General features: G+C 69.9%; 51 protein-coding genes, 1 tRNA gene and 4 pseudogenes. 34 read left to right on the top strand and 22 right to left on the bottom strand.

Annotated features, from left to right (window positions below; genetic code table 11):
* The first annotated feature begins 79 nt into the window (after positions 1–79).
* Genes IG02_RS0122875 through IG02_RS0122865 form a run of 3 tightly spaced genes read left to right on the top strand, consistent with a single transcriptional unit; the run spans position 80 to position 2,900 of the window.
* Entirely contained in the window at positions 80–1,093 is a 1,014-nt protein-coding gene (locus IG02_RS0122875) for a FecCD family ABC transporter permease (protein ID WP_420707788.1), read from the top strand.
* Positions 1,094–1,095: 2 nt separating this feature from the next.
* Positions 1,096–1,863, top strand: a complete 768-nt coding sequence (locus IG02_RS0122870; protein ID WP_030751225.1) for an ABC transporter ATP-binding protein — start codon at positions 1,096–1,098, stop codon at positions 1,861–1,863.
* A gap of 17 nt (positions 1,864–1,880) precedes the next feature.
* Positions 1,881–2,900 carry an ABC transporter substrate-binding protein gene (locus tag IG02_RS0122865; RefSeq protein ID WP_030751222.1) on the top strand — a complete coding sequence of 340 codons (1,020 nt, stop codon included), beginning with the start codon at positions 1,881–1,883 and terminating at the stop codon, positions 2,898–2,900.
* Here IG02_RS0122865 and IG02_RS43050 read toward each other — a convergent pair.
* The 4 genes and pseudogenes from IG02_RS43050 to IG02_RS0122850 form a co-directional block, all read right to left on the bottom strand.
* A pseudogene (locus IG02_RS43050) lies at positions 2,896–2,997 on the bottom strand (ABC transporter ATP-binding protein); the annotation flags it as partial. The gene IG02_RS0122865 and the pseudogene IG02_RS43050 sit on opposite strands and share 5 nt — an antisense overlap.
* Positions 2,998–3,113: 116 nt before the next feature.
* Positions 3,114–4,058 carry a hypothetical protein gene (locus IG02_RS0122860; RefSeq protein ID WP_030751220.1) on the bottom strand — a complete coding sequence of 315 codons (945 nt, stop codon included), beginning with the start codon at positions 4,056–4,058 and terminating at the stop codon, positions 3,114–3,116.
* A gap of 282 nt (positions 4,059–4,340) precedes the next feature.
* A complete protein-coding gene (locus tag IG02_RS36815; protein ID WP_078854760.1) occupies positions 4,341–4,610 on the bottom strand; it encodes a DUF397 domain-containing protein in 270 nt (89 codons plus the stop codon).
* A complete protein-coding gene (locus tag IG02_RS0122850) occupies positions 4,513–5,424 on the bottom strand; it encodes a helix-turn-helix domain-containing protein (RefSeq protein ID WP_030751218.1) in 912 nt (303 codons plus the stop codon). The genes IG02_RS36815 and IG02_RS0122850 overlap by 98 nt, the downstream gene beginning before the upstream one ends.
* A gap of 293 nt (positions 5,425–5,717) precedes the next feature.
* Between IG02_RS0122850 and IG02_RS0122845 the strand changes: the two genes are divergently transcribed.
* Positions 5,718–6,146 carry an ATP-binding protein gene (locus IG02_RS0122845; protein ID WP_420707787.1) on the top strand — a complete coding sequence of 143 codons (429 nt, stop codon included), beginning with the start codon at positions 5,718–5,720 and terminating at the stop codon, positions 6,144–6,146.
* 214 nt (positions 6,147–6,360) lie between these two features.
* Here the strand turns inward: IG02_RS0122845 and IG02_RS0122840 are convergent, their stop codons facing one another.
* Positions 6,361–7,503 carry a PQQ-dependent sugar dehydrogenase gene (locus IG02_RS0122840; RefSeq protein WP_030751213.1) on the bottom strand — a complete coding sequence of 381 codons (1,143 nt, stop codon included), beginning with the start codon at positions 7,501–7,503 and terminating at the stop codon, positions 6,361–6,363.
* Between the two features lie 314 nt (positions 7,504–7,817).
* Here IG02_RS0122840 and IG02_RS0122835 point away from each other — a divergent pair, with 314 nt between their 5' ends.
* Entirely contained in the window at positions 7,818–8,465 is a 648-nt protein-coding gene (locus IG02_RS0122835) for a DUF4232 domain-containing protein (protein WP_030751210.1), read from the top strand.
* A gap of 250 nt (positions 8,466–8,715) precedes the next feature.
* Here IG02_RS0122835 and IG02_RS43045 read toward each other — a convergent pair whose 3' ends face one another.
* The 3 genes and pseudogenes from IG02_RS43045 to trpS all read right to left on the bottom strand — a co-directional run bounded on the left by IG02_RS43045 (position 8,716) and on the right by trpS (position 10,804).
* Positions 8,716–9,156 (bottom strand): recombinase family protein, encoded by a 441-nt coding sequence (locus IG02_RS43045; RefSeq protein WP_267958526.1) that lies wholly within the window; start codon positions 9,154–9,156, stop codon positions 8,716–8,718.
* Between the two features lie 67 nt (positions 9,157–9,223).
* A pseudogene (locus IG02_RS43970) lies at positions 9,224–9,451 on the bottom strand (recombinase family protein); the annotation flags it as partial.
* A 387-nt stretch (positions 9,452–9,838) separates the two neighbouring features.
* Positions 9,839–10,804 carry a tryptophan--tRNA ligase gene (gene trpS / locus IG02_RS0122825; protein WP_030751208.1) on the bottom strand — a complete coding sequence of 322 codons (966 nt, stop codon included), beginning with the start codon at positions 10,802–10,804 and terminating at the stop codon, positions 9,839–9,841.
* Positions 10,805–11,522: 718 nt separating this feature from the next.
* Between trpS and IG02_RS0122820 the strand changes: the two genes are divergently transcribed.
* The 10 genes and pseudogenes from IG02_RS0122820 to IG02_RS0122780 form a co-directional block, all read left to right on the top strand.
* Complete coding sequence (locus IG02_RS0122820) at positions 11,523–12,512, top strand: class I SAM-dependent methyltransferase (RefSeq protein ID WP_078854727.1); 990 nt, start codon at positions 11,523–11,525, stop codon at positions 12,510–12,512.
* A complete protein-coding gene (locus tag IG02_RS41715; protein WP_158712371.1) occupies positions 12,509–14,221 on the top strand; it encodes a hypothetical protein in 1,713 nt (570 codons plus the stop codon). Before IG02_RS0122820 ends, IG02_RS41715 begins: the two co-directional genes overlap by 4 nt.
* Before the next feature lie 23 nt (positions 14,222–14,244).
* Complete coding sequence (locus tag IG02_RS0122810) at positions 14,245–15,576, top strand: phenylacetate--CoA ligase family protein (protein ID WP_030751200.1); 1,332 nt, start codon at positions 14,245–14,247, stop codon at positions 15,574–15,576.
* Between the two features lie 47 nt (positions 15,577–15,623).
* Positions 15,624–16,784, top strand: coding sequence for a pyridoxal phosphate-dependent aminotransferase (locus tag IG02_RS0122805; RefSeq protein ID WP_051765546.1), 1,161 nt, complete (start codon positions 15,624–15,626; stop codon positions 16,782–16,784).
* Positions 16,781–17,740, top strand: a complete 960-nt coding sequence (locus IG02_RS0122800; RefSeq protein ID WP_030751196.1) for a 2-hydroxyacid dehydrogenase — start codon at positions 16,781–16,783, stop codon at positions 17,738–17,740. The genes IG02_RS0122805 and IG02_RS0122800 overlap by 4 nt, the downstream gene beginning before the upstream one ends.
* Positions 17,727–18,416: a hypothetical protein gene (locus tag IG02_RS0122795; RefSeq protein ID WP_030751193.1), complete on the top strand. Its 690-nt coding sequence runs from the start codon at positions 17,727–17,729 to the stop codon at positions 18,414–18,416. Before IG02_RS0122800 ends, IG02_RS0122795 begins: the two co-directional genes overlap by 14 nt.
* Complete coding sequence (locus IG02_RS36805) at positions 18,382–19,095, top strand: class I SAM-dependent methyltransferase (RefSeq protein ID WP_078854726.1); 714 nt, start codon at positions 18,382–18,384, stop codon at positions 19,093–19,095. The genes IG02_RS0122795 and IG02_RS36805 overlap by 35 nt, the downstream gene beginning before the upstream one ends.
* 69 nt (positions 19,096–19,164) lie before the next feature.
* Complete coding sequence (locus IG02_RS0122785; RefSeq protein ID WP_030751187.1) at positions 19,165–20,283, top strand: aminotransferase class I/II-fold pyridoxal phosphate-dependent enzyme; 1,119 nt, start codon at positions 19,165–19,167, stop codon at positions 20,281–20,283.
* A gap of 172 nt (positions 20,284–20,455) precedes the next feature.
* Positions 20,456–20,688 (top strand): annotated as a pseudogene (locus tag IG02_RS39690) (transposase); the annotation flags it as partial.
* A 36-nt stretch (positions 20,689–20,724) separates the two neighbouring features.
* Positions 20,725–20,973, top strand: a pseudogene (locus IG02_RS0122780) (tyrosine-type recombinase/integrase); the annotation flags it as partial.
* Positions 20,974–21,052: 79 nt separating this feature from the next.
* Here the strand turns inward: IG02_RS0122780 and IG02_RS0122775 are convergent.
* Both IG02_RS0122775 and IG02_RS0122770 read right to left on the bottom strand, forming a co-directional pair.
* Positions 21,053–21,126: transfer RNA gene (locus IG02_RS0122775), tRNA-Pro, on the bottom strand.
* Between the two features lie 169 nt (positions 21,127–21,295).
* Entirely contained in the window at positions 21,296–22,222 is a 927-nt protein-coding gene (locus IG02_RS0122770) for a metallophosphoesterase (protein WP_030751182.1), read from the bottom strand.
* Positions 22,223–22,298: 76 nt separating this feature from the next.
* On the opposite strand from IG02_RS0122770, the gene IG02_RS0122765 reads away from it, so the two are divergent.
* The gene (locus IG02_RS0122765; RefSeq protein ID WP_030751179.1) at positions 22,299–22,766 is read left to right on the top strand and encodes a GatB/YqeY domain-containing protein; all 468 of its coding nucleotides are present in this window, start codon (positions 22,299–22,301) and stop codon (positions 22,764–22,766) included.
* 200 nt (positions 22,767–22,966) lie between these two features.
* Here IG02_RS0122765 and IG02_RS0122760 read toward each other — a convergent pair whose 3' ends face one another.
* Entirely contained in the window at positions 22,967–25,285 is a 2,319-nt protein-coding gene (locus tag IG02_RS0122760; RefSeq protein ID WP_030751177.1) for a transglycosylase domain-containing protein, read from the bottom strand.
* A gap of 450 nt (positions 25,286–25,735) precedes the next feature.
* Between IG02_RS0122760 and IG02_RS0122755 the strand changes: the two genes are divergently transcribed.
* A complete protein-coding gene (locus tag IG02_RS0122755; RefSeq protein ID WP_030751176.1) occupies positions 25,736–26,080 on the top strand; it encodes a WhiB family transcriptional regulator in 345 nt (114 codons plus the stop codon).
* A 603-nt stretch (positions 26,081–26,683) separates the two neighbouring features.
* Here the strand turns inward: IG02_RS0122755 and IG02_RS0122750 are convergent.
* Both IG02_RS0122750 and IG02_RS0122745 read right to left on the bottom strand, forming a co-directional pair.
* Positions 26,684–28,090, bottom strand: a complete 1,407-nt coding sequence (locus IG02_RS0122750) for an ArsA family ATPase (protein WP_030751174.1) — start codon at positions 28,088–28,090, stop codon at positions 26,684–26,686.
* The gene (locus tag IG02_RS0122745; RefSeq protein WP_030751171.1) at positions 28,087–29,052 is read right to left on the bottom strand and encodes an ArsA family ATPase; all 966 of its coding nucleotides are present in this window, start codon (positions 29,050–29,052) and stop codon (positions 28,087–28,089) included. Before IG02_RS0122745 ends, IG02_RS0122750 begins: the two co-directional genes overlap by 4 nt.
* A 175-nt stretch (positions 29,053–29,227) precedes the next feature.
* Between IG02_RS0122745 and IG02_RS40850 the strand changes: the two genes are divergently transcribed.
* The 4 genes from IG02_RS40850 (at position 29,228) to IG02_RS0122725 (ending at position 31,933) form a co-directional block, all read left to right on the top strand.
* On the top strand, positions 29,228–29,389 hold the full coding sequence (locus IG02_RS40850) for a DUF4177 domain-containing protein (protein WP_075033571.1): 162 nt from the start codon (positions 29,228–29,230) through the stop codon (positions 29,387–29,389).
* Positions 29,386–29,883, top strand: coding sequence for a RidA family protein (locus IG02_RS0122735; RefSeq protein WP_234314867.1), 498 nt, complete (start codon positions 29,386–29,388; stop codon positions 29,881–29,883). The genes IG02_RS40850 and IG02_RS0122735 overlap by 4 nt, the downstream gene beginning before the upstream one ends.
* A gap of 278 nt (positions 29,884–30,161) precedes the next feature.
* On the top strand, positions 30,162–31,106 hold the full coding sequence (locus IG02_RS0122730; RefSeq protein ID WP_078854723.1) for an NUDIX hydrolase: 945 nt from the start codon (positions 30,162–30,164) through the stop codon (positions 31,104–31,106).
* On the top strand, positions 31,103–31,933 hold the full coding sequence (locus IG02_RS0122725) for an MBL fold metallo-hydrolase (protein ID WP_030751163.1): 831 nt from the start codon (positions 31,103–31,105) through the stop codon (positions 31,931–31,933). The genes IG02_RS0122730 and IG02_RS0122725 overlap by 4 nt, the downstream gene beginning before the upstream one ends.
* Positions 31,934–32,060: 127 nt before the next feature.
* Here the strand turns inward: IG02_RS0122725 and IG02_RS0122720 are convergent, their stop codons facing one another.
* Complete coding sequence (locus IG02_RS0122720; protein ID WP_030353254.1) at positions 32,061–32,735, bottom strand: Crp/Fnr family transcriptional regulator; 675 nt, start codon at positions 32,733–32,735, stop codon at positions 32,061–32,063.
* Between the two features lie 328 nt (positions 32,736–33,063).
* On the opposite strand from IG02_RS0122720, the gene nth reads away from it, so the two are divergent.
* The 3 genes from nth (at position 33,064) to IG02_RS0122705 (ending at position 36,388) form a co-directional block, all read left to right on the top strand.
* Positions 33,064–33,921: an endonuclease III gene (nth, locus tag IG02_RS0122715; protein WP_234314866.1), complete on the top strand. Its 858-nt coding sequence runs from the start codon at positions 33,064–33,066 to the stop codon at positions 33,919–33,921.
* Positions 33,922–34,262: 341 nt separating this feature from the next.
* The gene (locus IG02_RS0122710) at positions 34,263–34,979 is read left to right on the top strand and encodes an NUDIX hydrolase (RefSeq protein WP_030751156.1); all 717 of its coding nucleotides are present in this window, start codon (positions 34,263–34,265) and stop codon (positions 34,977–34,979) included.
* A 209-nt stretch (positions 34,980–35,188) separates the two neighbouring features.
* Complete coding sequence (locus IG02_RS0122705; RefSeq protein WP_030751153.1) at positions 35,189–36,388, top strand: MarP family serine protease; 1,200 nt, start codon at positions 35,189–35,191, stop codon at positions 36,386–36,388.
* Between the two features lie 187 nt (positions 36,389–36,575).
* Here IG02_RS0122705 and IG02_RS43035 read toward each other — a convergent pair whose 3' ends face one another.
* The 5 genes from IG02_RS43035 to acs all read right to left on the bottom strand — a co-directional run bounded on the left by IG02_RS43035 (position 36,576) and on the right by acs (position 42,180).
* Positions 36,576–36,758 carry a hypothetical protein gene (locus tag IG02_RS43035; protein ID WP_078854721.1) on the bottom strand — a complete coding sequence of 61 codons (183 nt, stop codon included), beginning with the start codon at positions 36,756–36,758 and terminating at the stop codon, positions 36,576–36,578.
* A gap of 186 nt (positions 36,759–36,944) precedes the next feature.
* Entirely contained in the window at positions 36,945–37,976 is a 1,032-nt protein-coding gene (locus IG02_RS0122700; protein ID WP_030751149.1) for an alpha/beta fold hydrolase, read from the bottom strand.
* On the bottom strand, positions 37,973–38,467 hold the full coding sequence (locus IG02_RS0122695; protein ID WP_030751146.1) for a phage holin family protein: 495 nt from the start codon (positions 38,465–38,467) through the stop codon (positions 37,973–37,975). The genes IG02_RS0122700 and IG02_RS0122695 overlap by 4 nt, the downstream gene beginning before the upstream one ends.
* 66 nt (positions 38,468–38,533) lie before the next feature.
* Positions 38,534–39,973, bottom strand: a complete 1,440-nt coding sequence (nhaA, locus tag IG02_RS0122690; RefSeq protein WP_051765542.1) for a Na+/H+ antiporter NhaA — start codon at positions 39,971–39,973, stop codon at positions 38,534–38,536.
* A gap of 251 nt (positions 39,974–40,224) precedes the next feature.
* Entirely contained in the window at positions 40,225–42,180 is a 1,956-nt protein-coding gene (gene acs / locus IG02_RS0122685; RefSeq protein ID WP_030751138.1) for an acetate--CoA ligase, read from the bottom strand.
* A gap of 521 nt (positions 42,181–42,701) precedes the next feature.
* On the opposite strand from acs, the gene IG02_RS0122680 reads away from it, so the two are divergent.
* Positions 42,702–43,985, top strand: a complete 1,284-nt coding sequence (locus IG02_RS0122680) for a hypothetical protein (protein WP_030751135.1) — start codon at positions 42,702–42,704, stop codon at positions 43,983–43,985.
* A 211-nt stretch (positions 43,986–44,196) separates the two neighbouring features.
* On the opposite strand, the gene IG02_RS0122675 is transcribed toward IG02_RS0122680, so the two are convergent.
* Entirely contained in the window at positions 44,197–45,183 is a 987-nt protein-coding gene (locus IG02_RS0122675; protein ID WP_030751132.1) for an ATP-binding protein, read from the bottom strand.
* 102 nt (positions 45,184–45,285) lie between these two features.
* On the opposite strand from IG02_RS0122675, the gene IG02_RS0122670 reads away from it, so the two are divergent.
* Entirely contained in the window at positions 45,286–46,176 is an 891-nt protein-coding gene (locus IG02_RS0122670) for a hypothetical protein (protein ID WP_030751130.1), read from the top strand.
* Positions 46,177–46,592: 416 nt separating this feature from the next.
* Here the strand turns inward: IG02_RS0122670 and IG02_RS0122665 are convergent, their stop codons facing one another.
* Positions 46,593–47,438: an HAD family hydrolase gene (locus IG02_RS0122665; protein WP_030751128.1), complete on the bottom strand. Its 846-nt coding sequence runs from the start codon at positions 47,436–47,438 to the stop codon at positions 46,593–46,595.
* 512 nt (positions 47,439–47,950) lie between these two features.
* On the opposite strand from IG02_RS0122665, the gene ssd reads away from it, so the two are divergent.
* From ssd to IG02_RS0122630, 7 genes are all read left to right on the top strand, one after another.
* Positions 47,951–49,051, top strand: coding sequence for a septum site-determining protein Ssd (ssd, locus tag IG02_RS0122660; protein ID WP_037803951.1), 1,101 nt, complete (start codon positions 47,951–47,953; stop codon positions 49,049–49,051).
* Positions 49,048–50,223 (top strand): TadA family conjugal transfer-associated ATPase, encoded by a 1,176-nt coding sequence (locus tag IG02_RS0122655; RefSeq protein WP_030751122.1) that lies wholly within the window; start codon positions 49,048–49,050, stop codon positions 50,221–50,223. The genes ssd and IG02_RS0122655 overlap by 4 nt, the downstream gene beginning before the upstream one ends.
* Positions 50,220–51,110, top strand: coding sequence for a type II secretion system F family protein (locus IG02_RS0122650; protein WP_078854719.1), 891 nt, complete (start codon positions 50,220–50,222; stop codon positions 51,108–51,110). Before IG02_RS0122655 ends, IG02_RS0122650 begins: the two co-directional genes overlap by 4 nt.
* A gap of 26 nt (positions 51,111–51,136) precedes the next feature.
* Positions 51,137–51,886: a type II secretion system F family protein gene (locus IG02_RS0122645; protein ID WP_051765628.1), complete on the top strand. Its 750-nt coding sequence runs from the start codon at positions 51,137–51,139 to the stop codon at positions 51,884–51,886.
* Between the two features lie 294 nt (positions 51,887–52,180).
* Positions 52,181–52,318: a DUF4244 domain-containing protein gene (locus IG02_RS0122640; protein ID WP_234314865.1), complete on the top strand. Its 138-nt coding sequence runs from the start codon at positions 52,181–52,183 to the stop codon at positions 52,316–52,318.
* Positions 52,305–52,769: a TadE family type IV pilus minor pilin gene (locus IG02_RS0122635; RefSeq protein WP_234314864.1), complete on the top strand. Its 465-nt coding sequence runs from the start codon at positions 52,305–52,307 to the stop codon at positions 52,767–52,769. Before IG02_RS0122640 ends, IG02_RS0122635 begins: the two co-directional genes overlap by 14 nt.
* A gap of 125 nt (positions 52,770–52,894) precedes the next feature.
* Positions 52,895–53,230: an Rv3654c family TadE-like protein gene (locus IG02_RS0122630; protein WP_030751110.1), complete on the top strand. Its 336-nt coding sequence runs from the start codon at positions 52,895–52,897 to the stop codon at positions 53,228–53,230.
* Here the strand turns inward: IG02_RS0122630 and IG02_RS0122625 are convergent.
* Positions 53,169–55,661, bottom strand: coding sequence for a DEAD/DEAH box helicase (locus IG02_RS0122625; protein ID WP_078854718.1), 2,493 nt, complete (start codon positions 55,659–55,661; stop codon positions 53,169–53,171). The genes IG02_RS0122630 and IG02_RS0122625 overlap by 62 nt on opposite strands.
* A 79-nt stretch (positions 55,662–55,740) precedes the next feature.
* Between IG02_RS0122625 and IG02_RS0122620 the strand changes: the two genes are divergently transcribed.
* The gene (locus IG02_RS0122620; protein ID WP_003967428.1) at positions 55,741–56,094 is read left to right on the top strand and encodes an STAS domain-containing protein; all 354 of its coding nucleotides are present in this window, start codon (positions 55,741–55,743) and stop codon (positions 56,092–56,094) included.
* Positions 56,095–56,160: the final 66 nt, after the last annotated feature.

Below are 56,160 nucleotides of genomic sequence, written 5' to 3'. Positions count from 1 at the left end.
CCCTGCCCGCAGCCTCGCTCCCGGCCGGAATCCCGCTCCTGCCCGCTTAACCGCTCCCGGGCGCGTACCCCTGCCCGTCCTGGTGCCCGGGCTCGGGCTGCTGCTCCTGGTCTCGCTCGTGTGCGGCGTGGGGCTGGGGGCCGCCGGGATCGGCTGGGCGGACGTGTTCCGGTTTCTGTGGGCCGGGCTCACCGGCGGGACCGTACCGGCCACTGACGCCGCCGCGTACACCATCGTCTGGGAGATCCGGCTGCCGCGCGCCGTGCTCGGCGCGGTCGTCGGGGCGGGCCTCGCGACGGTCGGGGTCGCCGTGCAGGCGATGGTCCGCAACGCGCTCGCCGATCCGTTCGTCCTGGGCATCTCCTCGGGGGCCACGGTCGGCGCCAACGCGGTCATCCTGCTCGGGGCGTTCGCCGGGCTGGGGGTGTGGGCACTGTCGGTGTCGGCGTTCGCCTCGGCGCTCGCGGCCACGGCGCTGGTGTACGCCGTGGCCCGGTCGCCCCACGGGCTGACCCCGTTACGGCTGATCCTGACCGGGACCGCGCTGGCGTACGGCTTCGAGGCCGTCACCACGGTCATGGTGTTCGGCGCGGCCCGCGGCGAGGCGGCCCGCTCGGCGATGATGTGGCTGCTGGGCAGCCTGGGCGGCGCGACCTGGGCCCGGGTGCCGCTCGCCGCGGTGACCGTGGCGGCCGGGTGGGCCTGGCTGCGCCGGCGGGCCGAACCGCTCAACGCGCTCGCCATGGGCGACGAGACCTCCGCCGCCCTCGGCGTCCAGCCCGCCCGGCTGCGCCGGGAGCTGTTCCTCGTCACCGCCGCCGTGACCGGCACCGTGGTCGCGGTCAGCGGGGCCATCGGCTTCGTCGGGCTGATGGTGCCGCACGTCGTACGGATACTCGTCGGGGCCGACCACCGGCGGGTGCTCGCGGTGGCGCCCCTCGCCGGAGCCGTGCTGCTGGTGTGGGCGGACCTGCTGTCCCGGCTCCTGCTCGCGCCGGCCGAACTGCCCGTCGGAGTGATCACCGCGGTGGTCGGAGTCCCCGCCTTCCTGCTGCTCATGCGGCGCGGCGGCTACGCGTTCGGAGGCCGGTGACGATGCGGCTCGACATCGAGGACGTGACGGTCGAGGCCGCCGGGACCCGGCTGGTCGAGGACGTCCGGATCGCCGTGGACAGCGGCGCGTTCGTCGGGCTCGTCGGCCCGAACGGCAGCGGCAAGTCGACGCTGCTGCGCTGCGTGTACCGTGCGCTGCGCCCGGCCGGGGGAGCCGTCCGCCTCGACGGGGACGACCTGCACGCCATGGCACCACGGGCCGCCGCCCGGGAACTGGCCGCTCTGCCGCAGGAGTCGTCCGCCGAGTTCGACTTCACCGTCGCCGAGGTGGTGGCGATGGGGCGGCTGCCGCACCGGAACCGCACGTCCGCCGAGGACCGTGCCGTCTGCGCGCGGGCCATGGCACGCACCGGTGTGGCCCACCTCGCAGGCCGTGGCTTCCTCGCCCTGTCCGGCGGTGAGAAGCAGCGCGTCCTCATCGCCCGCGCGCTCGCCCAGCGGCCCCGGGTCCTCGTCCTCGACGAGCCCACCAACCACCTCGACATAGCCCACCAGCTGGACGTGCTCGCCCTGGTCCGCGGCAGCGGCCTCACCGTGCTCGCCGCCCTGCACGACCTGAACCTGGCCGCCGCGCACTGCGATCTGCTGTACGTCATCGACGGCGGCCGGATCGTGGCCTCCGGGCCGCCGCACGACGTTCTCCGACCCGCCCTGCTGGCCGAGGTGTTCGGAGTGCGGGCCCATCCTGTGCGGCACCCGGAGACGGGCACCGTACAGCTCCTGTTCGACCTTCTTCCGCCCGCCACGTGAGGACTGGTATGCGCCACATGCGCCACTTGAGGACTCGTACGCGCCCCTTGCTCGCCGCCGCCCTGTGCCTCGCCGTCGTAGCCACCGCCACCGGTTGCGGTGCGCGTGTCGAGTCGTCGTCGTCCACGGACGCGAAGTCCGGCGCCGTCACCGTCACCAACTGCGGAAGGAAGGTGACGTACGACAAGGTCCCGGAGCGCGTGGTCACCAACGACATCGGCATCACCGAGCTGATGTTCGCCCTCGGCCTGGAGGACCGCATGGCCGGCTTCGCCATGCCCGACGACAAGGGCGACCTGACCGACGTGCCGTGGAAGCGCGGCTACGACAAGGTCCCGTGGCTCTCCAAGTCCAGGCTCACCAGGGAGAACGTGCTCGACGCCCGCGCCGACCTCGTCTTCGCCGGCTGGAACTACGGCTTCAGCGAGGACAGCGGCCTCACACCGGACGCCCTGAAGAAGCTCGGTATACCGACGTACGTCCTGACCGAGTCCTGCCGCAACGGCCGTACGAAGACCTCGCGCGGCATCATGCCGCCCCTCGACGCCCTGTACGCCGATCTCACCAACCTCGGCAAGCTCTTCGGCGTCGAGGAGCGGGCCGCCGCGCTGATCGCCGGCTTCAAGAAGAGGATCGCCGCCACCGAGGCGAAGGCGCCCGCCCACCGCCCCCGGGTCTTCCTCTACGACAGCGGCGAGGACCAGCCCTTCACATCGGGCCGCTACGCCGCTCCCGGCGAGATCATCAGCAAGGCCGGCGGGGTCAACGTCATGGACGACATCGAGGACTCCTGGACCGCCGTCGGCTGGGAGTCCGTCGTCGAGCGGGACCCCGAGACCATCGTCATCTGCGACTACGGGGACGTCGGCGCGGAGCGGAAGAGGGAGTTCCTGCTGTCGTACGCCCCCTTGCGGAACGTTTCCGCGGTCAAGCACCGGAGGATCTTCGTCCTGGACTACGCCGACCTGGTGGAGAGCCCTCGTAACCCGTCCGCCGTCGCCCGGCTCGGCGCGTACCTGCGGACGGTGGCCCGGTGACGATGCCGTCCCAGTGAACCGTGCGGTCGCACCAGCGTCGCAGGAGTGTGTGGCCGTGGCCCACGGCGAGCAGCCCGGCGCCGGTGGCGGCGCGGTAGTAGAAGCCCGTCCTGGAACCTGTCGACCATGCCCCACCTCCTTTTGGCACCGGGTCTCGCATCGTGCCACATCAAGCCTCCCACCTGCGGGTGGACCGCACACCCGGCCACCGGCTCAGCCGGCTGCGGGGAGTTCGGCCCGGGAACGGCAGTCCCGGCAACGGTCGTGTTCCGCCGAACGGAAACCCCGCTCGCAGCCGTCGCAGTTCCGCATGGACACGGCCGCCGGAGGTACGAGGGGTTCAGTGCTGTCGGCCGGCTCGGGCAGCGGTGTCTCCCGCAGGCGGAAGGCGAGGATGCCGGCCGGGCGGGCCCGGAAGCGGTCGGGCAGTCGCGTGGTGAGCAGTTCGGTGATCTCGCGCGCTCCGATTCCGGCCGCCAGCCACTCGGAGACGGCGGGTGCCAGCCGGGCGGCCTCGCGCGCGGACAGGACGAGGCGGGGGTCGACGCGGCGCAGTGTGGACAGTACGGCGACGGCCTGCGGGTCGGCGTCGGCGAGCGGTGCCGGTTCCTCGGCCTGTTGCCGGGTGTCCGGGGCGGGGAGGGGAGTGGGAGCGGGCGCCGCAGGTAACGGGGCGTCGCCGCCGGTGGGCCGCCTGCGCGGCCGGGGCGGCTTCGGCGGCTCGGGCGGTACGTCCGCCCCGTCCGCCCCGTCCGGGTCACCCGACCCGACCGGGCCACCGGTTCCGTCGCCGTCGCCGTCGCCGTCGCCGCCGGGGACGTCGTAGAAGCACGTACGGGTACGGATCCGCCCGGAGGACAGGCGCTCGCGGCGGCGCTCCAGGTACCCGGCCTCCTCCAGCTCCCTGAGCGCTCGCGAGATCAGGATCTCCCCCTCGCTGAAGTGCTCGCACAGGGCGGCGATGGTCACGGGAGCGCCGTCGGGCAGGGAGAGGATGTACGCCGCGACACCGACCGTGACCGCGCTGCCGCGTCGTTGCGCGAGGGCGTTGGAGATCACGGTGAAGTCGGCGGTGAGCCGGGTGCGGACGTGGATCACGCCGGACGTCGGAGCTCCGGCGGAGGCGCGCAGGCGCGCGTTAGACTGCGGATCAGCCATTGGGAAGGGTCTGCTTCCTGTGTGGTCAGGCCCTCGATCGGGATGCCAGTCCCGGCCGGGGGCCGATGTCTGTGTGCGGTAGTCGCGGCGAACGTAACCGCTCGAATCCCACGCCTGCAAGCTGGTCACTCGGACGAGTGACGAGGGCTGGGCAGCAGGGGAGGGTGGGTGGGCGGGTAGTTCTTTCCCCAGGTTCTTTGAGGAGGTCAGCGGCGCGCCGGGCCCTCGCGGACAGGGGGCCGGTGGGCCCGGGGCGCGGACGGCGACCGGAGCCCGGCCGTCTCAGGGACGGCGGTGTCCGGCCTTCAACTCGCGTATGAAGGCGGCCCAGGCGGCGGCTTCGAAGCAGAGTGCCGCGCCGTGCGGGACCTTGCTGTCACGGACGGGGACGACGGCCTGGAGCCCGTCGGCGACCTCCACGCAGTCGCCCCCCGCCTGATTGCTGTAGCTGCTCTTATGCCAGTCGGCGCCCCGGAATCCGTCGGCGACTTCCACGCAGTTGCCGCCCGCCTGATTGCTGTAGCTGCTCCTGCGCCAGACGGCGCCGTTCAGTTCGGGACGGGAGATTCGCGCCACGGTAGTTGCCCTCCATGGTCGATCGGATCATGTCGAGCGACATGAGCGGGGGCACCGCTGCCGCCCTCAGCCGATCGTAAATCACCTTGTAGCGGTTGACATGGGCCGGTTCCTCGATGAGTTGGCCGTAGTCCGAGCCTTCCGTGTAGGCCACTTCCGAGCCGTCCGGCAGGGTCAGGATCGTCAGCGAGCCACCCATCGCCTCGTGTCCGCCTTGGTCGAACGGCAGTACCTGCACGGTGATGTGACGTTCCGCTGCCACACCGAGCAGTCGCGCCAACTGCTGCCGCATCACACCATGGTTGCCGATGGGGCGCCTCAGTACCGCCTCGTCCAGGATCACGCACAGCTCCGGGCGATCGGCCGAGCTCAAGCGTCCCTGCCGACCCATCCGGGCAGTGACTCGCTCGGCCAACTGCTCTTCGCCGTCGAGCAGCACGTCCAGGCTGAGCACCGCCCGCGCGTACGGCTCGGTCTGCAACAGACCCGGCACCACATGCGCCGCGTACTCACGGATGGCCACCGCCCGTTCCGAGTACGCCATGAACTTCCGCGACCAGTCCGGGAACGCCTCCCGGTACACGTACGGCCACAGCTCCACCAGCAGGTCGTCCGCGCCGAGCGCCGCGTCCAGCGCCCGTGCCAGCGCCAGTGTCGGCTTCGCCCCGGACGCCCGTTCGATCTGGGTGATCCGGGTGCTCACCACGTGCGTTCTGTCGCCGAGTTCGGCCTGGGTCAGTCCGGCCGTCGTACGGAGTCTGCGGACCCGCGCACCGAACAGTGCGGCCATCGACGCGCTGGGATCAATTGCGTGGGCCAAAGCGTCACTTCCGTTCCTTACGGGGTGAAAAGTAAGGCTGTGTCACCTGTTGATCGTAGGGCGGTCGGCCGATTCTTGAGTGCGGAACGTAATGGATCGCGCACATCGTGCGACACCCTCCTCTGCTCAACGAAACAAGGACGGAACAAGCCGTGCTGACAGAAACGACCGTCCCGGCGGACGAACCGGGGCGTGGCGCCGAGCCCGTGCCGGCCGAGGCGGGCGCCCCCGCTGACGTACAGGGCGAATGGCCACCCCTTGCCGTGCAATTGGCCTCATCTCCGCAGGGAGCGCGACTGGCCCGGCGGCTCGCCGTACGGCGCATGGACGAGTGGGGGTATCCGCCGGCGTCGGACGCGTCGTGCGCGGTCGCGCTCGTCGTCGCGGAACTCGCCGCGAACGCCGTGCGGCACGCCCGTGTGCCCGGACGTGACGTGGGCCTCCGGCTCGCTCTCGACACGGCGGCGGGTCTGGTCCGCGTAGAGGTCGCGGACGCGGCCTCCGCGAAACGGCTCCCCGCGACCGCGCCTTCGTCGGCTCCCGAGGGCGAGTCGGGCCGGGGGCTGCTCCTGGTGGACGTCCTGGCCGTGCGCTGGGGCTCGGCGCCACGTCATCCGCTGGGCAAAACGGTATGGGCGGAGATCTCCGTACACTCACCCTCACCCTCACCAACCACCGCCGGGACAGAGTGAATCGTGGTCACCCCGGTGAAGCCGGGGCGGCCAGCCGGGCGAAGGCAGGGCGAAGGCCGTGCGGAGCCGGCTCTGCCCGGGATGCGGTGGAAACGAGCCAGGGGCCCGACCCGCGATGGACACGCGATGCGGATCAGGCCCCTGACCTGGTGCTTCGCGGCAACCTGAGCAAATGCGGCCGCTCGCTGGTTTCCTTGGTCGGCGGTGGTTGCCGTTACGCCGGGTTGATGCGGGAGACGCCGCCACCGATGTCGAGCACGTACAGTTCGCCGTCACCGTCCTGCGCGAACGAGACGACCTGGCCGGCGTTGACTCCGAGGTCGCTCTCGCCGGTCACCTTGCCGTTCTCCATCCGCAGAGCGCGGACGGTGCCGTCGCAGTAGTCGCTGAACACGTACTGCCCCTGGAGATCCGGGATCGCCTCGCCGTGGTAGACGTATCCGCCGGTCACCGAGCAGCCCAGCCCGTTACGGTCGTACTCGTGGACCGGCGGCACGTGGTTCGCGGGCTCGGTGCCGCCCCGGTAGGGGTGGTTGCCCTCCATCGAGGACCAGCCGTAGTTCTCGCCGCCCTTGCTGTTCGCCGGGGCCCAGTCGATCTCCTCCCAGGCGTTCTGGCCGACGTCGCCGATCAGCAGGTCGCCCGTGCCCGCGTCGAAGGAGAACCGCCACGGATTGCGCAGCCCGTATGCCCAGATCTCGTCCTTCGCGTTCGGGTCGTCCACGAACGGGTTGTCCGATGGGATCGCGTACGGCTCGCCCCCGCTCGGGTCGATCCGCAGCAGCTTGCCGAGCAGCGTGTCGAGGTTCTGCCCGTTGCCGTGCGGGTCACCGCCCGAGCCGCCGTCGCCGAACGCGATGTAGAGGTAGCCGTCGGGGCCGAACTGGATGTCGCCGCCGTTGTGATTGGCGTACGGCTGCGTCTGAGTGAGGACGGTGCGACGGGTGTCCGGCTGGATCCTGCCGTCCCGCACGGCGAATTCGTCGACGGTGCTGGTGCCCTCACGGTCGGTGAACGAGATGTAGAAGTGTGCGAACTCCTTGTCGAACGCGACGCCCAGCAGGCCGCGTTCGCCGTCGGTGGTGGTCTCGCTGGAGATGTCCAGGACGGGCTCACCGAGCCCCTGATCGTCCAGTACTCGTACGGTGCCCGCGCGTTCGGCGATCCACACTGTGTCACCGGGGCCGGCGGTGCCGGCGACCGGATTCCGGGCGGTGGCCACTTCCTCGAGCGTGACCTCCGCCGCCCGAGCCTGACGCGGAGCGCTGGGCTCGTCGGCGTACGCCGTGGCTAAGGTGAGGGAGGCGACCATGCAGATGGTGCCGATGATCGCCGAGCTTTTCGTGCGAACTTTCACCGTGACCCTCCTAGAGGCAGCGAATGGGGGGAACCCGGCTGCTTGGGCAGAGTTGTGTGGGCGTCGCCCGCGCCAGCACGCAACCTGGGTGGGGGGAATGTGTGCCACTGGCCATGGATGAGGATAGAGGGACAGGACGTTTTGGCGTAGACCCCCGGGCCCCGCACGCAGGCTTCCAGCCCGGTCCTCCCGCGTGGCGGCTTTCAGCACGGGGCCCTGTGACAGAACGAGAACGTCGCGGTGGACCGCCTGTAACTCGGTGCGAGATACAAATACTTCCGACCGCACGCACCACGCCAGTCCTGGGGGACACCATGAAGTACACCCGCCTCACCGCTCTCGCCGCCATCGGTGTCGCCGCCACCCTCTCGCTCACCGCCTGTGGCAGCGACGGCTCCGGGAAGGACTCGTCCTCCAAGCGCTCCTCGTCCTCGTCTTCTTCGTCCTCGGGCGCCGGTGACTCGGAGGCCGGCAACATGAAGACGGACTCCGGTGAGAACACCGAGGCCCACGCCGGCACCGGCGCCGCGAACGGTGCGACGAAGACCGGTAGCAAGGTCACGTTCTGCAAGACGGAGGACCTGGCCATCGACGCCAGGGACGCCGCGCCCGACGAGACCACCGGCAGGATCGACATCACCATGATCAACCGGGGTTCGACCACGTGCTCGGCGACGGGCTTCGCGGGCGTCGACATCAAGGACGCCGACAACACCTCGAACCCCATCGAGCGCGGCCAGGCCCAGCCGCGCGTCACCACTCTGAAGCCCGGTGACGCCGCTGTCTTCAACCTCGCCTACGACATCGACAACACGGGCGAGAGCCTCTCGTCCCCCACCAACATCCTGGTGACGCCCCCGAACGAGACCCACACCGTGAGCCTGGAGTGGCCCACGGGCGCGGGGGACATCAAGGGCGCCTACACCGACGTCCAGGTCTACCCCACGCACACGACCGAGTAAGGGCGGTGCGCGGTGCGCTCGATGGCAGAACACCTCCCGAGGGAGCCACAGGGGAGCCGCTCCTGAAGTCGGCTCCCCAGTCGCTCCCAAAACGGGCCCGCAACGCACATCAGGCCCGGTACTGATCTCTCAGCACCGGGCCTGACCTGGTCTTACGGCTGTCGGGGTGGCGGGATTTGAACCCACGACCTCTTCGTCCCGAATGAGCTTCGGGCGTGATCGACACCAGCCTGTCTTCCGTTTGCGCAGGTCAGACCATTGGTGTCGATTGGTGTGGCGCGGTCTCGGAGGGGCTCTGGGAGAAGATCTTCTCCCAGATTCTCCCAGTTGGTCGAGTAGCGGGCTGCGATCGCTTCTGCTCGTCGCATTGCGCGCGGGAATTTGCATGGGCGTGGTGTCCAGTCCGGCAGTCACTTTGAGTACGGTGGCGCCGGCCAGGTCGTTCCTTTTGCGGCAGCGTCAAGGAGTACTCGCGCTCCATGCCGGACATCGCGGCGAGCACCGTGAACACGATCCCGGAGGGGTCGTGCGAGCCTTTGAGCTCCCCGGTGAGGAACTCCAGGCCGACGCCGCTCGCCTTCAACTCCTCGGCGAGCATGGCGAGTTCGATGCCGCGGCCGAGTCGTTTGTGTTTGTGGACGACGAGGGTGACGGCGAGGCCGGAGGAGCGAATCTCCCGGGCGAGCTTCACGGCGGCCTACCAGCTCGGGGCGCCGGGTGGCACGGGTGGAGATCTTCTCCGAGAAGACGCGTGTCACCCCGGCCTCGGCGAGGGAGTCGAGCTGTGCGTCGAGAGACTGCCGGGCGGTCGAGGCGCGGGCGTATCCGAGGCGGACGTGACCGACCGGCTCGGCGCCGGCGCTCACCGGCCGGGGAAGCTCGGTCCAGACCGACCCCGGCTTGCGTACGGCGGGGGTCGGCACGCTCAGGGCCTTGGCGAGTTGGGGTACCAGGCAAAAGCGGGCGGTGTGGTACTGGATCGCCACCTTGCCCTTGCCGGTCCGGCACGGGGACCCCGCGGGGCGGCGCAGGCGGACATCGGGCAGTCGTGCGATTCCACGCGCTTGAAGTTGTCACTCACAAGCCCGAACCGTTTCATGAGGGTGTTTCAGACGTTCAGTCGTTTGCAACGACTCATGAAACATGATCACCGCAGGCGGACGACCGCGCGGGCGGGTGTTTCACAAGCGACCCGTCTATGGAACACCCGGCCGCCGCACGGTCCTGCTCTCTGCCGAGCCGGTGAATCCGGGATGAGCGGGCTGCCGCTCACCCCGGAACGTTCCGAGGCTCATGGCCTGACATCACACATGATCAAGTTCAGTAGCGTCGCCCGGAGCGGGAGCTCGTCCCGCTCCCGCTCCGGGCGACGCTCAGCCCACTCCCGCGAGTTCGAGCGCGCGGTTCAGACGGGATCCGGACCGGTCCCGGGCGCGGTCCGCTCCTGCGGTACGGATCTCCCGCAGTTCGGAGCCGCTCCGGAGAAGGTCCAGGGCACGCTCACGGACGGGCTCCAGTTCCTTGACGACCACGTCGGCCACGGACTCCTTGAGGTCGCGGTACGTCGTAATGCCACTGGCGACGTCAGCAGGGCTCGTGTCGGTGCACGCAGCCATGATCTCGAGGAGGTTGGCGACGCCGGGCTGCTCCTGCGGGTCGTAGGTGACCTTGCTCAACCCGTCCGTCACGGCACGCCGGAACTTGCGGCGGACGACGTCCGGATCATCCAGGACGTAAACGATACTATCCGGTTCCAAGGACGACTTCGACATCTTCTTGGCGGGATTCGCCAGGTCTCGGACCCGGGCACCAGCCGTGGGCAGGACCGCCTCGGGGACCACGAAAACCTCGCCGTATGTCGAGTTGAACCGACGAGCCAGGGTGCGAGCGAGTTCCACGTGCTGGTTCTGGTCGTTGCCGACCGGGACTTCGGTCGTACCGTGCAGCAGGATGTCCGCTGCCATGAGCACCGGATAGGTGAGCAGACCCAGGCGTACTGAGCTGTTGCCGTCGGACTTCTCCTTGAACTGCACCATGCGCCTGGCCTCTCCGAAGGTGCAGGTGCACTCCAGCAGCCAGGACAGCGCCATGTGTTCCTGGATGAGGTCAGACTGCACGAACATGCTTTCTGCCGGGACTCCGGACGCGATGAGGATCGCGAGCTGGTGCTCGGTCAGCTTGCGCAGGCGGTCCGGCTCATGGGGAACCGTCATGGCATGCAGATTGCTGACGAAGTAGAGGTCCCCCTGGCCCGGTTCCCTGGCCCAACGCCGAATGGCTCCGAGGTAGTTACCCAGGTGCGCTTCGCCTGAGGGGGTGATTCCCGACAGCCTGATCATCACTTGCTCCCTTGCGAGGTCTTCGCCAGGGCCCGTGGAGTGGTCGACCGCCATGGCCAGCCACCGCGCGGGGCGTCTGGCCTGTAGGAGGAGGAAACAGGAGTCAGACCCGCTGGAAAGCGGGCCACCACGATTGACTTCTGCTCCACATGGCATCAGAGGCTAGCAGCAAGAGATCATGAGAGTGGTGCTTACAGGCCAGCAGTTCGCGATTGCGCCATTCGGCTTAATTTCATGTCTGTCTCGGACCGCTTGGCGGAACGAGATGGGGCGTGACCGCCAAGAGCCGATGGCCGATTCCTGGCACCGCGAGGGCTCTTGATCGAAAAATGCAGAGGCTTCCGTTCATCCGGCGCATCGCGGCAGGGCAGCGGTTTGATGAAGCGAACCGCATGAGTTTCCCAACTCGGGCACGATCTCGCGAGCCGGGCCGGACCGGGGTCGCGGCTGAACCGGCCGAAACATCGGACACCATCGCCCGGCGCCGTGCCAAACCGTTGGCGTGAACCCCGAGTATCTCGTGGCCGAAATGGCCCGGTGACCGATTGAACGGCACACCTTCCGGCCAAGACGCAACCTGAAGCGATCTTCATGGCACGGCCGTCTTGACGGTTGAGAAAAGATTCGATTACCGTCACCCTGGTTACTGTTCGCGCTGCTTTGCTTTTACTCTGATCTGAGCTTGAGTCATTCACACTCAATCCGATAGGAGAAGCACTTGAGCGGGACCGATTTCGCGCAATCCGAGATGGCATCCCTATTCACAGGAGCCATCGCCTCTCACGCTGCCGTACTTGCCGATGAACTTGGTTTGTTTGATGCGCTGAAAAAAGGAAGACTGCGGAATCGTGACCTTGATCGTTCCCCGTGGCTGCATAACCGAATACGAATATCGGGCGCGCTTGAGGCATTGTGCCGGGTGGGAGCAGTGCAGCGCTGCACCGACGGCTATGAACTCACCGACATCGGCACGGAGCTCGTAGGACAGGTTCCTGTCTTCCGTCTCTGGCTGGGCGGTTACGCGTCTGTCCTGGCCAGCCAGATTTCCAGCGGCGCCGATCCTGCGACCGGTGTGCACGGTGGAATCGTGGCCGAGGCATCCGCTGCGATCGGGGCCCGCTATCTCGACGACACCATCGGCAACGTGCTGGAGTCGCTGCGCCCCGAGGGCCGCATCTGCGACATCGGCTGCGGCACTGGCGCCAGACTCCTGCGTGTCTGCCGCCGGGTGAACCAGCCCGGAATCGGATACGACCTGTCCGCCAAAGCAGTTGAGGCGGCGCGGGACACCGTCGACGAGGCACGTCGGATCGGTGTCGACATTGAGGTCAGGCAAGGGGATGCGACCGCCCTCACTCAGGACCACCCCGACGTTGACATCGTCACTCAGGCATTCATGACGCATCACATCGCCCCCGATGAGTACTGCGCCGCTGTGCTGCGTTCCTATCGATCGCGTTTTCCTCGGGCCCGCTATCTCGTCATCTTCGACACGGTGCCGTCACAGGACAGTGAAGAACCAGAAATGTTCGCCCCGGGATTCGACTACATACATGCTCTCCAGAACATGGAACCGCGGAGCAGGGGTGCTGCTCGGAGAATGTTTACCGAAGCCGGATATATCTGCCGGGAGGAGGTTGAGCTGGCTGTTCCCAACAGCTACGCATGGGTTCTTGATATGCGTGACCGTGAGGGGGCGGCTTCATGAAGCTGGAAGACAAGAGGATTCTCATCATCGGCGCCGGCGAAGTGGGAAATGCTGTTGCCGAGGATCTGGTGAACAGATCCGATCCGGCCGAGATCATTATTCATACGTCGCGTCAGCGGACAATGGACATGAGAATCAGCCACCTGAAGGAGATGGCTGGCCCCCGAACGCTGCTGACCGGGTCGTGGGGAGACATTTTCGCGCCGTACGAGCTCACCCGCAGGTCTCGCTCGGAGATCAATGACCGGAACGTAAGACTGGCGCTGGCGGAATTCTTTCTGCAGCCGTCCGGAGCGGCTCAGTTGCGGCGGACAACCATCTACGAGCTGATCAGTCGCCATCGCCCGCACATCATCATCGACGCCGTCAACTCCGCCTCCGTATGCACCTACACCGAGGACCCGCACCAGACATACGGGGAACTGCTCGATCTCGCCCGGGGAACGGGCTGCTCCCGGAGTGCCGAAGCGCCGGCGGAACTGCCCGCGGTGACGCCCGACATCGCTGATGTGGCGACCGATGCGCTGTTGTCCCTGTCCACCCCAATTCTTCACCGCTACGTCGACTCGCTGCGCCGGGCCATGGCGGACTTTCAGGTGGAACGATTCATCAAGGTGTCGACGACCGGGCTGGGCGGCATGGGCTACAACTGTCCGTACACGCACGGCTCTGTCACCGAGTCCGGACTGTCCGGCGCTCTGGTGGGGAAGATCGGCTCCGCCGGTGTGCTCCACCAGCTGCTGTGGAACCTGCATCACACTGCGGGGTGCGATGTCCGCCTGGTGATCCCCGCCGCGCTCATCGGCTGGGAGTCCGTGCGCCACGGCGCGTACACCTCACGCGGGCGGCCGGTGGCAGTCCAGGACTGCGCCCGTCCCCTGCCGCTGCACTTGGACCGGCCGCTGGGCGAACACGCAGCGGCGTCATCGGTGACGGAGCCCGCCGCCGAGGACGAGCCGTCGGCGGAGATGGTCCATGTGCCGGCCGGTGACAATTCCACCTACAGCCGGGCGGAGATGAGCCTGAGCACGGCGCTTGGCCAGTTCGAAAGCGTGACACGTGAAGAAGTCGCCGCGGTGGTGCTGGACACACTCCTCGGCTCCACCCGCTTCGATCTCTTCACCGCCATGGACACCGCGTCATTGCAGCCCTCCTATCTGGCAGCCCAGATGCGCACCTCCACGCTCACGGCCATGAGGCAACTGGAGAAGGCGTACGACCGACCGAGCATCGTCAGCGGGAACCTCGGGCCCACGATCTCCAAGGACCTGCTGGAACTGCATGTCCTGTGCACGGCGGCCGGCTCCTTGGAGCAGGTGCGCACCATGAGCACCCCTGTCCTCGCCTCAAGCGCCTCGGCTCTCGTCCGCGAGGACGTGTATCTGCGGCAGCAGGCACTCTCCATCGGCCTGGCCGTGCTACTGCCCGACGATCAGTGGCTGGCCGGACCACACCTTTCGGTGCCGAGCCGGATTGACCCCGAGGCCAAGGTCACCCGCGCCGACATCGACGACTGGTCACGCCAGGGATGGGTGGACCTGCGACCGGCCAGGGTTCTGCACTGGCAGGAGAACCTCCGGCGGATCGAACAGGACGCATCTGCCGGGAAGACCGCGTTCGCGCTCGACGACACGGCGTACGACGTCGGAGAAGTACTCGCCTACCACTACAAGCTCACCGGACAGGCCCGTCGCATCAAGGGTCTGTGAAGGGTGCGAGACAGGAGCACAAAGTGAAGGACTTCGGCCAGGAACAGATTCGCAAGCTGATGGACGAGGCGCCGGAGCTGCGGCGGGAGCTGCGGCGCAACCAGTATCTGGACCGCTCCGAGCTGCAGCAGTTACAGGACACTGCCTTCGTGAAGATGGTCCGGCACGCCTATGTCAACGTCCCCTTCTACCGAAAGAAGTACGACGATGCCGGGGTCGACATCGAGTCGATCCGCGGGGCGTCGGATGCCTTCCGGCTGCCCATTCTGGAGAAGGAAGACCTGATCGAGGCGTTTCCGCACCGGTCGATCGCGGATGGCTATCGTCTCGACGACCTCACGACAGCGGTGACCGGCGGCTCCAGCGGGACGACGGTGCGTGTGGCGTACTCCGACGAGACCATGCGCAAGCGCGTCATGACGGCATACCGCATCTACGACATGATGATGGACGGCTATCACTCGCACCACGTCCAGACCTACGTCTACACGGGGAAGTACCCGCTGGAGGGGCTGCTCGACGGCAGCTACCCCCTGGTCCACATATGGACGCTGGATCCGGTGGAGGACGCCCGGCGGAAGCTGCTGGAAAGCAAGCCGCACATGCTCACTCTCTACCCCTCCCGTCTGGAGGACATCCGTAGGGGACTCACCCCGCAGGACGTGGCCGAGCTCCGCGAGAACCTCGTCGTCATCAACGTCAAGTCCGAGATGTCCACTCAGGCGCAGCGCGACGCGTGGGCGGAGTTCTTCGGCGTTCCCGTGCTGGACGAGTACGGCTCGGAGGAGATGGCGGGGACCGTCGCGGCCCAGTGCCCGGACAAGGGCTATCACATCTGGGAGGACATCGCGGTCGTAGAGGTGGTGGACGAGGAGGGGCAGCCGCTGCCGGACGGAGACACGGGAGAGCTGGTGGCCACCTGTCTCTACAACTGGGCGATGCCGATGATCCGCTACCGCCAGGGCGACATCGCGGCACTCCACCCGGCGGACCACGCCTGTTCGTGCGGGCGTACCCTCCGGCAGCTGAAGTCCTTCGAGGGACGACGCAATTCGTCGTTCACCCTTCCGAGCGGACGGTTCCTCTCCTCCGGCTATCTGCTCGACGTCGGCTACACCCGGCTCATGGCGTACGCGGATGCGCTGGACTCCTGGAGCCTGGTGCAGCGGGATCCGGATCTTGTGGTCTTCGAGTGCATTCCAGGCCCGGCCATGAACGACACGGTCCGGGAGGCCATTCAGCGTGAGGTCAGCGAACTGCTCTTCCGCGAGACCAAGGTCCAGGTCGAGTTCGTGGATGCGCTGCGCACCACCAACCGGGGCAAGCGCAATCAGATCATCAGCCTGGTCCCGTAATCCCGCCCCATCGAGACCGCGCCCGCAGCCGGCGAACAGGGAGAGCCATGCAGAAAGAGAATCGATTCAACAATCTGACGCGCTACGAGCATGTCGGCATCAATCAGGCCATCAATCTCGCCGATGGCCACGCCCATCAGGGCCAGAACAGCACTCAGCGGACCATCGTCGCGGACCTGCCGAACATCTTCGAGGCGGCCGAGAACGCTCTGCAGGCCACTACGGAGCGGGAGTTCCAGCGGGCCTTCTACACCCTGGCCGGACAGTACTCCGCGGTCGACCACCCCCGCACCATGCTGTGCTACTCGGCGTCCCTCGCCACCGACCTCGTGGCCACCTTCCTGGCCAGCCAAAACCTGAGGGTGGGTCTGCTGCAGCCGTGTTTCGACAACCTGGCGACCATCCTGCGCCGGAGGCAGGTGAAGGTCGTCCCTCTGGGCGAGGAACAGTTCCGTCCCGACTCACTTGACCGGACGTTCGCCGAGTCGGACAACGACGCGGTGTTCCTCACACTGCCCAACAATCCGACCGGCTTCCACCTGAACCAGGAACAGTTCCGCCAGGTCATCGACCTCTGCGCCGAGCACCGGAAGATACTCATCGTCGACTGCACCTTCCGATTCTTCGCGCCGACACCGTTCTGGGACCAGTACGCGCAGCTGGAGGAGTCCGGCATCAGCTACGTCGTGGTCGAAGACACTGGGAAGACCTGGCCGACCCAGGACCTGAAGTGCAGCATCCTCGCCGTCAGCGCCGACCTGCACGAGTCGGTCCTTGAACTGCACAACGACATTCTGCTCAACGTCAGCCCGTTCATCCTCCAATTGCTCACGGCCTATCTCCGTGACACGGAGAGAAACGGTCTGCAGCAAACCATCTGGAGTGTCGTACGGGCCAACCGCACCAGCCTGCGCAAGGCCCTGGAAGGGACCGTCCTCGTTCCCGCGCAGCCGGAGAGCACCATCAGCGTCGAATGGGTGCGCATCGACCATCCGTCGCTGCGCAGCGACGACCTGGTGGACATGCTGGCGAAGTCCCAGGTGGGCATCCTTCCCGGCGACCACTTCTACTGGGACGACCACGAGACGGGTTCACACTTCATCCGCTTCGCCCTGGCCCGCGAGGAACGCTGGTTCGCGACGGCCTGCCGAAGCCTGCGCGAGGCCCTGCTGGCCCGTCCCGAGCTCATCGAGGGTGCCGGTTCATGAGCGCCACGGGAAGTCCGCGCATCGTATGTCTCGACGAACCGACCTATCTGACCGCGGGCTTCCTGCGACAGCTGTCCGCCCTGGGCACGGTACGGGTGCACTACGACCGGCCCGACCAGCGGGAGGCTGTGCGCAGGCTCGCGACAGCCGATGTGGCACTCGTCGAGTGGACCCGACTGTCCGCGGACCTGCTGCGAGCGGTACGGAGCACAGCCGGATCAGGAGGCGTTCGGCACATCTCCACCCTGCTCTCGGCCACGGACCAGATCGATCTGGGCGCCACCCGTGAACTCGGTATCAGTGTGTCGCACTGCCCGGACTACTCGGTGTCCGCCGTGGCCGAGTACGTCATCGCGTGCATCGGAACACTGAGCCGCCGGATCCTTCCGGCGAGCCGTGCCGGCGCCGCCGGGGTGGCCCACCGCTATCCGCCCTTCCTGGGCGGGGACCTCCGCGGTTCGGTGCTCGGCCTCGTCGGTACGGGCAGGATCGGCAGGGCGGTCGCGCGCCGTGCCAGTGCCCTGGGCATGCGCGTGCTGGGAAGCAACCGGGAAGGACGCGCGGTACCCGGCGTCGAGGTCGTGGGCCTGGAGGAACTGGCACGACGCAGCGATGTGCTGTCCGTGCAAGTGCCGTCCAACGAGCGCACCAGTGAGCTGCTCAGCGAGGAACTCATCGGTCTGCTCAGGCCGGGCTGCGTGGTCGTGAGCGTCTCCCGCGCACAGACTTTCGCCATGCACGCCCTGGCAGACCGGCACCGGGCGGGCGAACTCGGCGGCATCGCCCTGGACGATGCCCCAGCGGAGCTCGTACCCACACTCTCGGCTCAGCCCAACACCCTGCTCACGCCCGGGATCGCGTGGTACAGCCGGGCTGCACGCCAGGACAACCTGACCGAAATCCTGGCAAATGTGAGCGGCTTCCTGAAGGGGGAACCGGTCAATGTCGTCCGATGACCAGAACAGGGACAAGACCCCGGTCGGCGCCTCCGCCTGGCTGGAGGACCAGCTCAGCCACACCGGCACCGCGGCCGTGGTGAGACGGACACCGGAGATGTCGAACGCTCTAGAGGTCCGCGTGCACGCCGATCGGGCTCCGGAGATCTGCGTGCTGTGCTGCTGGCACGAGCCGTGGACCGCCGGACCTCTTGGGATCGAGTCCGACGTCTCCATGTCCGCGCTGTACGTGCTGGAACTGCTCGACCACGCCTGCCGCGCCGCCGGACCGCCCCTCGTGGCGCACTTCATCGCCGACGACAACGAGCACTCGCGCACCTCGGCCTTCGCGGCCGGTCGCGCTCAGCTCGCGGAAGCACCCGCACCCGTACTGGCCGTCGTCGCGGCGGGCTGTGCGCCGGGGGGCGGGCTCGCCGTTCCCTCGACCGCGGGGACGAGGCAGCCGCTGTCCGTACCGCCGGCCCTGCCCCGGCTGACCGAAGGACTCGACCCCGATGTGATCGAGGCACTGGAAGTCTGTGCCAAGGCTGGGATCACGGCCTGCATCGTGGATCCCGCTGACCGCGATCACGATCTGTGGCCGGCCACCGAGCTGTACCGGACGCTGGCCGCCGCGGCCCGCCGAGAGGAGTTGAACCCGCATGCACACGGACTGGGAGACATCGGAGTCGGCTGAGGACTACTCCAGGAACACCGCAGCGGCACAGTGGGAACCCATGGGATATCCCGCGGTATTCCGCAGCCTCGCACTCGCCACGACGGACTCGGACAACGCCCCGCCCATCCTGGACTACGGATGCGGACCGGGCTTCGTGGACCGGCATGTCGCGGAGAAGTACGGCCGCAGGGTCATTGCCGTCGACATCTCGTCGTCGATGATCGATCTAGCCCGGTCCCAGCACTCCCACCCGCTCGTCACGTACCGGCATGTGCCCGACTCGCAGCTGGACTTCCTGGGCGACAAGGAAATCGGTGGCTGCATGAGCTGCTTCGTACTCATGCAGATGGCGGACAGCGACACCCAGGTCGAGATCTGCCGCCGGATCAGGAGAACCCTCGCCCCCGGAGCAACGCTCGCGGTGCTCAACACACACCCAGGCAGCGTGGGCATCCAGTTCGCCACCCTCCGCAACGGGGAGCCGGACCGGGTCTATCAACCCGGCGACCCGATGACCACCGTCCTGACCACGGAAAAGGGCGTACTGCGCCTACAGGACTACTACTGGCGCGTCACGGACTACGTACATGCCCTGGAAGCCGCGGGCTTCCACGAGGTCACGGTCGAGCACCTGCCACCGCCACCGGCCGACCCGACGCCCCACCCGCAGTTCCTCCTGGTGCGCGGAACAGCATGAGACGCCCGACAACGCCTGGCGCCCGCCCTCGCTCATCGACCATCGACCATCGACGGAGAGGAGGCCGTTATGTCATCGACACCCGCCCCCGGCTTCGGGAGAATTACCGAAATTGACCGCCTCCCCGCCTATCGACAAGAGGACGCGGCGGCAGAGGACGAGGACCGGTTCGTATGGGACCTGTCGAACAATGAATCCGCCCTGCCTCCGTTGCCCGCAGTGGCGGAGGCGGTGCGGCAAGGGGGCTTGCACACCAACCAGTACCCGGACCCCACCGCCGGCTCATTGGTACGGGCGCTCTCCCGGCACTTCGGCATCGACACGCGGAAAGTGCTGGTCGGCCCCGGCAGTGCCGGTGTGCTCCAGCAACTCCTGCTCTCCCTGTGCAGTGACGGTGACGAGGTGATCCACGCCTTGCCGTGTTTCGACGCCTACCCCCTGCTGATCGCCGTTGCGGGGGCGAGGCGCCTGCCGGTGCCTCTCACCGAACTCGGAGAGCATGATCTGCCGGAGATTCTGGCCAGAGTGACCCCCCGCACGCGAGTCGTTGTACTGTGCTCCCCGCACAACCCCTCGGGGAGCCGCCTGCCGGACACCGATCTGCGCGAATTCCTCGCAGACCTTCCCCGGCACGTGACCGTCGTTCTCGACGAGGCCTACATCGAATTCGACGAGGCGAAGGAGCCACGCGACCTCGATATTCTCCGCCGGGACCCCAGGGTCGTACTCCTGAGAACCTTCTCCAAGGCGTACGGGCTGGCGGGACTGCGAGTCGGCTACGCGCTCGCCGCGCCAGACATCCTGGAACGCGCTCGCAAGACCGCCATTCCCTTCTCTGTCACTCGCACCGCTGAGCTCGCTGCGATCGTCTCACTGGAACAACAGGACGCACTCGCCGAACGGATGGCGCACACGAGGAAACTGCGCACCGATCTGCACGCGGCCCTCGACGCCGAAGGGCTCTCGCCCCTGCCCTCGTGCGGAAACTTCATCTGGATCCCGCTCGGGAGCTCCGCGGAGAGCTTCGCTGCCACGGCTCAGGGCGCGGGGATCAAGGTGAGGGTCTATCCGGGACAGGGCGTGCGGATTTCAGTGGGATGTGAGTCGGCACACCGGCACCTGCTCGAAGCGGTACGGCACAGGGTCAGCGCCCTGAGCCAGGGGCAAGTTGCCCACCGCCTCAGGTAGGCGGGGGCGGGATCGTGTAGGGCGCATAGTCTGGTGAACAAGAGTGGCGAGAGGAATCTGGGGAAACTGCTGAGTGGTATGCGGCCGGAGTTGAATCCTGGGCGCCATGTCTTCACCACTGTCGATGGCGACAGGCCACCTGGCCTGACGCCCGTGGTGACGGTCGCAGAGGGAGAAGCCCGCCGAGCCCGGCCGGCTCACCCCGGCCCGCGTCCGCCGGGGGTTTCGGAACCTCCGCCCGCACCCGCACTGTCCTGCACGTGCAGCGAAACCCTCAACCCCCTTGTACCTGCAAGGCCACTTGGCTCGAAAAGCTGGCGGCCCGCCACCCGCTACGCCGTGGGCAAGACCGTGAAACGACTCGAGAGCATCATTGAACGCAACCGGCTCAGACCACTGCGCTAGGCCCGCCGCCTGGTGCCCAGGGTCACGCAAGGCAGCCGCGCCTTCCGCCAGGCGCTCAAGGGCGTCGACGGGATCAACGCCGACGAGTGGACGCCCCGGGAGCTCCGGCACAGTTTCGTGTCGCTGCTCTCTGACCGTGGCGTCCCGCTGGAGGAGATCTCCCGGCTCGTCGGGCACTCCGGTACGGCCGTGACCGAGGAGGTCTACCGGAAGCAGATCCGGCCCGTGATCCAGACCGGCGCAGTGGTCATGGACGGCATCTTCAAGCGGGCCCCGGAGCGGTAGTCACGCAGATAGACACGCAGGCAAGAGCAGGCGAGGCACCTAGGAACATTCCTAGGTGCCTCACCTGCTGTTATAGCTGTCGGGGTGGCGGGATTTGAACCCACGACCTCTTCGTCCCGAACGAAGCGCGCTGCCAAGCTGCGCTACACCCCGATGTCGCCCTTGTCGCGGCGACATCGATTACTTTAGCCCACCGCTGGCCGGAGACGAAATCCGGTTTACGGGGCCCGGTCCCGCCCGGGCCCCGGGCCCCGTAGGCGCTGGTCCCCCGGGCGCAGGGGCCGGGGGACCAGGCGCCCGGGGGCCAGGGAGTGCCGACGGGTCAGGCGCGGGCGGTCAGGGTCAGGAGGGTGGCTTCCGGGGGGCAGGCGAAGCGGGCGGGGGTGTAGCGGTTGGTGCCGCAGCCCGCCGAGACGTGGAGGTACGCGGTGTTCCCCTCGGCCCGGTGGGTGGAGAGGCCCTTGACGCGGTCCGTGTCCAGGTCGCAGTTGGTGATCAGCGCTCCGTAGAAGGGGATGCAGATCTGGCCCCCGTGGGTGTGACCGGCCAGTACCAGCGGGTAACCGTCCGCGGTGAAGGCGTCCAGGGTGCGCAGGTAGGGGGCGTGGACCACGGCGACCGAGAAGTCCGCGTCCGCCTCGGGGCCGCCCGCGACCCGCTCGTAGCGGTCCCGCTTGATGTGCGGGTCGTCGAGGCCGGTGAACGCGATCTCGCGGCCGTCCAGCTTCAGCCGGCCGCGGGTATTGCTCAGGCCGACCCAGCCCGCCGCGTCGAAGGCGTCCCGCATCGGTTCCCAGGGGTTGTGGACCGCCCCGACGACCGGCGGATTGCCGTTCAGACCGTGGCGTCCCTGCACCTTCTCCAGGAGGTAGCGGGCGGGGTTGCGGGGCCTGGGCCCGTAGTAGTCGTTCGAACCGAAGACGTAGACCCCCGGGAACTCCATCAGCGGTCCCAGGGCGTCCAGCACTTCCGGTACGCCCTCGGGGTCGGACAGGTTGTCGCCCGTGTTCACGACGAAATCGGGGCGCAGGCCGGCCAGCGACTGCAGCCAGCGCCGCTTCTTGTGCTGGCCGCTCACCATGTGGATGTCGGAGACCTGGAGGACCCGCAGATCACGCATCCCCTTCGGGAGCACCGGCACGGAAATCCGTCGTAGCCGGAACGATCGTGCTTCGAAACCGACGGCGTAGGCGAGGCCGGCCGCGCCGACTGCCGAGATTCCCAGAGGTACTGCGTAGCGTGCGCGCATGCGCCCATCGTCGCAGACGCCGTACCGGTGTGAAATCCGTGGGCGGCCACCTCGGCGCACCTGCCACACTGACCGCATGACCAGCCTTAAGTCCAAGCTGAAGGAAGACCTCACCGAGGCCATCAGGGCGCGTGACGAGCTGCGCTCCGCCACGCTCCGGCTGACCCTCTCCGCGATCACCAAGGAGGAGGTCGCGGGCACGTCGGCGCGCGAGCTCTCCGACGACGAGGTGCGCCAGGTGATCGCCCGGGAGGCGAAGAAGCGCCGGGAGGCGGCGGAGGCGTTCACGCAGGGTGGCCGCGCCGAGCAGGCCGAGCGGGAGAAGGCGGAGAGTGCCGTTCTCGACGCGTACCTGCCCCAGCAGCTGAGCGACGAGGAACTGGCCGCGATCGTGGCTCAGGCCGTGGCGGAGGCGAAGTCCGCGGGGGCCGAGGGGCCGCGGGCCATGGGCGCCGTGATGAAGATCGTCAGCCCGAAGGTCGCGGGGCTGGCCGAGGGAGGCCGCGTCGCCGCCCTGGTGAAGAAGTCCCTCGCCGCCGGATGATCAGGCCCCCTGTCCGCGGCTGATACCCCTTCTCGGGTGACACCTCTTCTCGGGTGACGCCGGTCGGCCTGCGGCTTCTGCACTCGGGTGCTCGGCGCCCCGTACCCGTACGAAAGCGCCCGGCCGGTGACCAAGAAATGTCACCGGCCGGGCGCCTTCGTTCAGGAATCGCCCTTGTTCAGGCGTCTCCTATGGATGGCCTACGGGAAGTTTCCGCCGCCGTCGTCGGGACCTCCGGGCCACCCGGGCCAGCCGTTCCCGCCGTTCCTGCCGTTCCCGTTCCCGCCGTTTCCGTTCCCGCCGTTCTGGTTGCCGCCTTCGGCGGGTGGCGGCCACGGGCTGCCGTCCTGATTGCCGTCGTCCGGCTTGTTGTCCTGATCGCCGTTGCCGTTGCCCCGGCCCGGGTCCTGGTTGTTCCCGCCGTCGTCCGGCTTGTCCTGGTCTCCGCCCTTCGGCCCGTCCGGGATGTTGACCGTCGTGAAGCTGGGCGCCTCCTTGCCGTCCAGCGCGCCCGTGACGGCGTCCTTCCAGATCGGTCCCGGCACCGCGCCACCGAACACCAGGTCGTGGTAGACGCCGCCGATGGTGATGTCCGTCATCTCCACCTGCTGCGACGGGCTGCCGACCCACACCGCGCCGGACATGTTCGGGGTGTAGCCCACGAACCACGCATTCTTGCGGCCGTCGGTCGTACCCGTCTTGCCCGCGTTGTCCCGGCTCGTCAGGCCGGCCGTCTTACCGGTACCCGAGTCCGTCACGCCCATCAGCAGGGTGTTGATCGTGTTCGCCGTGTTCTCCGACATGGCCCGGCTGCAGCTCGTCTTCGGCACCTTCAGGCTCTCGCCCGTCGCCGTCTTGATCGAGGAGACGGCGATCGGCGTGCAGTAGGTGCCCTGGTTCGCGAAGGCCGCGTACGCGCTGGCCATCCGCAGGGGTGAGATGCCCTGCGAGCCCAGCGTCAGCGCCGACGGCGACTCGGGAAGCTTCTTCCCGTCACCCTGGACCACGCCGAGCTTCGCGATCGACTCCGTCACCGGGCACATGCCGATCTGCCCGATCATCTGCACGAAGTAGGTGTTGACCGAAAGGGCCATCGCCTCCTTCAGGTCGTACGGACCGACCTCGGACTCGTTCTCGTTCTCCGCCGTGTCGTTGTCCGTGTTGACCCACGGCCTGCCGCTGCACGTCTGGATCGAGGCCGGGTACGGCATCTTGTACGGCGACGGGTACGACTGCGTCGCCGGTACGCCACGCTCGATGGCCGCCGTGGCCAGGAACGGCTTGAAGGTGGATCCCGTCGGGAAGCCGAAGTTCGAGCCGCCCATGTCGTGGTCGACCGACAGGTTGATCTCGGTCTCGTTCTTGCCATAGCCGTACGGCCTGGACTGCCCCATCCCCAGGATCTTGCCGCTGCCGGGCTCGACCAGGGTCACCGCCGTGGCGACCGAGTCACTCTGGTTCACATGGTTCTTGATCGACTGCTGGACCGACTCCTGCGCCTGCGGGTCCATGGTCGTACGGATCGTCAGGCCGCCCTGGTTCCAGAGCTTCGCCCGCTCCTCGCGGGTCTTGCCGAAGACCGGGTCGGTGAGGAACACCTTCCGCACGTAGTCACAGAAGAAACCGGCCCCGCTGACCGCCGTGATGCAGCCGCTCTTCGGGCGGGTCACCTTGAGCTTGATCGGGGTGGCCTTGGCCCGGTCGGCCTCCGCCTGCGAGATGTCGCCGACGGTGGCCATCCGCTGGAGGACGGTGTTGCGCCGCTTGGCGGCCTCCTGCTCGTCGTTCACCGGGTCGTAGCGGCTCGGCGACTGGACGAGGCCGGCCAGCATCGCCGACTCCTCCAGGCTCAGGTCCTTGGCCGGCTTGGAGAAGTAGCGCTGGGCCGCGGCCTCGATGCCGTACGCCTGCTGGCCGAAGAACGTGATGTTCAGGTAGTTCTCGAGGATCTTCTTCTTGCCCAGCTCCTCCTCGACCTGAATCGCGTACTTCAGCTCCTGGATTTTTCGGCCCAGGGTCTGCTGGGTGGCCTGCGCGACCTTGGTGGGGTCGTCCCCGGCCTCCTCCACGAACACGTTCTTCACATACTGCTGGGTCAGGGTCGAGGCGCCTTGCGCGACGCCGCCCGACTGCGCGTTGCGGTTGACCGCGCGCAGCACGCCCTTGAGGTCGATCGCCCCGTGCTCGTAGAAGCGCGAATCCTCGATCGCGACGATCGCCTTCTGCATGTACGGGGAGATGTCCTCGATCGGGACGACGGTCCGGTCACGGGAGTAGACCGTGGCGATACGGCCGCCCTCGGAGTCCAGGATGGTGGTGCGCTGGCTCAGGGGCGGGGTCTTGAGGTTGGCGGGGATCTCGTCGAAGCCTTCGACCGTCCCCTTGGCGGCGAGCCCCAGTGCTCCGAAGGCCGGCAGGGCGATTCCGGCGAGCACGGCTCCCGCGAGCACGCTGACACCGAGGAACTTGGCGGCCTGCTGGGTCCCGGACAGACCCCCGCCCGAACGCGTCTTTGGCATGGACGAAGCCTACGTTCTCAATCGCCGGACAGGCGTCAATGCTCTGGCCTAAGCTGCCCCCAACTGTCACAGCAGTGCGGTCGTGTATCAAGCATCCGCAAGCTTTCACCGGTTCTCACCAGCCGTCATCACAGATCTATGACATCTCTGGTGAACAATTCCGATGAGCCTGAACTGCGGGACATTGATGCCCGAGTCCTCCCCGCGTGTCATGGAACATTCCCTTTTGAGGTAACCGAAATCTCCGGCTCTGCCGGGTTGGCGAGTTATGCCCCTGGGTCACTCCCCTGGGTGATCTGCCGCGTACCCATAGTCCGTTCGGGCCATTCAAGATTGGGCCCGACGGGGGTGTTGCGCTGTGCCCACCTTCCGTAACGTCCTCAACTGGCAACGGTGAATATGCCGGTGCCGCCGTGGGGGAGCCTCAATTCGGGAGAGGACGGCGCCAGCATGGGCTGGGTAACCGACTGGAGTGCGCAGGCTGCCTGCCGCACTACCGATCCGGACGAACTGTTCGTTCAAGGTGCGGCGCAGAACAGGGCCAAGGCGGTGTGCACCGGATGCCCGGTGCGGACCGAGTGCCTGGCCGACGCGCTCGACAACCGCGTCGAGTTCGGTGTCTGGGGCGGAATGACGGAGCGCGAGCGCCGGGCGCTGCTGCGCAGGCGGCCGACCGTCACCTCGTGGCGACGGCTGCTCGAGACCGCTCGTACGGAGTACGAGCGCGGCGCGGGTCTGCTGCCGGTGGGCTTGGAGGATGACGAGACGTACGAGACCTACGCGGCGGTGGGGTAGGCCGGCCGCCGCCGACAAGGGCCGCGGGCCGAGCCCCGGGCGGCCGGCTGATCCGTACGGACGACCTGCGGGCGCGGGTGACCTGTTCGTACGGCTGGCTGGTGCGGCGGGTGGCGAGCGTCGGCGGGCTACGGTGCGGCCGGCGTGGTCCGTTCCGTACGTGCGGGCCGTGGTGTGTACGGACGGTGGCGCCGTACGGGCCATGCGCGTGCGGGCCAGGCGCGTTACGGGCTGTCCCGCGTAAGCCGCGCGAGCGACGGACGCTGGACGCCGAGTGCCTGTGCGCCGCACAAGGCAGGTGTCCGCCGGGTGCTTGAACGGCGGTGTGATCGGTCTGCCCAGGGCGGGCGGCAGTGCTCGGTTCGGTGTGCCTCGATCCCCAAGGCGCGTCGGGCCATGTGCGCGGTGCCGTCCGCCGCGGGCACCGAGCGGGACAGTCGTGGGCCTTCCGCGCTGTCCGCAATTCGGAGTCTTGCGCGTGCTCGTACGCAGCGCGTGTGCTCGTGCGCAACGTGCGTGCTCGTACGCAAAGCACGCGGTACGTCACGGCCGTCGCGGCTCGATCAGCCGCACCGGCCAGTGGTCACCGGCGACTGCCGTGGCTCAGGTCGCAGCCCGACCGGCCGCGAGACGGTCGCCGATCGCCCTCAGCCCGGCGAGGTCATGAACGTCGCCGGGCAGGGCGCCCACCTCGGCCACGGGCACCTCGGGATGCAGAGCGGTGAAGCGATCGCGCGTGCGCTCCTCGCGCGCGACGACCTGCATGCGCTCGGCGTGCAGCCGCAGCAGACCCGCAGTCAGCTGTTCCACCGTGGTGGCGGAGGCGGCGGACGTCGGCGCGGGCATGGACGCGGGCGCGCGCGTAGAACGCGTAGCAGACGGATCGGACGGCTCCGGTGGATCTGTTGACTCGGACGACTCGGACGGCTGGGAGGGCTCGGACGACGCGGTGGCTCCGGCGGATGCGGGGGCTTGGGGGGCCTCATGCGCCTCGAACGCTGCGGGGGAGGAGCTGTCCGGGGCATCGGCGCCACGATCAACAGCTTTCCCGCCCTGTTGATCCACAATGCGCCCCTCTTCAAGATTTTCTGCCGCGGCGCGCGCCCGCTCGGCCGACAGGCGCGCGGCGCCGCTGCCATGGACGCGGTTGAGCACCAGACCGGCCAGGGGCATCTCCTCGGCGGCCAGTCGTTCCACGAAGTACGCGGCCTCCCGCAGCGCGTCCCGCTCCGGCGCCGCGACCACCAGGAACGCCGTACCCGGCGCCTGGAGCAGCCGGTACGTGGCGTCCGCGCGCGTGCGGAACCCGCCGAACATCGTGTCCATCGCCGCCACGAACGTCTGGACGTCCCGGAGGAACTGACCGCCCAGCAGCTTGCCGAGCGTCCCGGTCATCATCGACATGCCGACGTTCAGGAACTTCATCCCGGCCCGGCCGCCCACCTTCGCCGGAGCCATCAGCACCCTGATGAACTTCCCGTCGAGGAAGGAACCGAGCCGCTTCGGCGCGTCCAGGAAGTCCAGCGCGGAGCGCGACGGGGGAGTGTCGACGACGATCAGGTCCCAGCCGTCGCGGGCCCGCAGCTGCCCGAGCTTCTCCATCGCCATGTACTCCTGCGTACCGGCGAAACCGGCCGACAAGGACTGGTAGAAGGGGTTCTCCAGGATGGCGCGGGCCCGGTCCGCGTCCGCGTGGGCCTCGACGATCTCGTCGAAGGTCCGCTTCATGTCGAGCATCATGGCGTGCAGTTCGCCGCTGCCCTCGACGCCCTTGACCTGGCGCGGTGTGTTGTCGAGCGAGTCGATTCCCATGGACTGGGCCAGCCGGCGGGCGGGGTCGATGGTCAGGACGACCACTTTCCGGCCACGCTCCGCCGCCCGCAGGCCGAGGGCCGCCGCGGTCGTCGTCTTGCCGACGCCGCCCGAACCGCAGCACACGATGATGCGTGTCTCCGGGTCGTCCAGCAGCGGATCGACGTCGAGCGGGGCGACGGCCGCGTCCAGGGTCATGCGAAGGCCTCTCCAAGTTGCCGTAGGTCCCCCGCCAGCCGGTAGAGCCCGGCGAGGTCCATTCCCTCGCCGATCAGGGGGAGTTCGTACGTCGGCAGTCCCAGCTTGGTCAGGACCGCTCGCTGCTCGCGCTCCAGCTCGACGCGCTGGGCGTGCTCCGCGGCCTGATCGAGGAGGGGGCCGACGAGTTTGGTGGGCGCGGCCACCCCGGTCGACGCGAGCGCCTTGGCGACCTCCTTGCGGCGGTCCCCGGCCGCCGCGCGGACGGCGGCCTCGTCGAGGAGGTGGGGCCGCACCATGTTCACGATCACATTGCCGATCCGGAGCCCGGCCGCCTTCAGCTCGGCGATGCCGTCCGCGGTCTCCTGGACCGGCATCTCCTCCAGCAGCGTCACCAGATGGACGGCCGTTTCCGGTGACTTCAGGACCCGCATGACGGCCTGCGCCTGATTGTGTATCGGCCCTATCCTGGCCAGCCCCGCGACCTCGTCGTTCACGTTCAGGAAGCGGGTGATACGGCCGGTGGGCGGCGCGTCCATCACGACGTAGTCGTAGACGAACCGTCCCTGCTTGTCGCGCCTGCGCACCGCTTCGCACGCCTTGCCCGTCAGCAGGACGTCCCGTACGCCCGGCGCGATCGTCGTCGCGAAGTCGATCGCGCCTATCTTCTTGAGCGCGCGGCCCGCGCTGCCGAGCTTGTAGAACATCTGGAGGTAGTCGAGAAGCGCGCGCTCGGCGTCTATGGCGAGCGCGTGGACCTCGCCGCCGCCCGAAGCGACGGCGATCTTCCGTTCCTCATAGGGAAGCGCCTCCGTCTCGAAAAGTTGTGCGATGCCCTGTCGGCCCTCGACTTCCACGAGGAGGGTGCGCTTGCCCTCGGTCGCGAGGGCGAGCGCGAGGGCGGCGGCGACCGTCGTCTTACCGGTACCGCCCTTGCCGCTGACGACCTGGAGCCTGCTCACGTATGCGAGCCTAACCAGTAAGGCCGTGGGCTACGCATGAGGAGGTCGGCGGACCGCGAGCGAGGAGGCCGGCGGGCCGCGAGAGAAGGAGGCCCGCGGCTCGGGCGGCTCCGGACGCGGGGAGGTCGGCGGGCTCGGCACGAGGCTGTCGGACGGTGCGGCTACAGTCGGCTGCATGACCAAGTGGGAATACGCGACCGTGCCCCTTCTCGTGCACGCGACCAAGCAGATTCTGGACACCTGGGGCGAGGACGGCTGGGAGCTCGTCCAGGTCGTCCCCGGGCCGAACAACCCCGAGCAGCTCGTGGCGTACCTGAAGCGGGAGAAGTCCGCGTGAGTGCCGCCTCCGGGGCCGTGGGCGCCCCGGGAGCCGTCGAGACCGCCCTCGCCGGGCTGGGGCTGACGCTGCCCGAGGTCGTCCCGCCGCTGGCCGCCTACCAGCCGGCCGTCAGGACCGGCGCGTACGTCTACACGGCCGGGCAGCTCCCGATGGTGGACGGCGAACTGCCGGCCACCGGCAAGGTCGGCGCGGAGGTCACCCCGGAGGAGGCGAGGAAACTCGCCGAGATCTGCGCGCTGAACGCACTGGCCGCGGTGAAGTCCGTCGTCGGCGACCTCGACCGCGTCGCGCGGATCGTCAAGGTGGTGGGTTTCGTGGCCTCCGCCCCGGACTTCACCGGCCAGGCAGGGGTCCTGAACGGCGCGAGTGAACTGCTCGGGCGGGCTTTCGGCGACAAGGGCGTGCACGCGCGCAGCGCCGTGGGCGTGGCCGTGCTGCCGCTGGACGCGCCGGTCGAGGTCGAGCTCCAGGTCGAGCTGACGGACGACTGAGACCGACGGGCCGACGGAACGACGAGGGCCGACGACTGGGAGGGACGCGGGCGGCGGGCGGCAGGGACGCCAGCCGCCCGACCTGTCGGGCGGCTGCCGGACCGCGGGCCGTCGTGGGCCCGGCGGACGCACGGCCTCGAGCGGACGACGGCTCCGGCGGATAGACGGATACACGGCCCCGGGCGGATACACGGTCCTGGGCGGGCATACGGTCCCGGGCGGACACACGGCCCCGACAGCCCCTCGAACATCCTGGCGTGAGCGCATAGCATCCGGCCATGCCCAATGGTCAGTGGTACCCGCCCGAGTGGCCCGAGCGGATCCGTGCCCTCGCCGCGGGGGAGATCGTGGCGGTGACGCCCCGGCGGGCCGCGACCGTCCTGCTGCTGCGGGACGAGCCGGGCGGGCCCGCCGTCCACATGCTGCGCCGCCGTACGTCCATGGCCTTCGCGGCCGGCGCGTACGCGTATCCGGGCGGCGGGGTCGATCCGCGTGACGACGGCCCGCTCGTCCGCTGGGCGGGCCCCGACCGGGCGGAGTGGGCGCGGCGCCTCGGCGTCGATGCCGCGTCCGCCCAGGCTGTCGTGTGCGCGGCGGTGAGGGAGACGTACGAGGAGACGGGCGTCCTGCTCGCCGGGGCGACCGCACGGACCGTGGTGGACGACACCACGGGTGACGACTGGGAGGCCGACCGGGCCGCCCTGGTCGACCGCGAGCTGTCCTTCGCGGACTTCCTGGACCGGCGCGGGCTGGTGCTGCGCAGTGACCTGCTGGGCGCGTGGGCGCGCTGGATCACGCCGGAGTTCGAGCCGCGACGCTACGACACCTGGTTCTTCGTGGCCGCCCTGCCGACCGGGCAGCGGACCAGGAACGCCTCGTCCGAGGCCGACCGCACGGTGTGGATCCGGCCCGCCGACGCGACGGAGGCGTACGACAGGGGTGAGCTGCTGATGATGCCGCCGACCATCTCGACGCTGCGTCAGCTCCAGCCGTACGGCACCGTCGCCGAGGCGCTGGCCGCCGCGGCCGGGCGGGATCTGGCGCCGGTGCTGGCGACGGCCCGGCTGGAGGGCGAGGAACTGGTGCTCAGCTGGCCGGGCCACGACGAGTTCACCAGACGTGTCGACGCGACGCCCTCGGCCCCCTCCTGGGACGTGGCGCCCGGTCGTACCGCCGTGCCCCGGTCCTCCCGGACCGCCGGCCATCTCGGGGAGGGGCGATGACCGACGCAGCCGCCCTCCCCGGTCAGCCACGCGGCTCGGTGCTGTCCGGACCGGCGACCGCCCGTGCCGTCAGCGTGCTCGCCCCGAATCCCTCTCCGATGACCCTCGACGGCACCAACACCTGGATCGTCTCGGAGCCGGACTCGGACCTGGCGGTCGTCATCGATCCCGGCCCGCTCGACGACGTACACCTCGAAGCGGTCGTCGCCGCCGTGGGAAAGGCCGGCAAGCGCGTCGCGCTGACCCTGCTCACCCACGGGCACGCCGATCACGCGGAGGGCGCGGCACGGTTCGCCGAGCTGACTCGCACGTCTGTTCGCGCACTGGATCCCGCGCTGCGCCTCGGAGACGAGGGACTGGCGGCGGGCGACGTGATCACCACCGGCGGCCTGGAACTACGCGTCGTGCCCACCCCCGGGCACACCGCCGACTCGCTCTGCTTCCATCTGCCCGCCGATCGCGCCGTCCTGACCGGTGACACGATCCTCGGCCGCGGGACGACGGTCGTCGCACATCCGGACGGCCGGCTCGGTGACTACCTCGACTCGCTCCGTCGCCTGCGCTCCCTCGCGGTCGACGACGGGGTCCGTACGGTCCTGCCGGGCCACGGCCCGGTCCTGGACGACGCCCAGGGCGCGGTGGAGTTCTACCTGGCCCACCGGGCGCACCGGCTCGCCCAGGTGGAGACCGCGGTCGAGAACGGACTCCGTACACCGTCCGAGGTGGTGGCGGAGGTGTACGCGGCGGTGGACCGGTCCCTGTGGCCCGCGGCCGAGCTCTCGGTGCGGGCACAACTGGAGTACCTGAGCGAACACGGCCTCATCTAGGGCCCCCGGCAGGGGCCTCCGGCTCCAGGGACTCCCGGGTCGCGAGGCCCCGGATCCGGAGATTTCCAGGGACGAGAGGTTCCCGGGGACGAGAGGTTCCCGGGAACGGCGCGTGATCAGCGCGTGATCAGCGCGAGCGCTTCGCCAGCCGCTCGACGTCCAGCAGGATCACCGCGCGCGCCTCCAGCCGCAGCCAGCCGCGCTGCGCGAAGTCGGCGAGCGCCTTGTTGACCGTCTCGCGGGAAGCACCGACCAACTGGGCCAGCTCCTCCTGGGTCAGGTCGTGCACCACGTGGATGCCCTCCTCCGACTGCACGCCGAAGCGGCGCGACAGGTCGAGGAGCGCACGGGCCACCCGGCCCGGAACGTCGGAGAAGACCAGGTCGGACATCTGGTCGTTCGTCTTGCGCAGCCGCCGGGCGACGGCGCGCAGCAGAGCGGTGGCCACCTCCGGGCGCGCGTTCAGCCAGGGCTGGAGGTCGCCGTGGCCGAGGCCGAGGAGCTTCACCTCGGTCAGCGCGCTGGCGGTGGCGGTGCGCGGGCCCGGGTCGAACAGGGACAGCTCACCGATCAGCTCGCCGGGGCCGAGTACGGCCAGCATGTTCTCGCGGCCGTCCGGGGAGGTGCGGTGGAGCTTGACCTTGCCCTCGGTGACCACGTACAGCCGGTCGCCGGGATCGCCCTCGTGGAAGAGCGCATCACCGCGGGCGAGCGTCGCTTCACTCATCGAGGCGCGGAGCTCCGCCGCCTGCTCGTCATCGAGCGCCGCGAAGAGCGGGGCACGCCGCAGAACGTCGTCCACGTGTTCTCTCCTTGTCGACCTGCTCAGGGAACTGTGGTCCCCACCTGCTCCGGGGACCGTCGTCCCCATGATGCCGTACCTGCCGCTTCTTCTCGGGTGGCTTGGCATCCTGGGCTGCTTCGCCCACCTACCGGATTCCGGTTGCGCGAAACCATGTGATCAGTCACAAGTCTGACCTATGGGCCCGCCCTGCCGGGCGCCGGGGGCCGATTCGGGTGGCGACCGGCCGGGCCCGGGACGGATGTCAGTGCCGGGCTTTACGCTGGCCGAGTGTTCCGACCAGCCGGTGACAGTACCGGTGACAGCGCAGGCCAAGGGGGCTGGAAGAGTGTCCGCGGAGCGTAATTCCGCTGTGGGCGAACAACCCTCGGCGAAACCGAAAAAAGCCGCGAAACGTGCGGCCGGTAAGCCGGAATCGAGACTGGCGATGGTCCGCCGGGCCCGCCGGATAAACCGTGAACTGGCCGAGGTCTATCCGTACGCCCACCCGGAGCTGGACTTCCGGAACGCGTTCGAGTTGCTGGTGGCGACGGTGCTCTCCGCCCAGACGACCGACCTCCGCGTCAACCAGACCACGCCGGCCCTCTTCGCGAAGTACCCCACGCCCGAGGACATGGCCGCGGCCGTGCCGGAGGAATTGGAGGAGGCCATCCGGCCGACGGGCTTCTTCCGCGCCAAGGCGAAGTCCCTCATAGGGCTGTCCACCGCTCTGCGGGACCGGTTCGACGGCGAGGTGCCGGGCACCCTGTCCGATCTGGTGACCCTGCCCGGCGTCGGCCGCAAGACGGCGAACGTCGTCCTCGGCAACGCGTTCGGTGTCGCGGGGCTCACTGTCGACACGCATTTCGGCCGCCTGGTCCGCCGCTGGAAATGGACCGAGCAGGAGGATCCGGAGAAGGTCGAGGCGGAGATCGCGGACATCTTCCCCAAGAGCGAGTGGACGATGCTCTCGCACCGGGTGATCTTCCACGGCCGCCGCATCTGCCACTCCCGCAAGCCCGCCTGCGGCGCCTGTCCCATCGCGCATCTGTGCCCGTCGTACGGAGAGGGCGAGACGGACCCGGAGAAGGCGAAGAAGCTGCTCAAGTACGAGATGGGCGGATATCCGGGCCAGCGCCTGAGCCCTCCTCCCGACTATCCGGGCAGGCCGGCGCCGCCCCTGGGCGCCACCGCGGATCCGGCATGAGGCCCGAGTCCACGGGGCGAGGTCACGGCCCGAGGCCACGGAGCGAGGGGCTGGAGCGAGGACCCGGCATGAGATCCCGCCGCGCGGGACATGCACCGAGGGAAGCCCGTACGGCGGGGAGGGACGCGGCAGCCCGGCGTGCGGCCCGGGAGGAACACGGGACGCACGCGGGACACACGCGGCTTCGGACCGTGCCGGTGAGCACGGACCGGACCGGGGCCGTATGAAGGCATGAAGGAGGGAAGTCGGATGGGGAGTCGGCCGGTGGAGCCGCGCTCGGGCGGAACGATCCGGTGGACGGCAGCCGTTGTAGGGTCAGGCGTTGTACGACAGGGGTGCCTATGACGTGCGCTGGAGAGACTTACGACGGACCCGCGGCAGAGGTCGCCGGTGCCGTCACTGTCACGGCCGACGGGCTGCCCGACTGGCTCGCGCCCGTCGTGCGCGCCGCGCGGACCGTGAAGCCGGAACAGCTCAGCCGGTTCCTGCCGCCGGCGGGCGGCGGTGGTCGGCAGTCCGCCGTGCTCATCCTCTTCGGCGAGGGCGACCGGGGCCCGGAGCTGCTGCTCATGGAGCGGGCCGGCAGCCTGCGCTCGCACGCGGGCCAGCCGTCCTTCCCCGGCGGCGCCCTCGACCCGCAGGACGGGGATCCGGAGGGAGCGGGGCCGCTGCGGGCCGCGCTGCGGGAGGCGGAGGAGGAAACCGGCCTCGATCCGTCGGGCGTCCAGCTCTTCGCGGTGCTGCCGAAGCTGTACATCCCGGTGAGCGGATTCGTGGTGACTCCCGTGCTCGGCTGGTGGCGCAGGCCCAGCCCTGTCGGCGTCGTCGATCCGGCCGAGACGGCCCGGGTCTTCACGGTGCCCGTGGCGGACCTCACGGACCCCGCCAACCGGGCGACCGCCCTGCACCCCAGAGGCCACCAGGGCCCCGCCTTCCTTGTCGCCTCGGCCCTGGTCTGGGGGTTCACCGCCGGCGTGATCGACCGTCTGCTGCACTTCGCGGGGTGGGAGCGGCCGTGGGACCGGGCCAGGCACGTCTCGTTGGACTGGCGGGCATGACAGGCTGACTCACATGCTCATCCCCGCCCTGCCCGGGGCTGTGACACGGGCGGCCCGTCGACGGCGCCGGGTCCGGGTCCGGTGACACCGCTCGGCCGGGCCGGACCCCACCCGGCCATCCGTCCGGGACCACCCGTAACGGGTGTTCGTACCGCCCCCGGGGCCAGGCACCCGGAGACCGATCCGCGAGGCAAGCGAGGCTATTGACGGTGAACGTGCTGGACATTTTGCTGCTGCTCGCCGCCGTATGGTTCGCGATCGTCGGCTACCGCCAGGGTTTCGTCGTCGGCATCCTGTCGGTGATCGGATTCCTCGGCGGCGGCCTCGTCGCCATCTACCTGCTGCCCATGGTCTGGGCGAAGATCACTCAGAATTCCGAGGTCTCCACCACGGCCGCCGTCGTCGCGGTGGTCATAGTGATCGTCTGCGCCTCGGTCGGGCAGGCGTTCACCACGCACCTCGGCAACAAGCTGCGCCGGCACATCACCTGGACGCCCGCCCGTGCCCTGGACGCCACCGGCGGGGCGCTGGTCAATGTCGTGGCCATGCTGATGGTGGCCTGGCTGATCGGCTCCGCGCTCGCCGGGACCCCGCTGCCCACGCTCGGCAAGGAGGTCCGCAGTTCACAGGTGCTGGAAGGGGTCTCGCGGGTGATGCCGACCCAGGCGTCCACCTGGTTCGCGGACTTCTCGTCCGTCCTGGCCCAGAACGGCCTCCCGCAGGTCTTCAGCCCCTTCACCAACGAGCCCATCCCCGAGGTCAGCCCGCCGGACCCGGCGCTCGAGGGCAGTGAGGTCGCGGCCCGAGCCCAGAAGTCCATCGTCAAGGTCGTCGGCACGGCCTCCAGTTGCGGAAAGATCCTCGAAGGCACCGGCTTCGTCTTCTCCGAGCGCCGCGTGATGACCAACGCGCACGTGGTCGGCGGCGTGGAGGAGCCCACGGTCCAGATAGGCGGTGAAGGCCGGCTGTACGACGCCAAGGTCGTCCTCTACGACTGGCAGCGCGACATCGCCGTGCTGGACGTGCCGAACCTCCCCGCGACCCCGCTCCAGTTCACGGACACGGACGCCAAGACGTCCGACAGCGCGATCGTCGCGGGGTTCCCGGAGAACGGGGCGTACGACGTGCGCTCCGCGCGCGTTCGGGGCCGTATCGACGCCAACGGGCCCGACATCTACCGCCGTGGTGAGGTGCGCCGCGATGTCTACTCCCTCTACGCGACCGTGCGCCAGGGCAACTCCGGCGGCCCGCTCCTCACCCCGGAGGGCAAGGTGTACGGAGTGATCTTCGCGAGGTCGCTGGACGACGCCCAGACCGGCTACGCGCTGACGGCGGACGAGATCCGCGAGGACATCACGCTCGGCCGGGCGGCCAACCAGCAGGTCGACACCCAGCAGTGCGCGCTGTAGCTCGGGCTGCGCGCGGCGAGGCCGTCACCGCTCGTCGTGGGCGTCGCCGACCTGCGGCGCCCACGAGAGGTGGTGACCTCGTCGCGCTCGCGAGCGCTCGGGAACCCGGGCGGCGGCAACCGGGCCCGAACGGGCGACAACACAGCGGTAATCGGTCGCACACACCCGACAACCGTTCGCGGAAGCGCTACGTACGCTGATGACGCAGCCGTGCCGACACCCAGCGGGCCCTGCGGCGGATGATGAGGGAAATACCGAGCCGGGGATCGTCTCGCTGGTCTCCCGGACCGCCCCTCTTGTGGGTGATCGGCGCAGAGGCCGAGCGGCGGTTGCGTGCTGCTGCGTCACCGTAGTCGTGCGTCCAGCCCATACCCCGACGTTTCCCGGGCCCCATGGTCGGTAACCGCCAGAGGGAGGGCCAATTGGCCTATGCGGGCGGCAATTGGCTGTTCGTAGGACAAGCGTTCACGCCATGGGGCCAGGCGGCCCACGGCCGCCGTGGTGGCCCCCGTCGGTTCGCGGCCGGAGGCCGACCCCTTGTCAGCTTGTCGGCTTGTCAGCGGTCCGGCTCGGGGTCCTTCAACCAGTGGATGAGCTCCGAGGAGAAGGAGACCGGGTCCTCCTCGTGCGGGAAGTGCCCCAGCCCGTCGAACAGCCGCCAGCGGTACGGCGCCTCCACGTACTCTGCCGACCCCGCCGTGCTGCGCGTCCGCATCGCCGGATCGAGCGACCCGTGGAGCTGGAGCGTGGGCACCCGCACTGGACGTTTCATGCGCCGGTTGAACTGGACGCCGTCGGGGCGTGCCATCGAACGCACCATCCAGCGGTACGGCTCGATCGAGCAGTGCGCGGTCGACGGGATGGTCATGGCGCGTCGGTACACCTCGACCGCCTCGTCGTCGGGGAGCTTCGGCCCCGACCAGTCCCGGATCAGCCGCCCCACCAGCGCCGCGTCGTCCGCGATCAGCTGACGCTCCGGCAGCCACGGCCGCTGGAAGCCCCAGATGTACGACCCGGCCCGGCTCTGCGCGAAGTCGGAGAGCATCGCCGAGCGCCAGCGGCGCGGGTGCGGCATCGAGGTCACGGCGAGCCGGCGCACCAGCTTGGGACGCATCACCGCCGCCGTCCAGGCGAGGTAGCCGCCCAGGTCATGGCCGACGAGCGCCGCGTCGGGCTCACCGAGCGAACGGACCACGCCGGTGATGTCGAGGGCCAGGTTGGCGGGGTCGTAACCGCGAGGCGTACGGTCGCTGCCGCCGACGCCGCGCAGGTCCATCGCCACCGCGCGATAACCGGCCTCCGCCAGGGCCGGCAGCTGGTGTCGCCAGGTCCACCAGAACTGCGGGAAGCCGTGCAGCAGCAGTACCAGGGGGCCGTCACCCATCTCGGCGATGTGGAAGCGCGCGCCGTTGGCCGCCACATCGCGGTGGGTCCACGGCCCGTCGAGGCGTACGGCCGAGGCGGGCGTCGTCGCGCCGGGCGCGGAGGGGCCCGGGGACGCCGACGATCCCGAGGGGACCGACGGGGCCGGGGGCGTCGACCGGTCCGGGGGTGTGCTGTCCGGCCGGTCGGAGTCAGGGGCGGTCATGTGGACGAGCGTGCCACAGTCCGGCCGTTGTCCTGGCCCTCGCGCGGATGCGGTTTCGCGTTCTGGAGCACGGCCGCCGTCTGCCTGGCGGAGGCGATGCTCTTCTCCGGCTTCTTGACCTTCTTGAACTTGCTCCTCGCGAGCAGCGCGAGCACCCCCGCGAGCACCAGGTAGGCCCCGCCCACGATCAGGAAGGACCAGGCGAGACCCAGCCCGAGGTTGTGGATCCCGTAGGCGGCGGCGAAGCTGAACACCGGCAGCGAGAACAGGGCGAGGACACCGGCGATGCTGATGGCCGCGCCGCCGGACGCGCCGCGCTTGACGTCCTGGCGCAGCTCGGCCTTGGCCAGGGCGATCTCGTCGTGCACCAGGGCGGACATCTCGGCGGTCGCGGTGGCGACCAGCTGTCCGATGGTGCGGTCGCTACTGACGGGCTCGACCACCGTGCCGGTCCTGACGGTGTCGGCGCCGTGCCTGCCGGGGTCGCTCATCGGTGACTCCCTCTTCTCGCTCTGCTCGACCATAGATCTCTGCTCGACCATCGGTCCGTGGTCAGATCATGCCGGACTGTCGTCGTCATCGTGCGACGGCCCCGCGTGTTCCGCCAGCCGGCGGCGTTCCGCGGCACGGGCCCGGTGCTCCGCGGCCTTCGCCTCGTACAGCTCGGCCATGCGCAGGTGGTACCCGGGATCGTCCTGTTCATAGACGTCCGGGACACCGTCCTGGTCCTCGTCGCGCTCCTCCTCCTCGTACAGCGCGCGGTAGGTACGGACCCGGAGCTTCAGCAGGACCGTCGCGAGGACGGCGGCGATCAGGGAGCCCGCCAGCACGGCGGCCTTCACCTCGTCGGTGAGGACGGGGTCGGAGGTGAAGGCCAGCTCGGCGATGAGCAGGGAGACCGTGAAGCCGATTCCGGCGAGCGCGGCGAGGGCGAGGACATCGGGCCAGGAGAGGTCCTCGTTGAGTTCGGCCTTGGTGAAGCGCGCGGCCAGCCAGGTACCGCCGAAGATGCCGACCGCCTTGCCGACCACCAGCCCGAGGACCACGCCGAGCGTCTCCGGCCGGGTGAAGACGCCGGCGAGCGCGCTTCCGGAGACCGAGACGCCCGCGGAGAAGAGGGCGAACAGCGGTACGGCGAGCCCGGCCGACAGCGGGCGCACCAGGTGTTCGATGCGCTCCCCGGGCGAACGGTCCTCGTGCTCGCGCCGTACACAACGCAGCATGAGGCCCATCGCGACACCGGCGATGGTGGCGTGGACACCGCTGTTGTACATCAGGCCCCAGATGACGAGGGCCAGCGGGACGTACACGTACCAGCCACGCACCTCCTTGCGCTGCAACAGCCAGAAGAGGGCAAGGCCGAGGAAGGCGCCGCCGAGCGCCGCGAAGTTCAGCTCCCCGGTGAAGAAGACGGCGATGATCAGGATCGCGAAGAGGTCGTCGACGACGGCGAGGGTGAGCAGGAAGGCGCGCAGCGCGGAGGGCAGCGAGGTGCCGATCACGGCGAGGACGGCGAGCGCGAAGGCGATGTCGGTGGCGACCGGGACGGCCCAGCCGCCGAGCGATCCCCCGCCGAGGCTGTTGACCAGCACGTAGATGAGCGCGGGCATGACCATGCCGGAGAGCGCCGCTACGACGGGGAGGGCCGCGGCCTTGGGGTCGCGCAGCTCTCCGGCGACCAGTTCGCGTTTGAGCTCGATGCCGGCGACGAAGAAGAAGACGGCGAGCAGGCCGTCGGCCGCCCAGTGCTGCACGGAGAGGTCGAGCCCCAGCGCGCCGGGACCGGCGTGGAAGTCGCGTACGGCTTCATAGCTGCCGCTCAACGGGGTGTTCGCCCATATCAGGGCGGCGACGGCGGCGATGAGGAGAAGTACCCCGCCGACGGTTTCGGTACGGAGCGCGTCCGCGAGATAGGTCCGTTCGGGCAGCGGCAGGCGGCCGAGGAACTTACGGCCGGAGGCAGCGGCCTTACGAGCGGGGGGGACGGGAGCGGGCACGGGCGGAGACCTCCTGGCCGGTAGGCGGACACGACTTACCACATGCCGACCAGACTTCCCGGCGCACCCTGAACGTCTTGTTGAGTTGTTGACGTGGAACTCACCCTACCCGCGACGTCGGACAACCGCTCAGGGTGATCTTCGACGGACGGGGGAGCCCCCGGTCCGGGACCGGAAGTGACGCTTCCCGAGGGGGCGCCCGGCGCGCGTCGTGCCGGACACCCCCTCGACCCCCGGAGGGGCCGGGCCGCTCAGTCCTCGCTCGCCGCCGACGGCAGCTGGCTCTGGATGAGCTTCATGACGGACGAGTCGGTGAGGGTGGTGACATCACCGAGCTCGCGGTTCTCGGCGACATCGCGCAGGAGGCGCCGCATGATCTTGCCGGAACGGGTCTTCGGCAGCTCCGCGACCGGCAGGATCCGCTGGGGCTTGGCGATGGGGCCGAGGGCGGACCCGACGTGGTCGCGCAGCTCCGCCACGAGCCCGTCGTCGACCGTGGCGCTGCCGCGCAGGATGACGAACGCGACGATGGCCTGCCCGGTGGTCTCGTCGGCCGCTCCGACGACCGCGGCCTCGGCGACCTTGGGGTTGGAGACCAGGGCGGACTCGACCTCGGTGGTCGAGATGTTGTGGCCGGAGACCAGCATCACGTCGTCGACCCTGCCGAGCAGCCAGATGTCTCCGTCGTCGTCCTTCTTGGCGCCGTCCCCGGCGAAGTACGCGCCCTCGAAACGGGACCAGTACGTGTCGACGAACCGCTGGTCGTCGCCCCAGATCGTACGCAGCATCGCGGGCCACGGCTCGGTCAGCACCAGGTAGCCGCCGCCTCCGTTCGGCACCTCGTTGGCCTCGTCGTCCACCACCGTCGCCGAGATACCCGGCAGGACGCGCTGTGCCGCGCCCGGCTTGGTCTCCGTCACGCCGGGCAGCGGGGAGATCATCATGGCGCCGGTCTCGGTCTGCCACCAGGTGTCCACGACCGGGGCCTTGCCCGCGCCGATGTTCTCCCGGTACCAGATCCACGCCTCGGGGTTGATCGGCTCGCCGACCGAGCCCAGCACGCGCAGCGAGCCGAGGTCGAACTTGGCGGGGATGTCGTCGCCCCACTTCATGAACGTACGGATCGCGGTCGGCGCGGTGTAGAGGATCGTCACCCCGTACTTCTGGACGATCTCCCAGAACCGGCCCTGGTGCGGGGTGTCGGGGGTGCCCTCGTACATGACCTGGGTCGCGCCGTTGGCGAGCGGGCCGTACACGAGGTACGAGTGGCCGGTGACCCAGCCGACGTCGGCCGTGCACCAGTACACGTCCGTCTCCGGCTTGAGGTCGAAGACGGCGTGGTGGGTGTAGGCGACCTGGGTGAGATAGCCGCCCGAGGTGTGCAGGATGCCCTTGGGCTTACCCGTCGTCCCCGAGGTGTAGAGGATGAAGAGCGGGTGCTCGGCGCCGAACGCCTCCGGGGTGTGCTCCGCCGACTGCCGGCCCACGATGTCGTGCCACCACACGTCCCGTGCCTCGTCGAACGCGGTCTCCTGGCCTGTACGACGGACCACCAGCACCCGCTCGACCTGCGGGCACTTGGCGACGGCAGCGTCGATGGCGGGCTTCAGGGCACTGGGCTTGCCCCGCCGGTAGCCGCCGTCGGCGGTGATGACCAGCTTGGCGTCGGCGTCCTGGATACGGGAGGCGACCGCGTCGGCGGAGAAGCCGCCGAACACGACGGAGTGGGTGGCCCCGATCCGCGCGCAGGCCAGCATGGTGATCGCGGCCTCGGGAATCATCGGCAGGTAGACCGCGACCCGGTCCCCCTTGCGGACGCCGAGTTCGGTGAGCGCGTTGGCGGCGCGGGAGACTTCGTCCTTCAGGTCCGCGTAGGTGATCGAGCGGCTGTCGCCGGGCTCGCCCTCGAAATGAATCGCGACCCGGTCGCCGTGACCGGCTTCCACATGGCGGTCGACGCAGTTGTAGGCGACGTTCAGCTCGCCGTCGGCGAACCACTTCGCGAACGGTGGGTTGGACCAGTCCAGGACCTCGGTCGGCTCGGTGGCCCAGGTGAGCCGCCTCGCCTGCTCGGCCCAGAAACCAAGCCTGTCCGCCGCGGCCCGGTCGTACGCCTCCGCCGTCACATTGGCGTGCGCGGCGAGTTCGGCCGGTGGTGCGAACCGCCGCTCCTCCTTGAGCAGGTTGGCCAGGCTTTCTTTGCTCACGACATCTCCCTTTCCCAGGGCGTCCTATGTGTCCCTGGCCAGCTCATCAGTCGAGTGGCCGGGTGACAAGGGGTCTTCCGGAAAATTGGTTTAGACCTGTATGGCACGGCGCGCCCTCTGAGGTGACGCCCGGTCCGGCGGAGGGCGGCCCGCTCCCCCGGGGCGCGGGGGAAGGGGGCACACACTCTCACGGACGGGGCGCGGGGGCGGTTCAGGCGCGCGACCGGCTGGGCCACGTCCGCGACCCGTACGCCACCTCGCGCGCGGCGCCGCCTGGAGCGGCGCGCTTCCTTGGCTGATTCAAGAATCGGTAAATGAATCGTAATGGAGGGTAAAGGCTTTGGTGGGATGTTCGGGGTAAATGGCGTAGTTATTCACCCATGGTAGTGATTAGTAATTTCATACGGCTTGTCGTTTATTCATATCTTCAGTCCTAATGGGACGTTGTCGGCGCTCGGCGCCGGCCGGATCGCCGCCGCCCGGCACTTCGGTACGAGAACTCGAAGGAAGAGGGTGCGCGGATGCTGGCCGCCACGAACAGAGTCGCTCTCGGTGCCGCCGTCACGGCGCTCGCCATCGGTGTCGCCGGATGCTCCGGTTCCGGCTCCCCGGAAAGACGTGCGGGTGCCCATGGCGCCAAAGGGGCACACGGGGCACCGAAGAACGTCGTCCGGCTCATCGGCGACGGCTCGACGGCGTACACCGGCCCGCAGCCGCACCGTGCCGAACAGGCACGCCTCGAGCCGGGCCGGAAACCACCGCAGTTCGTGGTGTTCTCGTGGGACGGCGCGGGCGAGGACAGCCAGAAACTCTTCTCCCACTTCCGGGAGGTGGGAAAGAAGTACGACGTGTCGATGACGTACTTCCTCAGTGGTGTCTACCTGCTCCCGGAGGAGAAGGCATCGCTGTACGAGCCGCCCCAGCACCCGCGCGGCAGCTCCGACATCGGCTTCAACGACCTCGACGGGATCAAGAACACGCTGCGGGAGCTGCGCGGAGCGTGGCGGGACGGCAGTGAGATCGGCACGCACTTCAACGGTCACTTCTGCGGGAAGGAGGGCGGTGTCGGACAGTGGTCCGTCGGGGAGTGGCAGAGCGAGATCAAACAGGCCAAGTCCTTTGTGAAGAACTGGAAGACCAATGCGGGTCTGAACAACGAGCCGCCGTTGCCCTTCGACTACGACAAGGAGATGATCGGCGGCCGAACCCCCTGCCTGGAAGGGCAGAAGAACATGATGCGGGCCGCGCGGACGATGGGCTTCCGTTACGACTCCAGCGGTATCGGCAACCAGGTCTGGCCGAAGAAGAAGGACGGCCTCTGGGACATCCCCCTGCAGTTGGTCCCGGTGCCGGGCCGTGATTTCGAGACGCTCTCCATGGACTACAACTTCATGTACAACCAGTCCGGCACCGCCAGCGGCGATCCTTCGCAGCACGAGTACTGGGGAGACCAGATGCGGGACGGCCTGCTCCAGGCCTTCGACCGCGCCTACAAGGGGAATCGCGCCCCCCTGATCATCGGAAACCACTTCGAATCCTGGAACGGCGGCACGTACATGCGCGCGATCGAGGAAACGATGAAGGCGGTCTGCGGGCAGAAGGACGTGCGGTGCGTCTCGTTCCGCCAACTCGTCGACTGGCTCGACGCACAGGACCCGAAGACCCTGGACAAGCTGCGCGCTCTCCGTGTCGGGCAGGCGCCCAAGGGCGGTTGGGAGCGGTACACGGCCACCCCGGCCCCGGCTTCCCCCGCACCCGCGTCGGGCCGCGCGGCCGCCCACGCCGGGCAGCACGTACGGAACTGAGCCGGGCAGCACGTACGGCACCGAGGTAACCCTGCCGCGCACCGCCACTTGAAACGCACGCCGTGCCGGCCCGGCCCCGGTCGCGACGAGCCGGGGCGGGCCGGGGCCGGCCGGACGGTGCGGATCCGGTGATGCCGCCGAACGGCGCGCCCGTGCCGTGTGGCCGGCGCGGCCGGGAGCGCGGTTCGGACGGCGCGACGGACTGGGACGGTCAGGTGGGCTGCGGGGCGGCCAGCGCCTCGCTCAGGACGAAGTCCGGATCGACCTGCGCCGCGAGATCGACGCCCGTCCTGGCATTGCCCCAGCTCTCGGCGTTGCGGAGATGGAAGTGCACCATCTGCCGGGTGTACCGCTCCCAGTCGCGCTGTTCGTACGAGTCCTCCGCCGCGTCCTGGAGGACCTGGAGCGCGCGGCGGTTGTCCACCTCCAGTCGGTCGAACGGGGCCGGCCTGCCCTTCTCCATCTCCCTGACCCATGGGGACTGCCCGACCGTCACCAGCAGGTCGTCACCGACCTCCGCGCGGAGGAACTCCATGTCGTCGCGGCCCTGCACCTTGTTCCCGACGACCTTCAGGCAGACGCCGAAGTCCCGTGCGTACTCCTTGTACTGGCGGTAGACGGAGACCCCCTTCCGGGTGGGCTCGGCCACGAGGAACGTCAGGTCGAACCGGGTGAACAGCCCGGAGGCGAAGGAGTCCGACCCGGCCGTCATGTCCACCACCACGTACTCGTGCGGACCGTCGACCAGGTGGTTGAGGCACAGTTCGACCGCGCCGACCTTGGAGTGGTAGCAGGACACCCCGAGGTCGGACTCGGTGAAGGGGCCGGTGGCCATCAGCCGGATATCCCCGTCGTCCAGCCGCACCGTACGCGCGCACGCCTCGTACACCGGGTTGTCCTCGCCGACGCGCAGAAGCCGCGATCCCTCGCCCGGCGGTGTCGTCTTGATCATCGACTCGGACGAGGTGATCCGCGCGTTGCCGCCCCGCAGGTAGTCCTTGATCAGCGGCAGATGCGCGCCCATCGCGGGCAGTGCCGCCACCTCCGCGTCGTCCAGCCCGAGCGCGGCCCCCAAGTGCTGGTTGATGTCGGCGTCCACCGCGATGACGGGAGCTTCGTTGGCGGTCAGATGACGGATGAAGAGCGAGGACAGCGTGGTTTTGCCACTGCCGCCCTTGCCCACGAAAGCGATCTTCATGTTCGCGTAGAGTAGTCGCTCTCTTGCGAAGGGTGAGGGTAATGGGTGAGGAAGACCACTCCAAGGTGGGGCGCACGCCCTGGGCGCGTAGCCTCCCTACCTATGAGTACGAGTGCCCCTGACGCTTCGTCCGCGCCACGGCCCGAAAGCCCCTTGGCCGCGCTTGCCTCGCTGCCCGGGGTCCCCGACGCGGTGGACTCCGTGCGGAGGGCCGTCGACCGTGTCTACGGTCACCGCGTGATGCGGCGTCGCGGCAGCGAGGTCGCCTCGGAGGCGGCCCTGCGCGCGGCGCGCGGCTCCGCGGCGCTGTCCGGTGCCGACTGGGCGCTCGAAGAGGTGCGCAGGCGTGGCGACTTCGGGGCCGACGCCGAGGCCCGTACGGTCGGTGCGGCCCTGCGGCTGAACGCCGAGGCCGGTCAACTCCTGTCCATCTGGAGCCAGTCCCCGTTGCGGGTCCTGGCGCGACTGCACCTGGTGGCGGCCGGGGGCGCCGGCGTCCCGGACGAGACGGTGGGGCGGCCCCGCCTGGCGGGCGAGTCGGTCGTGGAGGTTCCCGGTGGAGTTCCGGGCGGCGAGGTGACGGGTCCGCTGACCGAAGCTCCGCTGCCGACCGCGGTGGAAGTGGCCGGACGGCTGGAGGGCCTCTCGGAGCTGGTGCTGGCGGGGGGCGGGGCACCCGCGTTGGTGCTGGCGGCGGTCGTGCACGGCGAGCTGCTGGCGCTGCGGCCCTTCGGCTCGTACAACGGCCTCGTGGCGCGGGCGGCCGAGCGTGTCGTCCTGGTCGGCAGTGGCCTGGATCCCAAGTCGGTCTGCCCGGCGGAGGTCGGTCACGCGGAGCTGGGGCGCGCGGCGTACGCCGCCGCGTTCGAGGGGTATCTCTCGGGGACCCCGGACGGCATGGCCCGGTGGATCACACACTGCGGACGCGCCGTCGAACTGGGGGTGAGGGAGTCTACGGCGGTGTGCGAGGCGCTTCAGCGCGGCGCCGCCTGAGCGTCGGAACCCGGGGCGGGGCGGATGCCCCGGTCACGGAAAATGCGGCGGCACCTTCCGGCGCCGCCGCTGGCACGTCCACGGAGTTACCAGGCGTCCTCGATGTATTGCCCATCAGGCCGGGTACTTCGCCCGTCTCCTGGTGCGGCTGGCCCGTAATCGACGGGTCGACGTCGCGTGGGTGCTCCGTTTTCGTGCTCGGTCCGTGGGGCCTATGCGTTAACGGGTGATCCTCTCGGATGTCCACTGGTCTCGCGGGCCGTTGACTCCTTTGTACTCCTGAGCCCAGTGATGCGAAAGCCCTGCCCGAACTTCTTTACTTTTAGGTTCAAACAGGAGAAGGGGACCGGTCCGCGGGCTGCTCCCGAGAACCGTCCCGGCAGGCGCTCTTGGGGCCGGGCCACGGCCCTCGGGTGTCAGGCCCGCGAAGCGGGCGCGGACGGCCGACGGCGGCTGGCGTACCAGACCAGGCCGGCGGTCGCGGCCGCCGCGCCCACCGCCGCCGCGGCGACCAGCGCCGGGCGGGGCGGCATGCTGAACGTGGGCAACCGCTGCTTGAGCCGGACGGGCCGACTGAACACGAGAATCGGCCATTCCCGTGCGGTCGCCTCCCGGCGCAGCGCCCGGTCCGGGTTGACCGCGTGCGGGTGTCCCACCGTCTCGAGCATCGGGGTGTCGGTGATGGAGTCGCTGTACGCGTAGCAGCGGGAGAGGTCGTATCCCTCCGACTTGGCGAGCGCCTTGATCGCCTCGGCCTTGGTCGGTCCGTACGCGTAGTACTCGATCTCCCCGGTGAAGCAGCCGTCGGCGCCGACGACCATCCGTGTGGCTACGACCCGGTCGGCGCCGAGCAGCTCACCGATCGGCTCGACGACCTCCGCTCCCGAGGTGGATACGATCACCACGTCGCGGCCGGCGGTGTGGTGCTCCTCGATGAGGGACGCCGCCTCGTCGTAGATGATGGGGTCGATCAGGTCGTGCAGGGTCTCGGCGACGATCTCTCTGACCTGCTGCACGTTCCAGCCTTTGCAGAGGGCCGAGAGATACTCCCGCATCCGCTCCATCTGGTCGTGGTCGGCGCCGCCGGCGAGGAAGACGAACTGTGCATATGCGGTGCGCAGTACGGCGCGGCGGTTGATCAGGCCGCCTTGGTAGAACGACTTGCTGAAGGTCAAGGTCGATGACTTCGCAATGACCGTCTTGTCCAGGTCGAAGAAGGCTGCTGTGCGCGGCAAGGAGTGGTTTTCCACGGGGCCGAGCATATGCGCCCACCATTCGGCGTAAGGTGGGGCGCGTGGGTTTGCCTGAGAAGGCTCTCGGGTACACCATGGAAGTCACGGATCGTTCGCGACCGTGCTAACCCGGTCCGGCTCCTCCCCCCCCGAGTCGGCCGTGGGGACGACCCCCGCTCTCCCCCCCGGCGGGGGTCGTCGCATGTCCGGACGTGTTTTCCGGCCTCGAGACCCACTCTCCCTCCTTCCGCGCGCCGCGCGAGCCCGACGGTTGCCGGTCCTCTACCCGTCACTGTGCGTAGTTAATGCGCTGCTCTCCGGGAGTCACCGGTATGAGCTACCGGGATATTCACAACCGGCCGGTTGTCCACAGTTTTCAAGCAAGATCCACACGATTTTCCGTTCTGCCGCACGGTGATTCCGGCCGCGAGGTTCGCGGTAGCCGGAATCGCAGATACCGGATCACTCCGAGATCGCGCGAGAAGCACTCGCGCATCCCGGATCCGGACGGAGATAGGGGGGCGGAGATCGTGGCGGGATCCATGACTTCCGATCGTTCACCGGGCGCCGAAGAAGGGCGGGCCGGACCGCTGATCGTCACCGAGGACGCGGAGCTGCTCGACGATCTGCTGAGGCTGTGTGCCGCCGCGGGCGCCGAGCCGGAGGTGCACCACACGGTGCCCGAGCGGAAGGCGAGCTGGGAGGAGGCGCCGCTGGTGCTCGTCGGCGACGACGCCGCCGCTCGCTGCCGGGGCGCCGCCCGGCGGAGGGGCGTGCTGCTGGTCGGGCGGGACCAGGACGATCCGGACGTGTGGCGGCGGGCGGTGGAGATCGGCGCCGAGTGCGTGCTGCGGCTCCCCGACGCGGAGAGCTGGCTCGTGGACCGGATCGCGGACGCGGCCGAGGGCGTGGGGCGGCAGGCCGTCACGGTCGGTGTGATCGGTGGGCGGGGCGGCGCCGGAGCCTCCACCCTGGCCTGTGCCCTGGGGGTCACGGCTGCGCGAGCGGGCCGGCGGACGGTGCTCATCGATGGTGATCCTCTGGGAGGCGGGCTCGATGTGCTGTTCGGAGGCGAGCAGGAGGCCGGCCGAAGATGGCCGGATTTCGCCGCCTCCAAGGGGCGGGTCGCGGGCGGTGCGCTGGAGGAGTCGCTGCCCCGTCTGCATGAGCTCCGCCTGCTGAGCTGGGATCGCGGTGATGCCGTGGTGGTGCGGCCGGAGGCCATGCGGTCGGTGCTGGCCGCCGCCCGCCGAGGCGGTGGTGTGGTGGTCGTGGACCTTCCGCGCCGGGTGGACGAGGCCGTGGCGGAGGCCCTGGCGCAGTTGGACGTGGGGCTGCTGGTGGTGCCGGCCGAGCTGCGCGCCGTCGCGGCGGCGCGGCGGGTGGCCTCGATGGTGGGAATGGTGCTGCGCGACCTGCGGGTGGTGGTGCGCGGACCGTACGCGCCCGGGCTGGACGACCGGTGGATCGCCGACGCGCTGCGGCTGCCGCTGGTGGGTGAACTGCCCCTGGAGCCAGGGCTGTCCGACGCCCGGGACCAGGGTGCGATGCCACCGGGCGCCCGTGCGCGCGGGCCGCTGGCCGGGTTCTGTACGGCCTTTTGGGAGCAGGCCCTGGCCGGGGACGGGAGCGTGGTGTCATGAGCGCCGTGACGACGGGCGGCGGACTGCTCGACGCCGTACGGCAACGGCTCGCGGAGAGCGGGGCCGAGCCCACGCCGGCCCGGGTCGCGGCGGCGCTGCGCGCCCAGGGCCGGCTGCTCGGGGACACGGAAGTCCTGGGAGTGGCGGAGGAGTTACGGTGCGAGCTGGTGGGGACGGGACCGCTGGAGCCGCTGCTCGCCGACCCGTCGGTGACGGACGTGCTGGTCTCCGCGCCCGACCAGGTGTGGGTGGACCGCGGCGGTGGCCTGGAGCCGACTTCCGTGTCGTTCGCGGACGCGGCCTCCGTGCGGCGGCTGGCGCAGCGGCTGGCCGCCGTGGCGGGGCGCCGGCTGGACGACGCCCGGCCCTGGGTGGACGCCCGGCTGCCCGACGGCACACGGATGCACGCGGTGTTGCCGCCGGTGGCGGTCGGCTCGACGTGTCTGTCGCTACGGGTGGTGCGGCCGAAGGCGTTCTCGCTGGCGGAGCTGACCGCGGCGGGGACCGTGCCGCCCGGTGGGGAGCGGGTGCTGCGGGCGCTGATCGAGGCCCGGCTGTCCTATGTCATCAGCGGCGGGACGGGCACAGGCAAGACGACCCTGTTGTCGAGCCTTCTGGGCCTGGTCGGCGGGCGGGAACGGATCGTGCTCGCGGAGGACTCCGCGGAGCTGAGGCCGGACCACCCCCATGTGGTGCGGCTGGAGGGCCGCCCGGCGAACCAGGAGGGCGCGGGCCTGGTGACGCTGCGGGACCTCGTCAGACAGGCGTTGCGGATGCGCCCGGACCGGCTGGTGGTCGGGGAGGTGCGCGGTGACGAGGTCACGGAGCTGCTGGCCGCCCTCAATACAGGGCACGAAGGTGGCTGCGGCACTCTGCACGCCAATACCGCGGCGGACGTCCCCGCCCGGCTGGAGGCCCTGGGGACGGCGGCGGGGCTCGACCGGGCCGCGCTGCACAGCCAGCTCGCCGCGGCGCTGTCCGTGGTGATCCACCTCGTACGGGACCGTTCCGGGCGCCGGCGGATCGCCGAAGTGCATGTGCTGGAGCGGGACGACGTCGGGCTGGTGGTTCCGGTGCCCGCGCTGCGCTGGGGCGCGGAGGGGTTCGCGTACGAGCGGGGCTGGGCGCGGTTGCGGCGGCTGCTGGGCGAAACGCTGGGTGATGCGCTGTGACCGGGGGGTCGGTGGCGGCACTCGCGGGCGCGACGGTGTGCGTCGTGGCCGCGGTGTGGCCGACGGTGTGCCAGGAACGCGGCCTGCGGCGGGCCCGGGCCCTGTTCGGGGATGCCGGTGTGGCGGGTGGCCCGGCGCCGGGCGGAGTGCTGGGGGCGTGTGCGCGGGAGCGGTGGAGGCGGAGGGCGCGTGGGTGGGCGCGTCGGGTGCCCGGTGTGTGGCTGTGTCTTCCGGTGGCGGTGGTTCTCGCCCTGCTGGGGAAGTCGGTGTTGCCGCTGATCGGTGGCGTGCTGGCGGTGCCGCTGGTGGGGCGGCGGCTGCGGGCCGGGCGGCGCCGTAAGGCGGAGGATCTGCGAGCCTCCCAGGTTCTTGCCCTGTGCGGTGCCATGGCGGGGGAGTTACGGGCCGGTCTTCAGCCCGCGACTGCTCTGGCGGCCGCCGCGGGGTCCACCGGTGGCCTCGGTGGCGCGGAGGCCGCCGTCCTGGCCGCCGCCCGGTTCGGCGGGGACGTTCCCGGCGCGCTGCGACGGGCCGGGAGCGCTCCGGGGGCGGACGGTCTCGTGGGGCTGGCGGCCTGCTGGCGAGTGGCGGTGGACGGCGGGGCCGGGCTGGGCGCCGGCCTGGACCGGCTGGAGGCGGTGTTGCGCGCGGAGCGAGACCAGAGAGAGGGGCTGCGGGCCCACTTGGCCGGCGCGTGGTCGACGGTCGTCGTGCTCGCGTTCCTTCCCGTGGTGGGGCTGGCGATGGGCTGGGCGATGGGGGCGGACCCCCTTCGGGTGCTGTTCCACACCCCCGCCGGTCTGGGCTGCCTGGTGGTGGGCGGACTGCTGGAGGGCGCGGGTCTGTGGTGGGCGGCCCGGATCGTACGGACGGGGGAGACGGTGTGACGGGCGAGTTCATGCACAGGCTGTGGATGGTCGCCGCTGTCCTGGCCGCCGTCGGCGGGCTGGGCTGTGCGGTGGTGGCCGGCCGGCGGGAACGACGGGTGAGGGGACGACTCGCGGCGCTCCTCGATGTGGAGCGGGCGCGGCGTGGCGGGGACGGCACGTGGACGGGGATGCGGATCCGAGCGCGTCGCTGGGGCCCGCCGCTGGGCGCGGTGGCCACCGGCTGGGTGCTGGTCGGCGGTGCGGCCGGGTTGCTGGTGGGCCTCGTGGTGGCGCACGCGCTCCGTGGGTGGCTGCGGACGAGGAAGCCCGAGGACCGCGCCCGGACGGACGAGATGACGCGGCGAATGCCGCTCGCGGCCGATCTGCTGGCCGCCTGCCTCGCGGTCGGGGCAGGACCGCGTCAGGCGGCGGAGGCGGTGGGGGAGTCGCTGGGCGGGCCCGTCGGTGACCGACTGGCACGGACGGCCGCCGAGTTGCGGCTCGGAGGCGAACCGGCCGCCGTATGGGGGAGGTTCGGGGAGATACCGGGCGCGGCCGGGCTGGCCCGCTGTCTGGAGCGGGCCGGGGCAACGGGAGCGCCGGCCGCGGAGCCGGTGTCCCGGTTGGCGGAGGGCCTCCGGGCCGAGCGGTCCCGACGGGCCCTCGCCCGGGCGCAGCGGGCCCAGGTGCTGATCACCGCGCCGGTGGGGCTGTGCTTCCTGCCCGCCTTCCTGGCGGTGGGGGTGGCTCCGGTGGTCATCGGGCTGGCGGGCGGCCTGCTGGCAGGCGGCTGAGTGCCTGGCGGCGTGCCGCGCCGGACGAGCCGTGGCCGGCAGGTTCGGCCGCGTTGGACCGGGATTCATGTGCGAACGATCAAACGACCCAACGGGGAGGCAGACATGCGGACGAGTACACGGCAGACGCACCGGATGCGGTGGGCACGGTGTGTGCGACACGAATGGCGGGCGCGTCGCACGCCGGGGGCGCGATGGGCCCCAGGGGCGGGACAGGCGCCCCGGACACGGCATGTCCCGGGCCTGCGGCGGATGCCACGGGAGTGGCTGCGCCGGGCACGGACGGACGCGGGCATGAGCACGGCCGAGTACGCGGTGGGGACGATCGCCGCCTGCGCGCTGGCGGGGGTGCTCTACAAGGTGGCCACGAGCGGGCCGGTCGCCGCGGCGCTGGAATCGCTGATCGGGAAGGCGCTCAGTGCGCAGTTCTGAGACGGACCGGGATCCGCACCGCCCCACCAGCCGGGCCGGGCGGCGGTGCGGTGCGGACGAAGGGTTCGTGACGGCCGAGGCGGCCGTGGCGGTACCGGTGCTGGTGGGGTTCACGCTGGCGCTGGTCTGGGCCCTGACGGCGGCCGCGGCGCAGATCCAGTGCGTGGACGCGGCCCGGGCCGGGGCCCGGGCGGCGGCCCGGTCCGAGCCCAGGGCCGTGGCGGAGGCCGCCGCCCGTGCGGCGGCGCCGGACGGGGCGACGGTGACGGTCGAGCGCACGGACGGTCTGTGGCGGGTACGGGTGGACGCCAGAGCACCCGGGCCCGGCGCGCTGGGCCTGACGCTCACGGCCGAGGCGGCAGCGTCGGCGGAGGACGGGCTGGAATCCGCGGCGGGGGAAGGCGCCGCGGGCGGAGCCCCGGCTCCGGCCCCGGGGAGGTCGGCGTCATGAGGCAGGCGGCGAACCGCTCCATGGTCCCGTGCCCGATCCGTCACCGGCCCCGAAGTCAACTCCATCACCGTGTCCATCTCCGTGTTCGTGACCGAATCCGGTACCCGGACCGGGGTTCCGCGACGGTGTGGGCGGCCCTGGCGGCGGCCACGATGTGCGCGGTCTTCGCCGTCGTACTCGCCCTGGGGCAGGCGGTCGTCGCCCGGCACCGGGCCGGCGCGGCCGCGGACCTGGCGGCACTCGCCGCCGCGGACCGCGCGCTGCTCGGCCCGGCGGCGGCCTGCCGGGAGGCCGTCGACGTGGCGGCCGCGCAGGGGGCGGAGGTGGTGCGCTGTGCCGTGAGCGGCGAGACCGCAGAGGTGGCGGCCCGGGTGCGGGCCGGTCCGTACGGCCCGGAGGTCAGGGCACGGGCGGGGCCGGTGAGCCAGGGGCCGGTTCGTCCGGCGCCGGGGCCGACCTGAGCAACTCGGCCAGGAGGCGTACGGCTCCCCGCTTGTGCAAGGGGTCGTTGCCGTTGCCGCACTTGGGGGACTGGATGCAGGACGGGCAGCCGGCCTCGCACTCGCAGGAGGCGATGGCCTCGCGGGTCGCCGTGAGCCAGGCAGGGGCCGTACGGAAGGCGCGCTCGGCGAAGCCCGCCCCGCCGGGGTGGCCGTCGTAGACGAAGACGGTGGGCAGCAAGGTGTCGGGATGGAGCGGTACGGACACGCCGCCGATGTCCCGGCGGTCGCAGGTGGCGAAGAGCGGGAGTATCCCGATGGAGGCGTGCTCGGCGGCGTGCAGCGCGCCGCCGAGCTGCTCCGGACCCACCCGGGCCCGGTCCAGCTGGTCCTCGGTGACCGTCCACCACACGGCCCGGGTGCGCAAGGTCCGCGGGGGCAGGTCGAGCTTGCTCTCGCCGAGCACCTCGCCGGTGATGAGCCGGCGGCGGAGGAAGGAGACGACCTGGTTGGTGACCTCGACGGAGCCGTAGCACAGGCGTCCGTCGCCCCACGGGATCTCGGTGTCGGTTTCGAGGACGGAGATGGAGGTGGTGTCGCGGGCGGTGGTCGAGTACGGCGGGTCGGCCTGCTCGACCAGGGCGACCGAGTCGGCCAGGTCCAGCCGCTTCACCAGGTAGGTGCGGCCCTGGTGGAGGTGGACGGCTCCGTCGTGGACGGCGGTGTGGGCGGCCGGTTCGTCGACGGTGCCGAGCAGCCGGCCGGTCGCCGCCTCGACGATCTGGACCGGGCGCCCGCCCTCGCCCCGGATGTCGGTGAGGTCGGCGGCCCGTTCGCGGCGGGTCCAGTACCAGCCGGCGGCGCGGCGCCGCAGCAGCCCCGCGGTCTCCAGCTGCGGGAGCAGGGCGGCTGCCTCGGGGCCGAAGAGGGTCAGGTCGTCGTCGGTGAGCGGAATTTCGGCCGCCGCCGCGCACAGGTGGGGCGCCAGGACGTAGGGGTTGTCCGGGTCGAGGACGGTGGACTCGACGGGCCGGCGGAACAGCGCTTCCGGGTGGTGGACGAGGAAGGTGTCCAGCGGGTCGTCCCGGGCGACCAGGATCGCCAGCGCCCCCTGCCCTGCGCGGCCGGCGCGGCCCGCCTGCTGCCAGAGGGAGGCGCGGGTGCCGGGGTAGCCGGTGATGAGGACGGCGTCCAGGCCGGAGACGTCGATGCCCAGTTCCAGGGCGGACGTGGCGGCGAGGCCGAGCAGCTCGCCGGAGTGCAGGGCGTTCTCCAGGGCCCGGCGCTCTTCGGGGAGGTAGCCGCCCCGGTAGGCGGCGACCCGGCGGGGCAGTGAGCGGTCCACCTGGGCCAGGCGCTCCTGGGTGATCACGGAGATGAGTTCGGCGCCGCGCCGGGAGCGGACGAAGGCGACGGTACGGACGCCCTGGACGGTGAGGTCGGTGAGGAGGTCGGCGGTCTCGGCGGTGGCGGTACGGCGGACGGGGGCGCCCTTCTCGCCGTGGAGTTCGGTGAGAGGGGGCTCCCACAGGGCGAAGACCAGTTCGCCGCGGGGCGAGGCGTCGTCGGCTACCTCGTGCACGGGCAGACCGGTGAGCCGGCCGGCGGTCACGGCGGGTTCGGCGGCGGTGGCCGAGGCGAGGAGGAAGACCGGGTGCGCGCCGTAGCGGGCACACACGCGGCGCAGCCGGCGCAGCACCTGGGCCACGTTCGACCCGAAGACGCCGCGGTAGGTGTGGCACTCGTCGATCACGACGTAGCGCAGGGAGCGCAGGAAGGAGGCCCAGCGCGGGTGGGAGGGCAGGATCCCGCGGTGCAGCATGTCCGGGTTGGTCAGCACGTAGGTGCCGTACTGCCGGATCCACTCGCGCTCCTCCACGGCGGTGTCCCCGTCGTAGACGGCGGGGCGTACGCGGTTGCCCAGCGGGGCGGCGAGGGCCCTGACCGAGCGGCACTGGTCGGCTGCCAATGCCTTGGTCGGGGCGAGGTAGAGGGCGGTCGTGCCCCGGCCGTTCGGGGCCTCGGAGCCGTCGAGGAGCGTGCTGAGGACGGGAGCGAGGTAGGCGAGGGACTTGCCGGAGGCGGTTCCGGTGGCGATGACGACGGATTCGCCGTCCAGGGCGCGCTCGGCGGCCTCCGCCTGGTGGGTCCACGGATGGTCGATCCCGGCCCGCTGAATGGCGTTGATCACTTCCGGCCGGATGCGATCGGGCCAGACTGCATGAGCCCCCTCTCGCGGGGGCAAGTGCTCCATATGGGTGATGCGCATCGTTCGGTCCGCCGCTGCGGCGAGCCGGTCGAGGATCTCACCTGGGGAGGGGCGGTCGTCCCCGTTCCCGGGGGGTCCACTGGGGCGCTGATTCCTGGCCATCGGCATCGAGTGTGTCACTGGCGTGACGGACAATGGGCCCAAGGCGTCGTGCATGACTGCTGGTAAGTGATTGAATGCCATCGCGGCTGGCGATACGTCCCCTGGCTCCGTCGGGGAGACCCGAGGGGCGACCGCTCGATAGCAAGGTGCTGGAGGATCCGTGGACCTGTCCCTGTCGACTCGCAATGTGTCCGGCCCTGGTGGCGACCGTACGGTCGTCGAGGTCGGTGGCGAGATTGATGTGTATACCGCGCCCAAGCTGCGCGAGCAGTTGGTCGAGTTGGTGAACGACGGCAGCTACCACCTGGTCGTCGATATGGAGGGCGTGGACTTCCTCGACTCGACCGGTCTCGGTGTGCTCGTGGGCGGCCTGAAGCGCGTGCGCGCGCACGAGGGCTCGCTGCGTCTGGTCTGCAACCAGGAGCGCATTCTCAAGATCTTCCGGATCACCGGCCTGACCAAGGTGTTCCCCATCCACACCACGGTCGACGAGGCCGTGGCCGCCACCGACTGAGGGACGGCCACAGCCTTCCGGAGGAGAGGGCAGAGGCGCCGGGCTCCGTGCCCGGTCGCCCCGCCC

It is taken from the genome of Streptomyces sp. NRRL F-5135 (assembly GCF_000719775.1).
GTDB classification, from domain to species: Bacteria; Actinomycetota; Actinomycetes; order Streptomycetales; family Streptomycetaceae; genus Streptomyces; species Streptomyces hebeiensis.
Note: the sequence above shows the minus strand (reverse complement) of the source record. Positions and strands in the feature narration are given on the sequence as shown.

Coding starts and splice junctions, on each gene's coding strand:
- IG02_RS0122655 (WP_030751122.1), top strand. CDS start 49,048: ATGAGCGCCGTGACGACGGGCGGCGGACTGCTCGACGCCGTACGGCAA.
- IG02_RS0122805 (WP_051765546.1), top strand. CDS start 15,624: ATGCAGAAAGAGAATCGATTCAACAATCTGACGCGCTACGAGCATGTC.
- IG02_RS0122645 (WP_051765628.1), top strand. CDS start 51,137: ATGGTCGCCGCTGTCCTGGCCGCCGTCGGCGGGCTGGGCTGTGCGGTG.
- IG02_RS0122725 (WP_030751163.1), top strand. CDS start 31,103: ATGACCGACGCAGCCGCCCTCCCCGGTCAGCCACGCGGCTCGGTGCTG.
- IG02_RS0122670 (WP_030751130.1), top strand. CDS start 45,286: ATGAGTACGAGTGCCCCTGACGCTTCGTCCGCGCCACGGCCCGAAAGC.
- IG02_RS0122710 (WP_030751156.1), top strand. CDS start 34,263: ATGACGTGCGCTGGAGAGACTTACGACGGACCCGCGGCAGAGGTCGCC.
- IG02_RS0122870 (WP_030751225.1), top strand. CDS start 1,096: ATGCGGCTCGACATCGAGGACGTGACGGTCGAGGCCGCCGGGACCCGG.
- IG02_RS0122640 (WP_234314865.1), top strand. CDS start 52,181: ATGAGCACGGCCGAGTACGCGGTGGGGACGATCGCCGCCTGCGCGCTG.
- IG02_RS0122770 (WP_030751182.1), bottom strand. CDS start 22,222: ATGCGCGCACGCTACGCAGTACCTCTGGGAATCTCGGCAGTCGGCGCG.
- IG02_RS0122755 (WP_030751176.1), top strand. CDS start 25,736: ATGGGCTGGGTAACCGACTGGAGTGCGCAGGCTGCCTGCCGCACTACC.
- IG02_RS0122765 (WP_030751179.1), top strand. CDS start 22,299: ATGACCAGCCTTAAGTCCAAGCTGAAGGAAGACCTCACCGAGGCCATC.
- IG02_RS0122680 (WP_030751135.1), top strand. CDS start 42,702: ATGCTGGCCGCCACGAACAGAGTCGCTCTCGGTGCCGCCGTCACGGCG.
- IG02_RS43035 (WP_078854721.1), bottom strand. CDS start 36,758: ATGGGCTGGACGCACGACTACGGTGACGCAGCAGCACGCAACCGCCGC.
- IG02_RS0122795 (WP_030751193.1), top strand. CDS start 17,727: ATGTCGTCCGATGACCAGAACAGGGACAAGACCCCGGTCGGCGCCTCC.
- IG02_RS0122700 (WP_030751149.1), bottom strand. CDS start 37,976: ATGACCGCCCCTGACTCCGACCGGCCGGACAGCACACCCCCGGACCGG.
- IG02_RS0122625 (WP_078854718.1), bottom strand. CDS start 55,661: ATGGCATTCAATCACTTACCAGCAGTCATGCACGACGCCTTGGGCCCA.
- IG02_RS0122750 (WP_030751174.1), bottom strand. CDS start 28,090: ATGACCCTGGACGCGGCCGTCGCCCCGCTCGACGTCGATCCGCTGCTG.
- IG02_RS0122860 (WP_030751220.1), bottom strand. CDS start 4,058: ATGGCTGATCCGCAGTCTAACGCGCGCCTGCGCGCCTCCGCCGGAGCT.
- IG02_RS0122800 (WP_030751196.1), top strand. CDS start 16,781: ATGAGCGCCACGGGAAGTCCGCGCATCGTATGTCTCGACGAACCGACC.
- IG02_RS0122785 (WP_030751187.1), top strand. CDS start 19,165: ATGTCATCGACACCCGCCCCCGGCTTCGGGAGAATTACCGAAATTGAC.
- IG02_RS0122695 (WP_030751146.1), bottom strand. CDS start 38,467: ATGAGCGACCCCGGCAGGCACGGCGCCGACACCGTCAGGACCGGCACG.
- IG02_RS0122865 (WP_030751222.1), top strand. CDS start 1,881: ATGCGCCACTTGAGGACTCGTACGCGCCCCTTGCTCGCCGCCGCCCTG.
- IG02_RS0122675 (WP_030751132.1), bottom strand. CDS start 45,183: ATGAAGATCGCTTTCGTGGGCAAGGGCGGCAGTGGCAAAACCACGCTG.
- trpS (WP_030751208.1), bottom strand. CDS start 10,804: ATGATCAGGCTGTCGGGAATCACCCCCTCAGGCGAAGCGCACCTGGGT.
- IG02_RS0122850 (WP_030751218.1), bottom strand. CDS start 5,424: ATGGCCGCACTGTTCGGTGCGCGGGTCCGCAGACTCCGTACGACGGCC.
- ssd (WP_037803951.1), top strand. CDS start 47,951: ATGACTTCCGATCGTTCACCGGGCGCCGAAGAAGGGCGGGCCGGACCG.
- IG02_RS0122730 (WP_078854723.1), top strand. CDS start 30,162: ATGCCCAATGGTCAGTGGTACCCGCCCGAGTGGCCCGAGCGGATCCGT.
- IG02_RS0122835 (WP_030751210.1), top strand. CDS start 7,818: ATGAAGTACACCCGCCTCACCGCTCTCGCCGCCATCGGTGTCGCCGCC.
- IG02_RS0122665 (WP_030751128.1), bottom strand. CDS start 47,438: ATGCTCGGCCCCGTGGAAAACCACTCCTTGCCGCGCACAGCAGCCTTC.
- IG02_RS40850 (WP_075033571.1), top strand. CDS start 29,228: ATGACCAAGTGGGAATACGCGACCGTGCCCCTTCTCGTGCACGCGACC.
- IG02_RS36805 (WP_078854726.1), top strand. CDS start 18,382: ATGCACACGGACTGGGAGACATCGGAGTCGGCTGAGGACTACTCCAGG.
- IG02_RS41715 (WP_158712371.1), top strand. CDS start 12,509: ATGAAGCTGGAAGACAAGAGGATTCTCATCATCGGCGCCGGCGAAGTG.
- IG02_RS0122760 (WP_030751177.1), bottom strand. CDS start 25,285: ATGCCAAAGACGCGTTCGGGCGGGGGTCTGTCCGGGACCCAGCAGGCC.